This window comes from Streptomyces luteoverticillatus (genome assembly GCF_003970715.1).
In the GTDB taxonomy this organism is placed as follows: domain Bacteria; phylum Actinomycetota; class Actinomycetes; order Streptomycetales; family Streptomycetaceae; genus Streptomyces; species Streptomyces abikoensis.
In genome coordinates, this window is the sequence record NZ_CP034587.1 from 851825 (window position 1) to 908765 (window position 56941).

Consider the following 56941-nt stretch of genomic DNA (forward strand, 5'->3'; position numbering starts at 1 on the left):
GCCGCCGGCCGGGCCGTCAACCCCGACCTCGTCACGTTCGTCGAGACCGTCAGCATGGACTACCAGTACGCCACGCTGGTCGGCCTCGACGGCGCGTACCTGCGCACGGCGGAGGGCGTCAGCCAGATGTGGGAGGTGGACATCCTCGCCAACTACGACGGGATGCGCCACGCCACCGCCACCGACTGGACCTGCCTGATCTCCATGTACAAGTACGCGCGGGCCGCCAGCGGCACCAAGCCGGCCTGGGCGTTCTCCTACGGCTGGAAGGCCGACGACGCGTCCCTGGTGATGGCCGAGCTGCTGGCCGCGGGCTGCAACCCGTACGAGGTCAAGAGCCCGTTCAAGAACGAGACCACCGACAAGGCCATGCGCACCCGCATGTACGCCTTCGTGGCGGCCAACCAGGAGAAGCTCTACACCACCACGACCGCCGCCGAGGTCGGCGTCTACCACTCCTCCGCCTCACGGGACTTCGTCAGCCCCTCGCCGGGCACCGGCATGTACGCCAACGTCAAGAAGCCGGCCGGGGTCAAGGAGTGGTGGAGCTCGGGCAGCGCGGAGGAGAGCTGCGCCCGGCAGGCGTGGCTCGGGGAGTTCCGCGGCACGGTCAAGGCGCTGGTGTACGCGCACGTCCCGTTCGTCACCGTCACCAGCCCGGGGCTGACCGCCGCCGATCTGGCCGGGCTGAAGGTCGTGCTGCTGCCCAACCTCCAGGCGGTCTCGGACGCGGAGGCGGCGGTGCTGCGGGGGTACGTCGCGGGCGGCGGCACCGTCGTGATCACCGGCCCGGCGCCGACGGCGCTGGACGAGCTGGGCACGGCCCGGAGCGAGTACGCGCTCGCCGACGTCCTCGGCTTCCGCAAGGGCGACGCCCTGCCGGACAGCAAGCAGAACCGGTTCGGCGCGGGGACGTGCAGGTACGTCAAGTCCCTGCCGGGGCACGCGTACCTGGACACGGCCGACAAGGCGGCGGGTGAGCTGCTGCTCGCCCCGGTACGGGCCGCCGCGCCGCCTTCGGTGACGCTGAGCGGCGACGACCGGATCCATCTGGAGATGGGGCGGCTGGGCGGTGACGTGGTGGTCCAGCTGGTCAACTTCACGGGGTTCGGCGACGTGCCGGCCACGTTCAGGACGACGCCCGCCGCGTGCACGGTCGCGCTGACGGTGCCGGCCGGGAAGAAGGTGCTGGGGGCGACCGTCAGCTCGCCTGACGCGGCATCGCCCGCTCCGCGTGCGGTGCCCTTCACGGCGGACGGCGCAACGGTGAGCGTTCCGCTGACAGTCGCCCAGTACTCGCTGCTCACCGTCACTCTGGGCTGACGCCGGGGACGAAGGCGGTGGCGCGGGGCGTCTACCGGATGTCGCCCTCCTCCGCCACCGCCTTCGTCCGTGCGAGCACCGCGTCGCCCAGGCGGGCCGCCCCGACGAGCTCGCTCATCGACCGCTCCAGGAGCCGGCCGTTCGACTGCTCCACCGCCTGACCGCACGTCCGGCCCGTCTTCTCCACCTGTGCGACGAACTCCTTCCAGAGCTCCGCGGCCCGCGGCTCCGGCACCCGGAAGAACGCGCCGGCGTCCCGCGCGACCCTCCCGAAGTCCTCGCAGAAGGGGCGGACACGGGATTCGGACACCTCGCCCCGCCCGGCCGCGAGAAGGCCCGAGAAGCCCTTCGCGCCGGTCATGAAGCGCTTGATCAGCTCTTCCCCGCCGTACATGTGCCAGGCGAGCACCTGGATCTCCCGGGTCCGGGCGGATACGGGCGGCCCTGCGAGGCCGGCTGCCGCATCCGCACGGCCCTCAGTGATCGCCGGCTCGTGGCCGCGCGCCCTGTCGTCGAGGCCCTGGCCGTTCCCCGCCCGGAACACTCCCGCCGCCACGGTGGCGCCCACCGCCACGGCGCACAGCAGGCCCACCGCGACGACGCGGTGGACGGGCCGCACGGGCCGTCGTGGGGCCCGTCTTGGGGCGACGGCGCCGCGCGACGCGGGCCGCCGTCGTACGGCCCCGACCGCCGACACGGCCGCGGCCGCGACGACGGCGACGACCGCGCCCAGCAACAGAGCGGGACCCAGCAGCAGCTGGTAGAGCGGCCAGGGCACCTCGGGGCGCCAATCACAGGTCCGGGCGAGCGTGCCGAGCGGCGGGACGCATCCGTCGAAGGAGGCGAGCACGAACGTCGCGGCGCAGCCCGCCGCCACAGCCGCCTCGCCCGCGACGAGCGCGACGAGCAGCCGGTAGCGCCCGGCCGACGCGCTCGCGGCGACGGCGGCCACCGCCGCCCCCGTCCCGAGGGCCACCAGGATCCATCCACAGTAGGCCACCACATCGAGGATCGTCAGGCCCTCGGGGGCCCGCCGGGCGTGGAGGAAGGCCATCGCGCCCGCGAGGGCGGCACAGGCCGCCACCCCGCCGAGCAGCACGGCCAGGAGCACCCGCCGCAACGGCGGCACGCCCTCCCCGTCCGTCTCCACGGCGCCGCCGCCGGTGGCGTCCCGCATCCAGCCGGGCGGGGCGGTGGCCGGGCCGATCGCCCAGGCGAGCAACGGCACGACCCACAACGTCGCGACCGCGGGGAGGACGAGGGGCTGACCGGCCACCCCCTGCGTCTCCAGCAGCACCTTGGCGGGCAGGGACCGGTACGGCTCGGCGATGGACTCCAGACCCGACGACTGCAGGAAGCCCCCTGTGTCGAAGGGCCCTCCGGCGGCGTACAACGTGCCGGTCCGCTGCCACCACTCGAACCACGCCGACAGCACCAGGCACATGGCCGCCAGCCCCAGCAGCATCGGCGGGCGGATCGTCCGGCCGGGCCACGCCCGGATCCACAGGTGCGCGCACTGGGTGGCCCACCACGCGAACGCCCCTCCCGCGAGCACCACCAGCGCGAGGACCCAGGGCCGTGGGGGCAGCCAGGTGAACGACGTCACGTCGTCCACGACCAGTTCGCCCACGGCCATCCCCGCCCCCAGCCACAGCCCCGCGCGCGCCCCGGACGGCACCCGGCGCGAGGTGAGCACGGCGTGGGCCACCCCCCGCCACAGCGAGACGCCGAGCACTCCGACGACCAGCGCGGCCGAGGCCAGTACCCACGCGTGGCCCGCCCACCCGGCGTTCGCGGCGTGCGCCTCCTGGCGCGCCTGCGAGGTGATCACCGTGGCGGCGGCCCCGGTCAGGAAGAGCGGCAGGGCCCGCACGCCGAACAGTACGACGGGGTCGTCGAGGGACCGCCGGCGGAGGTCCCACCTCGGGTGGGTGCGCCACAGCTCCGCGAGGGCCCCGGCGGCCCGCCGCCACCCGGTCGACGGCGGGTCCGGTGTCGTGACCGCCCAGCCACCGCGATCCGCGCCCCAGCGCACCGCCGCGAGGTCGGCGTAGATCTCCCGGCTGCGCAACACGTCCGCACGGGCGAGATAGACCAGCACGACGAGAAAGCCCAGCAGCCCGAAGCTCCTCACCACGGACGGGACCTGGACGTCCTGGAACTGCGGTGCGATGGAGACGGCGCTCCTGACGAGGACCACCACCGCGGGCACGAGCACCACGGCGACGAACGCCCACCACACGGCGAGGGTGACGTAGGTGAGCGTCACGTCCCGGTTGCGGATGTGGGCGAGTTCGTGGAGGAGCACCGCCCGGAAGCCCTCCGGATCGGTGTGCCTGCGGGCGAGCAGGCCCCCGTGGAGGCGCACCGTCGGACGGCGGTCGCTGCCCAGCACCACCGCGCCGGTCGAGGCCGCCGCCGGATCGACGACGACGCGCGGCACCCGGCTCAGCCCGGCCACCGTCGCCAGCTCCTCCACCAGCCGCAGGATCGTGCCGTCGGGGTCGACGGCCGCCAGCGGGACGACCCTGCCGCGCCGCGTCCTCCAGGCGGGGACGCCCCGGAACAGCGCCCAGGCCACGACCACGAGCAGCACCGGCCAGGAAAGGGTCACCCACCAGGCCAGCGGCGGCTCGTAACGGTCGAGGCAGGCCTGAAAGGCCGGGGCCTGGAGTTTCGCGGCCACCAAGTCGCGCGCGACGTCGCCGTCGAACGGATCGCCCCCGGCGGCGAAAAGACAGCCGTAGTGGTCGAAGCCGGTCCGGAGGGCGAACCGGCGGGTGATGCCTCCCATCACATTCCAGCAGCTCACCAGCAACAGGACCATCAGGAGCACGAAGCGCACCGTCGTGCCCGCGCCCATCACCCGTTCGTCGACCCGTATCCGGGGAGGCGTCGTGGTCGTCATGCGGCGCTAGCCCCGCTCCGGCGCGGGGGACTCCGGTGTCCCGTCCCCCGCCTCCGCCAGCGCCAGCCGGGCCACCACCGCGTCGGCGATCGTCTCCGCCCGGCGCGCCGTCAGACCCCGCGCCAGGGCCGTCTCCACCACGCGCCGGCGGATCTCGGCCAGCTGCTCCGGGCTCAGGGCGGGGAGGACGACGGGCGCGGACGGCCGGCGGAGGACCCTGCGCAGCACGGACCTCGACCTGGTGGCCGCGGCGTCCACGACGGCGTCCGCCATCCGGCGCCCCGCCTCGTCCAGGACGAGCCAGACCACGGGCGCGGCCATCGCCACGACCTCGCCCAGCCCGAACCCCAGCGGCTCGCGCCGCCCGCCCGTGCGGCCCAGCCGCCGGACGACCGTGGCGTCGTCGAACCGGGCCAGCGCCGCCACCAGGGGCAGCTCCTCCGGCGCGACCTCGGCCACGACCTCGTGGACCACGTCGCGCACCGTACGTCCGCCGGCTGAAGTCGCTCCAGAGCCCATCGCGCCCTCCTGTGACGTGAGTTCCGCAAGGGCACGGTACTGCGGAGTGTTTCCCTCCACCCCGGATTACGAGAATCCGTTCGACTCCGGCGTCCCGTCCCGCTCTCAGGTCCGGGGAGCCGGGATCCGCCACAGGGAGCTCGGGCGGTCCTCGCCGCCCTCGTGGGACTCGAAGGCTATCCAGCGGCCGTCCGGGGACCAGCTGGGGGCGCCGTCGTAGGTGTCGGGGTTCCTGGTCACGCGGACCGGGGCCCCGGAGCCGTCGGCGGGGATGACGAAGATCTGCGGCAGTTCCAGGCCGCCCGCCGTGGAGGAGAACACCACCGACCGCCCGTCCGGCGACCAGCTGGGGTCGGTGTGCTCCCCCGCGTCCCGGGTGAGGCGGCGCCGGCCCGAGCCGTCCGCGTTCATGACGTACAGCGCCCAGTCGTCGCCGTCCTCCTCGCGCCGCTGGAAGACCAGCCGGTCGCCCCTGGGGGACCAGTTGGGCTGGCGGTTGTCGGTCCGGGTGGCGGGGCCGTCCACGAGCTTGGTGGCGCGGCTGCCGTCGCGCCGGACCTTCCACAGGGAGCCGAGCTCGGCGCCGTCGCCGGAGCCCTCGCGCTCGACGCTCTCCTGGAAGACGATCCACGCGCCGTCCGGGGAGAAGCTGGGCTCCAGATAACCGGAGGGGCCCTCGTGCTCGGTCACCCGGGTGGGCCGTCCGCCGGGTCTGAGCACCCAGACCTCGTCCCGGCCGCCGCCGGCCCGGTCGGAGGCGAAGGCCACCTCGCCGGACGGGTTCCAGCTCGAACCCGGCAGGTTCACGGCCGCCTTGTCCCGCTCGTCGAGCAGGGTGCGGGGCGTGGCCCCGGGCGTGCCGCCGTCGCCGACGGCCAGGGGCAGGACGCGCAGGGCGGCGGCGCCCTCGTTGTAGCCGTCCTCGAAGACGGTGAAGAGGAGCGAGCGTCCGTCCGGGGAGAACGCCGGGTTCTGGGCGCTGGCCCGGCGGCCGCAGTGGAAGAGCGGTTCGGCCTGGTCGGCGCGCCGGGAGCGGGAGGGATCCGGGTCCGGCTCCTCCGAGCCCTCGCCGCCGCAGGCGGTCGTCAGGGAGGCGGTCAGGATCGCTGCGACGAACAGACGTCTGCGCACCGGGCCGACCGTAGCGGAGCCGGGCGCCGTCGAACAGGGGTGTGCCGGGAGGAGCGGAGGTGGCTACGGTCCCGGGAGGGGCGCGGGGTTCGCCAGGAGCTTGGGCACGGAGGTGAGGAGGGCCCGGAGGTCCGCGGTCACCTTGCCGTTGAGGGCCGTGACCTTGCCGACGTCCTTGGCGTCGACGGCCGCCAGCAGGTCGTTCACGTCCTTGACCAGGGTGTCCAACTGTGTTTTGACGTCCGAGAGCGGGTCGACCGCCAGGCCGTCGGCGCCGGGGCGGGCCGGGGTCTTGGCCTTGACCGCCCGGACGTCGGCGAGCAGCCGCTCGGCTGATTCCCGCAGCCGCGTTCTCAGATCCCGCAGGTGCTCCACGTCGGGGTTCCAGGAGTCGGCCTCCTTGGTGATCCGGGAGCCGAGGTGGAGGGTCTCGCCCAGGCTGCCGATGGAGTCCGCCGGCTCGGTCGCCGCGGCGGCGGGCCGCGCCGCGCGGCCGGCGGCGAGCGCGGGTCCGGTGACGCCCAGGACGACCGAGCCGGCGACCGAACCGCAGACGAGGGTCGTGGCTATGGCGGTGAGCTTGGTGCCGCGCATACGGATGACTCCCTTCCGAAAGCCCGAACACCTGTCGGGACCCGACCACCGTCCGCCGCGCCGGATGGGCGCGCAACCGGTCGCACCCGGTGACCGGCACCGGGCGCCGGGCCCGCACACCCCGATGAGCTGGGAATTCACCCGAAAGAACAGCGAGGGCGACGCCATCCGGCCCTGCCGCCGAAAGGGTTCGCCCCCGTGGCCGGGGGCGCTCCTCCGGGCAGGCAGAATCGGGGGGTGTCCAGAAGAAGCTCACGTTCCCCGAAGCCGCCCGTCGTCACCGCCGGCTCCCCGTGCCCCTGCGGGCTCGACGCGACGTACGGCGACTGCTGCGGCGCCTTCCACGCCGGCCGCGCCACCGCCCCCACCCCCGAACGCCTGATGCGCTCGCGCTACAGCGCCTTCGTCGTCCTCGACCCCCACTACCTGCTGCGCACCTGGCACTCCACCACGCGCCCGGCCGACCTCGACCTCGACCCCGGCATCCGCTGGACCGGCCTCGACATCCTGGCCACGACCGGCGGCAGCACCTTCCACAACGACGGCACGGTCGAGTTCCGCGCCCACTACGAGACCCACGGCGAGACCGGCTCCCAGCACGAACTCAGCCGCTTCGTACGGGAGGACGGCCACTGGGTGTACCTGGACGCGGTGGAGTAAGGCGCGTCCCCTCGTCCGGCCTCGGCGAGCGTGTACACACGCCGGGGTGAGTCTGAGGGATACACCGGCCACTTGGCGTGAGCGTGCCAGTACTGTCTGCGTCCGGAGTACCGGACCTGTGAAACGCTCACAAGAACAGGCGGAACAAGTATGAGGACAGCCTTCCGTGCCTGCGCGATCGTCGCGGCGAATCTGCTGGCGGTCGCCCTGGCCACGACGGCAGGGCAGGCCACGGCCGCCCCCTCGCATGCCGCGCACCATGCGCAGGGGTGCCGCGGCGACGGCACATCGTTCACCGACAGGCTCATCCCCGGCCACTGTCTCCAGAACGGCGGCTACCGCCTGGAGATGCAGTACGACGGCAACCTCGTGCTCTACTCCGGCTCCCGCGCCTGCTGGGCGAGCGGTACCGACGGGACGCACGATGTCTACGCGAAGTTCTCCGGGGACTGGAAGCCCGACTCCCCCTACATGACGCTGGAGTCGCCCGTCGGAGAGTTGCGGAAGTACCGCGGGAAGTACACCGGGCTGCACAAGTCCGGGAACGTCAGCCTCAACAACAAGGGCGAGGTCTGGATCGCCTACGGCAAGATGGCGGGCTGCTGACCCGGCGCCCGGGTGCGCTCGCGGCGCCCCCGGGCCGTCGTTGCCCCGCCGGCGGTCAGGCCGGCAGGTCGTAGGGACGGACCGTTCGCCCCTCCCAGACCTTTCGGGACGGCTCCTCCGGGTACGGGGCCGTGCTCGGCTCCGTGTCGAGGAGGCGGGTGAGGCGGCCGTCGGCGGCCTGGTGGGCGGGCCAGCCCGGGTCGCCGTGGGTGGCGAAGGCCGTCCACGAGCGGCGGATCTCCTCCCCGACGGCCAGGAGGTCCTCGGGGACGGGCCCCTCGCCGAGCAGCAGCCGGGCCTGCGGGGCGTCGTAGGTGCCGAACAGCAGTGACACGTCGAGCCCGTGGGCCGCGCCGAGCGCGCCGCCCAGGACGGGCGCGGGGCGGCGCAGCTCGTACAGGTGCGCCGTGCCGCCGCCGGCGGTGTGGGCCTCGGCGAGGTGGAGCGAGGGCATGCGGAACAGGACGTCGCTGTGGACGGTCTCGAAGAGTTCCACGGGGGTGGCGTCCGGGTAGGCGGCGCGGTAGGCGCGGGGGCCGTCGGGGCCGGGGGCGAAGGCGTTCAGCGCCGCCGTGGTGTCCTCGTCGGTGACCTTGTCGCGGCCGCCGCTCATCACGAGGAACGGCCGGAACTCGTCCCGGGTGTGACCGGTCAGCAGGTCGACGCCGCTCGCCCGGCCGTCCGGCAGGGCCGTCCAGGGCGTCTCCGGCACGAGGTCGCCGTCCACCACGACGGAGAACGGGGAGCCGGTCCGGGCCAGCGGTCCCCAGCGGTCGGCCTGGGCGGGCAGGCCGTACATCATCGGGGTGATCGCCTCGGCCAGCCGCCACGGGTCGATCGTGGCGAGTCCGGCCACCGTGGGGGTGGTGCCCAGGCTCCCGGCGAGCTCGGCGGCGAGGGCGGAGGCGAGGGCCGGGGTGGTGTAGAGGCCGGGGACGGACTGGGCTGTCGCACGGCGGAAGAGGCCGGCGGCGCGGGGGACGGCCAGCAGGGTGGCGATCGAGCCGGCGCCGGAGGACTGGCCGGCGACGGTGACGCGCGCGGGATCGCCGCCGAAGCCGGCGATGTTCCCCTGGACCCACTCCAGGGCCGCGATCAGGTCGAGCAGGCCCCGGTTGGCGGGGGCGCCCTCGAGCTGGGCGGACGCCTCGGCGCCCACCCGGTAGTTGACGGTGACCACGACGAGGCCGCCCTGCCGGGCCAGGAGCCCGGCGTCATAGAGCGGGTCGCCCGCGTGGCCGGAGACGTAGCCGCCGCCCAGGATCCACACCAGCACGGGCAGTCCGGAGCCGCCGGGGTCCGGCGACCAGACGTTGAGGGTGAGCCAGTCGTCGCCGGTGGCCGTGCCGGTCGCGGGGATCGGGCCGGACTGCGGGGGCGGCGGGCCGAACTCCGCCGCGTCCCGCACGCCGTCCCAGGCGTGGGCCGGGCGGGGAGCCATGAAGCGCAGCTCGCCCACGGGCGGCTGGGCGTAGGGGATCCCCCGGAAGACGGCGAGGCCGTCCTCGGTGCGGCCCCGTACGGTGCCCCGGTCCGTACGGACCTCCGGACGACTGAGGCCGGTGGAGCCGGTGGGGCCGGTTACGCCCGTGACGCCGGTGACATCGCTCATCGTCGCTCCCTCCCACGCCCGGAAGCGGCACCCCCGTGCGCGAACGCGGATGTCGGACGGCCCGGGATTCCGGACCGCCCGATCAAGGAGCCTAGTTGACGCGTCCGTACCAGACGCTGCCGGTCCAGATCTTCTCCAGGCGGACCGTGGTGCCGGGCTTGGGGGCGTGCCAGATCTTGTTGCTACCCGCGTAGATCCCCACGTGGTAGACGTTGCTGCCCGAGTGGAAGAACACCAGGTCGCCGACCTGGCGGGAGCCGCCGGAGATGTGCCGGGTGCGGTTGTACTGGTCGGCGGCCACGCGCGGCAGGCTCTTGCCGACCTTCTTGAACGAGTACTGGGTCAGGCCCGAGCAGTCGAACCGGTTCGGGCCGGCGGCGCCGTACTGGTAGGGGGAGCCCGCCTTGGCGGCGGCGACCCTCAGGGCCTGCTCGCCGGGGGTGGCCGCGGACGCCTGGGAGGCGAGGCCGGGGACGAGCACCGATGCCGCCAGCGTGGCGGCGGTGACGGCCGAGGCGGTGCCGGCGCGGGATATGAGCGCGGGAATGCGAGGCATAGCAGACATGCCGAAGCCCTTCGACATCCGCCTACGAAAGATGACCTGTCGGGTTCGGGCTGCGAAGTTGCCCGGCCGGATTTCCCGGCTTCACCCCAAGGACCACCGACTTCGTGATCCGTACCGCTTGGGTCTCCCGCTCCTGCCGATTCATCAATTCGATGCCGCACCCGGGGCGGCGGCAGGACTCGGCGTCCGCCCGGGTGGCCCGCCAGGGTGACGGGATCTTGTGTTCGGTGAGAGATCCTGCACCATGAATCATTAAAATCCGGCACCCGGGCGGTCATCTGTGAACTTCTTCACTTCGGGAGCAGACCCGGAACCGCACGCCGCGCGCCCCCGCCGAACTGGCCCTAAACCCCTGTGACCGCGGGTACTTGCAGCATGGAACGAGTAATTCCGGGAGCGCCGCTCAGCAGGGCCGGCGCCAGGCGTCCAGCTCCAGCTTCTTCTGCATCGAGCTCAGCCCGAGCCGCCGCGCCGTGGCACAGAACTCCCCCGGCTGCAGTTCGTATTCGACATGAAAGACCGCTTTGTCCTGCTTCACAAAGGGGCTGAGCTTCTCGCACTCGTCGTACTGCGCGCACTGCTCGTTCACCGCGAAGTCGAAGACGTTCACCAGCTGCGGGATCTGGTCCAGGTCGTTCTTCAGCCCGATGGCCATGCCCCGCTCATGAGCGAGATCCGCCAGCATCCGGTTGAAGGCGAGCTGGTGATCGGCCGTCAGCGGAAAGCCGGTGGTATTGCGGAATCCCTCGGTCAGATCCGGTTCGACGGCGTCGAACCCCTTCTGCCGGCACATGTCCATCCGGGCCGCCATGAGCGGTCGCAGGGTGTCGAGGCGGCGGATGTCGAACCATTTCTCGCCCTTCCACCCCTTGTTCTTGTTGCCGAGCAGGGTCTTGGGGAATTTTCCCTGGTCGGGCCGGAAGTCCTCCCAGGCGCCGGCATTGATGTAACAGATCACCTTCCGGCCGCGGGAATGCAATTGGGCCACGGTTTCGGCCGAATTCTCGAAGCCGTCGATGTCGTAGACGGGGGCGTCCACCGAGGTGTCGGCCTTTCCGTCCAGCTGCCACTGCCAGTTGGTACCCGGCTTCGGCTGCCAACGGGCCCCGGCCGACCCCGGCGCCGACCCCGTGGCCGAACTTCCCGGCGAGGCGGAGGCGTCAGGAGTGCCGGAGGCCTCCGGCTTGCCCGAGGCCTGAGGGGAACGCGGGGCACCCGAGGCGCGGGGGGCCGCCGTGGCGCCGCCGTCGTCCCCGTCCGGCCCGTCGTCGTCGGCGGGCGACGAGGAGCAGCCCGCCAGGACCAGCAGCAGCGCGGCGCACAGCCCCGCCCGGACGCGCCAAGCGCTCGTGCCACGCACAGCGCCCGCGCCGCGCCGAGCGCTCCTGCCGCGCCAAGAACCCATCCCACTCCGCGCGTTCATATCGCGCCCCCCGCCGCGAGCCCGGCGGCCGCCCGGGGCACCGAGCGCCAGGGGTTGGCCCCCGTGCCCGGCACCGCGCAGTGCACGGCGGCGCCGCGCCGGGCGGCGAGCCGCGCCACGCCCGCCGTGCGCTCCTCGGGCACGCCGTGCACGAGGTGACAGAACCGCTCCGGTGGATGGCCGGTCGTCCACTCCGGGACCCGGGCGCGCCGGTAGTCCTCCCACGTGCCCTCGAAGGTGACCAGGAGGTCGGCGAGCGAGGCGTACCCGGGCTCGGGGTGGGTGCCGGGGTTGAGGACGGCCGTACGCGCGCCCAGCACCCGGGCGGCCAGCACCACGCGGCGGTAGCGGGGCAGCGCGGTGTCCTGCGCCGGGACCTGGTCGAGGAAGACGCCGTCCACGTCGTACCACCGGCGGTGGCGGCGGATGTCGGCGACCACGGCGCCGGTGCGGCGGTGGCCGTAGCCGGTGTCGACGTAGCCCAGCAGCCGGACGCCGGCGGCGCGCAGCCGTCCGGCCGCCGTGTGGAAGGCGGGGTCGGGGCGGGCGCCGGGGCCGTCGGCGACGTTGAGGACGACCCCGTAGAGCCGGGGGGCGGCGTCGAGCAGCGCCGCCCACTCCTCGGGGTGGGTGGCGGGGTGGACGTAGAGCGGGACGAGCAGCCGCCCGTCGTCCCGGTGGGCGGCGGGCGCGGTGGTGGTCATGGCACGGGCTCCGTGGCGGGCGCGGTGGCGGCCCACAGGTCGGTGAGCGATTCGGTGAAGGAGTGCCGGGGCACCCAGTCCAGGGTGCGGCCGGCGGCGGTGATGTCGGCCTGCTGCCAGGGGACGGCGGCCGAGCGCGGCGAGCCGTCGCCGTCCTCGGCGACGCGGTCGCCGACCGGGCCGGTGAACCCGGCCGCGCGCAGCAGCCCTTCGGCCACGTCGCGGACCGGGCGGGCGGTGCCGCTGCCGATGTTGAGGACGGCGGGCAGGGGGCGGGGGGCGGTGACGGCGAGGGCGACGGCCTCGGCGACGTCGCGCGGGTCGACGAAGTCGCGGTGGGCGGAGAGGTCCCCGGTGCGGACGCGGTCGTCGGGTCCCGCCCGGCGCAGTTCGGCGGCGAGGCGGCCGGGGAGGGAGGCGGCGGGGGCACCGGGGCCGACGGGGTTGAACACCCGCAGGACGACGGCGTCCAGGCCGGAGCCGGTGACGGCGAGGGTGCCGGCCAGCTTGCTCGCGCCGTAGAGGCCGAGCGGGCGGGCCGGGGCGCCCTCGCCGACGGGCAGCCGGGCCTCGGCGGGCCCGTACTCGGCCGCCGAGCCCAGGTGGACCAGCCGGGCGTCCGGGGCGGCGGCGCTCAGGGCCTCGCAGAGCACGGCGGGGCCGCGGGCGTTGACGGCGGTGAGGGTCACGGCGCTGCCGCCGACCGCCCCCGCGCAGTTGACGACGACGTCGGGGGCGGCCTCGCGCAGCAGGGCCGCGAGCCGGCCGGGGTCGGCGGCCGCCAGGTCGACGGGCGGCAGCTCGGCGGGCGCCGGGCCGGAGGGCGGCCCGGCGGCGGGGGCGCGGCCGGCGACCCGCACGTGCGCGCCCGGGAGGGCGCGCAGGCGCGAGGCGGTGTGCCGGCCCAGGAAGCCGGTGGCGCCCAGGACGAGGATGCGCATCGGGGCCGGTCACGCTCCCTTGATCAGCAGGTCACGGCGGACGGCGAACTCGGCGTTGGCCCGGTCGTAGTCGTCGGGGCGGCCGATGTCGAGCCAGTAGCCGTCGAATTCGTAGGCGTTGGGCGGGGTGCCGTCCGCCAGCAGGTCGAGGACGAGCTCGTCGAAGCCGAGCGGCAGTCCGGGAGTGTAGCGGTCGAGGGCGGTGCGGGAGACTCCGTAGACGCCCATGGAGACGCGGTAGTCCATGCTGGGCTTCTCGGCGAAGCCGACGACCCGGCCCGCCTCGGTGGTCAGGACGCCGAAGTCGATGCTGACCCGGCGGGGGTAGGTGGCGATGGTCAGGGGCGCCCCGGAGACGGTGTGGTCGCGCAGGACGTCGCCGAAGTCGAGGTCGGTGAGGACGTCCCCGTTCATCACCAGGAAGCGCTCGGGGAGCCGGTCGGTCATGGTGAGGAGCGGGCCCATGGTGCCCAGGGGGCTCTCCTCGGTGGTGTAGTCGACGTCGAGGCCCCACTGGGAGCCGTCGCCGACGTAGGCGCGGATGATGTGGCCGAGGTGGCCGATGGCGAGGGTGCAGCTGGTGAACCCGGCGCCGGCCAGCTGGCGCATGACGATCTCGAGGATGGCGTGCTGGTCGCCGATGGGCACCAGGGGCTTGGGCAGTGCGGTCGTGTACGGGCGGAGCCGGACGCCCTTGCCTCCGGCGAGAATCACTGCGTGCATGTGGGTGCCGTTCCTCTCTTGTGCCGCGTGAGTGGTACCGCGTGGGTGGACGGAACGCAGTCGACGGGACGGAACGTCAGACGTTGTAGATGCCGGTCTTGTAGCGGCCGAGGTTGGCGGGGTCGCGGAAGAAGGCGATGGTGTCGGCGAGGCCCTGCTCCAGGGTGTGGGCGGGGGCCCAGCCGGTGGCGGCGCGCAGCCGGGAGGAGTCGCAGACCAGCCGCATCACCTCGGAGTTGGCGGGCCGGACGCGCTCGGCCTCCTCGGTCACCTCGAGGTCGGTGTCCATGAGCTTGCCGATGAGGGTCACCAGGTCGCCGATGGAGATCTCCTCGCCCGTGCCGGAGTTGAAGGTGCGGCCGAGGACGGCGGCGGCGGGCGCGGTGCCCACGGCGCGGAAGGCGGCCACGGTGTCCTTGACGTAGCTGAAGTCGCGGGTGGGCCGCAGGTCGCCGAGGGTGATGGCGCGCTGTCCGGCGGCGACCTGGCCGATGACGGTGGGGATGACGGCCCGCATGGACTGGCGGGGGCCGAAGGTGTTGAAGGGGCGCAGGGTGACGACGGGCAGGCCGAAGCTGGCGTGGTAGCTGTCGGCGAGCCGGTCCCCGCCGGCCTTGGAGGCGGCGTAGGGGGACTGGGTGTTGATGGGGTGGTCCTCGGTGATGGGCACGGTCCGCGCGGTGCCGTAGGTCTCGCTGGTGGAGGTGTGGACCAGGCGCGGGATCCCCTGGTGGCGGACGGCCTCCAGGACGTTGAGGGTGCCGGTGACGTTCGTCTCGACGTAGCTGTGCGGGGCCCGGTAGGAGTACGGGATCGCGATGAGGGCGGCCAGGTGGTAGACGGTCTCGGCGCCGGCCACCAGGCCCTGGACGGAGCCGGGGTCGCGGACGTCGCCGAGGACGACCTCGACGTGCTCCATGACCTCCTCGGGCAGGTCCTCCAGCCAGCCGAAGGACGAGAAGGAGTTGTACTGGACCATCGCGCGGACCCGGTGGCCGTCGGCGACGAGGGCCTCCACGAGGTGCGATCCGATGAATCCTTCGGCACCGGTGACGGCGACGAGTGCGCTTACGGACACGAGGGTTCTCCTCTTCAAGGCTTCTTCACGGTGGCTCAGCGGTGGGTGGTGATCCGGCCGAGCAGGGCGGTGGCCACGGCGAGCAGTGCCGCCGCCGCACCGGAACAGATGACGAGCTGGTCGGTGACCGGGGACGCCGCGCCCAGCAGGAGCGCGCCGGCCTCGGCCGCGGCGGCGCCCAGGCAGAGCAGGGCCGGGGCCCAGGCGGTGCCGTATGCCTGCAGCAGCAGGCCCGTCCACAGCACCGCGCCGAGCGCCAGCAGGGCGGTCAGCCGGCCGGGGGCGGGTGGCGCCCCGCCGGGCCACAGCGCCCCGACGGCCAGGACGAGCGCGGTCAGGGCCGCCAGGTATCCGGCGGCGCACAGGGCGAGGACGCGCGCGGCGCGCCACAGCAGCCCGGTGGTGGTCGTGGCGGCGGCGAGCGCCGCCAGCGAGCGGCCCCGGCAGCGGTAGAGCAGCCATTCGGCGGGGCCCATGCTGAGGGTGAGGGCGATGACGGCCGGGCCGCCGGCGCCGCCGCCGCGCTGGGCGAGGGCGTCGCCGAGGGCGGCGAAGGTCGTCAGCAGCCCGCAGCCCAGGCCGAAGAGGCCGTAGGGCAGGGACGCGGCGGGCGAGGGCACCGGCCCGGAGGGCGGTTTCTCGCCGCGCCGGGCGCGCAGCGTCTCGTACCCGGCGGCGAAGAGCGCGCCGCCGACCGTGGCCACCAGCAGCCCGGTGCCCAGCAGGGCCGGGGGCCGGGCGGCGACGAGCACCGCTCCCCCGGTGGCGGTGGGCAGCAGGGCGAGCAGCAGGAGCCGTTCGCGGCCGAGGACGAGCAGGGCGGTGGCGGCGGCCAGGTAGAGGGCCTGGCCGGCCGCGAAGACGAGCACGCCGGCCGGGGCGCGCAGGGCGAGCGCGGCGACGGTGGCGAGGAGGGCGCCCAGGGGGGCGCCCACGCTCAGGGAGTGGCCCGCCGCGGCCCGGCCGCCGGCGGCGAGCCGGAGGTAGGCGCGGTGGGCCAGGCCCTGGTTCCAGGCCCAGGCGGTGAGCGCGGAGGCCACCAGCGCCCAGGTGCCGGCGGGCATCCCGAAGCGGTCCCGGGCGCCGGCGAGCAGGGGTGAGCCGAGCGCGTAGCCGAAGCCGGGCAGGGTGAAGACCACCGAGCGCAGCAGGGGCTGCCACGGCCCGGCCCGCCAGGGGTCGGGGCGCGGGGCGGGTTCGGGGTGGCCGCGCGGCACCCGGGCGAAGAGCTCGGCGGCGAGCTCGAAGGCGTCGGCGCGGCCGTAGCGTTCGGCGATCTGTTCGCCGGTGAGGCCGTCGGCCTCCAGGACGGCGGCGATCTCGTCGGGGTGGACGGCGGCCGCGCAGACGTCGGCCAGTTCCTCGGCGAGTTCGTCGAGGGGGTCGGCGGCCCACCGGGGCCGGGAGCGGGTCCCGGTGGGCGCGGCGGCGAGCTCGTGGGAGGGCTCGGGCTCGCCGGGTACGAGGCGCAGGAGTCCGCTCATCCCGCACCGCCGGCGGCCAGGGCCATGACGGGGGCGGGCCGGTCGGCGATGACGTCCACGGGGACGGGGCGCCGCAGGCCGGAGAGGTCGTGGTAGATGTCGCGGAATCCGTCGATGGTCTGCCGGAGGGTGAACTGCTCGATGACGCGCAGCCGTGCCGACTCCCCCATCTTGGCGCGCAGTTCCGGTTCGCGGAGCAGTCGCAGCGCGGCCTTGGCCATGGCCTCGGGGTCGCGCGGCGGGACGACCAGCCCGCTGTCGCCGACCGCCTCGCGGACGCCGCCGACGTCGGTGGAGACGGTGGCGCGCCCGCAGGACATGGCCTCGATGAGGGTGAAGGGGAAGCCTTCGCTGATGCTGGAGAGCATCACGATGTTCCCGGCGGCGTAGGCGTCGCGGATGTCGTCGACGCGTCCTTCGAAGGTGACCGCGTCGGCCACCCCGAGTTCGGCGGCGAGGCCCTCGCAGGCGGTGCGGTAGCCCTCGCCGCCGCGCGGGGTGCCGCCGAAGAGGCGCAGCCGCGCGTCGGGTATCTCCTTCTGTACGAGGGCGAAGGCGCGGATGAGGGTTTCCAGGCCCTTGATGGGGTCGACCCGGCCGGCCCAGCTGAGGGTGGGCCGGTCCGGCTCGGGGCCGGCGGGCGGGAAGGCGGCGGGGTCGACGCCGTTGTAGACGGTGCGGATGCGCTCGGGCGGGGTGCCGCCGTGCTCCTCCCAGCGGCGGTTGTAGCGGTTGCCGGGGGTGACGAGCGCGGCGTTGCGGTAGCCCTCCTCGGCGAGCAGCCGGAACAGGCCGAGCATCACGGCCTTGACGGGCCAGCGGTACGGCTCGGCGCGGAAGCTGAGGTAGCGCTCGCGGAGGTAGATGCCGTGCTCGGTGAGGAGGAAGGGGGTGCCGTGGCGGTGGTGGGCGATGAGTCCGGGGAGGGTGGCCAGGCCCCCGCTGACCGCGTGGGTGATCCCCTCGGCGGGGGCCGGTGCGGCGAGCGGGCGCAGGGCGTGCTCCAGCAGGTCGGTGGCGGCCAGCGCGTCGTGGAGCGTGGGACGGGCTGCGGCCGTGGCGAGGTGCGGCCGGTTCCACAGCCGGGCCAGCAGCCGGGCGGCCGCCTCGCCGCGCAGGGCGGCGAAGAGCGTGCCGTCGGCGGCGTGGTCGGCCAGCCGGTAGAAGGCGGGCGCGAAGAGCGCTTCGCGCGCGGGGTCGAGGAGGGACAGCAGGAACTGTTCGTAGGTGGCGAGGAATCGGCGCAGGCGCGGGCCGCGCGGGGCGCGCCCGGCCGGTGGCGGTCCCCACAGGGGGAAGGTGTCCACGGCCTTGACGTGGCCGGGCAGTTCCCAGGCGAGCGCCTCGCGGCCGGTGCCGGTGACGGCGATGACGTGGAAGTCGACGTCGGGCATGCCCTGGACGAGCTGGTCGCACCAGACGCTGACCCCGCCGTGGCTATGGGGGTAGGTGCCCTCGGTGAGCAGGGTCACCGAGGGAGTGGCGGACGCCGGTTCGGCTGACGGTCCGTGCATGAAAGTCGGTTCTCTCCAGGAGACGGTGGGGCGGGGTGGTGCAGCACGGAGGTACGAGCCGGTTCAGCGCCGTTCGGTGTGCCCGGCCCCGAAGGGGACGCGGTGGCCGACGCCCGGGGGCACCGGGAGGGCGGCGGCGGGGGCCTGGATCCGGGTGGCCCTGCCGTCCGCGACGCGGGCGACGGGGGTGCCGGCGGGCAGGGTGAGGGTGAGCTGGGTCTGGTCGGCGGCGGGCGCGCTCCAGCCGGAGCGGGCGCCGGCGTACGCGGACCCGAAGGCGGTGCCGCCCTGGGCGGTGGTGCCGCCCGGCACGGTCGCGGTGGTGTGGAGCCCGGCGGGCGTGGTGACGGTGACGGTGTTGCCGACGCGGTAGCCGGTGACCTTGCCGGCGGCCACGGCGGCGCTCCAGGCGGCGCGGCGGCTCAGCTCGTCGCCGATGTCGCGCTGGCGGAGGTTCACGAGCGGGGTGTTGTCGGCGTAGAGGCCGGCGTAGTCGGCGAGGACCTTCTCCAGGACCGTGTAGCCGATCCGCTCCTCGGAGAGGTTCGACTGGTGCATGAAGTGCGGGCGCGGGTCGTTGGCGAGGACGTGGCCGAGGGCGATCCGGGCCTCGAGCGGGGCGATGTAGCTCTGGAAGCCGGTCTTGACGTCCAGGGGCTTGGACAGGCAGGTGGTGGTCTCGGGGAACTTCTCGCAGGTGCCGCTGCCGCCGTCGGCCTTCTTGGTGTAGAGCCAGTTGTACTCGTCGGTCTGCTCGGTGGCCTTGCCCACGTTGTAGTACACGTTCATGGGGTAGCGGGGCACGGTCAGGGCGGTGCCGACCGGGCGCTGCTCACGCTCGCGGGAGGTGTCGCTGGCGATCCACTTGACGCCCGTCTGGGCGAGGACGGGGGCGAGTTCGGGGTTGTCCTGGGGCTGCTGCGGCGTGGTCTTCAGGCCCGAGTGCTCGCCGGTGACCAGCTCGTCCTTGTCGACGGTCAGGCCCTGGCGGGCGGCCCAGCGGAGGTTCTCGTCGACCTGGTAGCCGATGGTCTGCCGGCTGACCCAGCGCGTCTTGCCGGTGGCGTCGGTGACGCACTTCCAGGGCACGGAGGTGGTGTCCTGCTCGCAGCCGAGGAAGGCGTGGGTGTAGGTGTGGTTGATCCAGCGGAAGGACTTCTGGTCGGCGACGAACTGCTGGAGCAGCGGGTCGGGCGCCCCGCCGTGCGAGGCGCGGTACTCCTCGCTGCCGACGCCGTTGTAGGCGAAGTCGATGGGCAGGTTGTGGGTGGCGGACCACTGCTTGGCGTACTGCGCGTCGGCGGCGGTCATGCGCAGCGAGGGGGCGCTGGGGTCGGGGTTGCCGGGGCAGTCGACGTCGCCGGGGGTGCACTTGAGCTTGGTGTCCCAGCGGTCGTCGGCGGCGAAGACGTCGTCGACGTGGACGCCGAAGTAGTTGCGGGCGGCGCCCAGGTGGACGCCCCGGGTCAGCCACTCGACGATGCCCCGGGAGACCAGGCGGAACTGCGTCTGGTAGCGGTTGGCGACGAAGGTGACGACGAGTTCGCTGCGGCCTTCGTGGTCGTACTGGCCGATCAGCGAGCCGCGTCCGGAGCCTCCGGGGACGGGCGCGTCGACGAGGCTGGTGTAGCTGGCGCCCTTCTCCTGCTGAGCGAGCGGTACGGCGATGTAGCCGTAACTCTCCTTGACGGCGGGGTCGTTGTCCTCGAAAGGAACGTTTTTCTTGAGGTAGCCGAAGGGCCCGGTGGCGCCCGCCGTAGTCACCTGGGCGGTCTGTCCGTCGAGGGGGCCGGCGTAGCCGCCCGTGTCGGGGGTGTTCAGGCCGACGGCCGGGCGGGCGTAGGTGTAGGCGTCGACCTGCCGGATGCCGAATCGTTTCTCGTAACCGGCGAGGGCCGTCATCTCGGCGGAGTTGGTGCCGAAGGGGTTGTCGTTGGGCAGGACCACGCCCTGGAATTTGGCTCTCGGTCTGCCGTCCACGGTGTCGCTGAGGAACGCCTCGTCGACGCGGGGGCGGGCCGCGTCGGCGAGGTCGAGTCTGGTGTACGGGGTGCCGGCCGCGTCGAGCTCGGCACGGATGGCCTCGACGGCGGGGCCGCCGTCGTCGACCAGCAGTAGGCGAAGGTCGATGCGCGGCGGCAGGTCCGCCGCGCTCGCGCTGCCCGCGGGCAGCGCCATCGTCAGCATCGCGGCGGCGGCCCAGGCCGCGACCGCGCGCGTCGTACGCCCCATGTGTGTCTCCCCCCGGACGGAGCCGCGCGCGGGGTGCGCGGGCCTCCGTGCCTGATACGTGCACGGCGTCCCTGACGAACGCCGTCGCACTTCGAGTGATCGCGAGCGGCCCCCTGGCGGCCGGATCCCCACTCCGGCCGCGAACGCTCCTCCCCTGCCAGGGAACGGACGCCGATGTCCGGTTCCCAGCCGCGCGCCCAGGAGCCCGGGGCGCGCGACGACGACGCGGGCTCCGGGCACGCGAGTGCCACGGCTCCGAGGGACATCGCTGCCTCTCGACCGCTCAGCCATATAGTGCGTCATGCCCGAAGCCCGCGCGGGGCGCACCGGGGACTCGCCCGGCGGGCCCCGGAGGGGTGTTGGCCGAAAGCCGCCGCAGCGTCCGGCACCCCGCCGCACCGGCCCACGAGGGGCCGTCCGGGGCCATTCCCGAGATGACCTGTGTCAACTTCCGTATACAACGTCACCGGACGTGTGTTCAGGGGCCGGAGGCACATCCGCCTCCGATGGTTCCGGGCGTCACGAGATCGGCTTGATGACGGCTGTCCGTAATGCCCGTTCCACCCGCTATTCAAGCGCCATGACCGTCAACTTCCCTGCAAAGAACGGACGGTAACCGTCCGGACCCGATCGTTCGGGCGCGTGGGACGGTACGGAATCACCCTTCCGGGTCCGGGGTGTCGCGTGTCAACCATGTTGCGGACGGGGGACGTTGATCCCTAAAGGACCGTCGGGGAGCGGGAACGGCAGCGGAACGGGGGCGGCCTGGTGGGTCGTGGGCGGGCGGGGGAGCTGTGCGTGGGGGCGGTCGTGTCGCGGACGGGGCGGCTCGCGCGGCTGGGCGACCCCCTGTTGTACGCGCTCGGCAGACTGGCGCCCCGGCTGGCGGACGGGGTGCGCGGCCGGCCGGTCCGGCTCGCCTGGCGCGACAGCCGCTCCGACCCCGACGGGGCGCGCCGCGCGGTCGCGGAACTCGTGCGCGACGAGGGCGCCTCGACGATCGTGGCGATGGGCGGCACCCGGGTGCTGCCGGCCGTGGCCGACGCCTGCGAAGTGCTGGGCATCCCCTGCCTGTCGACGGGCTCCCCCTGGCAGGCGTACGCCCTCGACCGGGGCGCGGAACCGGGGCGCGCGTTCCGCTGGACGTTCCACTTCGGGTGGGGGCTGGACGACATCGCCGCGGTGTTCGCGGAGATGTGGGAGCGCGTGGGGCCGCGCCGCACGGTGGGCTGCCTGTGGAACGACGGGCCCCAGGGGCGGGCGCTGCGCCATCCCCGGCACGGCTTCGCTCCCGTGGTGGCCGCGCGCGGCCACACCCTCGTCGACCCGGGCGGCTACCGGGAGCCGGCCACCGGATTCGCGGGCATCGTCCGGCGGTTCAAGGAGGCCGGGACGGACGTGGTCACCGGCGCGGCCACCGTCGCCGACCTGGCCCTCTTCCACCGGCAGGCCCGCGAGGCGGGACTGCGCACCCGGCTGATCACCTGCTCCCGCTGGCTGGCGTACCCCCGCTTCACGGCGGCCCCGGACGGGCTGACGAACGCCCGGATCGCCACACTCGTCTACTGGACGCCCCGGCACCCCTACCGCTCCTCGCTGGACGACACCACGGCGGCCCGGCTCGCCCAGGACTACCGGAGCACCACCGGCCGCCCCTGGCTCCAGCCCCTGGGCCCCGCCCACGCCCTCCTGGAGGTCGCCGTCCACGCCCTGACCACCGCCGCCGACCCCACCGACCGGCACGCGGTCGCGGCGACCCTCGGCACGACCCGCCTGGCCACGGTCGCGGGCCTCCTCGACTTCACCGCGGGCCCCGTGCGCAACGTCGCCCTCCTCCCACTGATCGGCGGCCAATGGCGCCCGGGCCAGGGCGGAGCACGCGAACTCGCCCTGGTCACCAACGCCCGCCTGCCCCACATCAAACGGGACGCGGACCTGACGGTCGGGCTCTGAGGGGGGCGCTTTCTCCCTCTGGCGCGGTGAGCTGTTTCGCCCGTGAGTCGGGTCCATCGGGTACAGCGCCCACTCGGCCGCTTGCTCGCCCATCAGCGGGCCTCCCGCCGGGGCTTCCCCCAGCCGCGCTGGACCGTCACCTCGTGATCGCGGCCGACGCGCAACGGGTCCCCGCCCTTGAACACGACGACAATGTCCCGCCCGCGTTCACGGACCGCTTTCACTTCACGCCGGACGCTGCCGTCGTCGACCACGTCACCGCTGCGCAGCATGTACGCCAGCAGGCGCATCACAGCCACCTCCCGCCCGGAACGGTGATCACGGCCCAGACGGACTTGCCCACGCCCCGCCGGATTCTGCATCCCCACCGGTCGGAGAGCTCCTCGACCAGGACCAGGCCACGGCCTCCCGCCTCACCCGGGGGCCGCCTCTGGGGGTGGTGGCGTTCGTCGGCGTCGTCCACGGCGAGCCGCACGCCCTGCGGGCCCCGGCAGAACGAGGTCTCGATGTCCCGGCCCCGCACGAAGGCGTGCGTGATCGCATTGGTGACAAGCTCCGAGAGAACCAGCACCGCCGGTTCCTCAATCGCGCTCAGCCCCCACTCCGCCAGCGCCGCGCGCAGCTCATCGCGCGCCAGGCCGACGGTTCGTCTGTGTGTCGTCCAGCGTTGCACGCGACGCGTCTCAACACCGCACCGCCTAGTAGCCGTACTGGCCCCACTCATAGGTCTCGACCGTCCTTCGAGAGCACGGATAAGTGACGTGAGCGCAGGAGAACCGCAGGCGCAGCAGCGGACCTGAGCCCGTGGGGCTCCGCTGTCGCTCACGTAGCGAGGATCGCGTCGGTGATCGGGACGGGGAAACCTCCCCCAAACCCCATTCAGGGACGTCCCGCAGGCGGTAGAACGTCCCTGGTGATGTCCCCGAGGCCGGGAGAGACTGAGATGTCGAACGAGAGGCTTCGAGCCGCCATGGCAGCCGGGGGCTGGACATACGCAACCTTCGCGGAAAAGACGGAAGTCGACCCCAAGTCCGTCGAGCGCTGGGTGAACCAGGGACGCGTGCCCCGCCGCGCGACGGCTATGAAGGCGGCGGAGGCGCTAGGAGGGGACGTGCACGCACTTTGGCCGGCGCTCCGGCAGGCACGAGCCGCACGCGCAGTCAGTCCTGAGCTGGTCGCGCTCTACGACCGGCGCGCGGACGTTCCGGTGTCCCGCTACACCGACCTGTTCGCCCAGGCCCGCGAACACATCGACGTACTCGTCTACGCCGCCGTCTTCCTGCACGAGGCGTACCCCCGCCTCAACGATCTCCTTCGCGAGCGGGCCGCCGAAGGGTGCTCGGTCCGGATCGCGTTGGGCGACGCCGACAGTGAGAACGTCCGGCAGCGCGGCGAGGAGGAGCGGTTCGGCCACGGCATCGAGTCCAGGTGTCGACTGGCCCTGATGCACTACCGGCCGTTGGTCGGCGTCCCCGGCATCGAGATCCGGACCCACGGGACGACGCTGTACAACTCCCTCTACCGGGCCGATGATCAACTATTGGTCAACGCCCACATCTGGGGAGCGAACGCGTTCGCGGCACCTGTCTGGCACCTCCGCCGCAACGGCGCCGGAGGAGTCTTCGACACCTACGCGCAGAGCTTCGACGCGGTGTGGGCGACAGCGACGCCCGTCCAGGAGGAGTGACCGTGGCCCGTACCGAGTACTACGACGACCCGGCGGCCCCCGAGCCCAACAACATGGTCGTGGCCGCCTCCGCCGTCGTCACCGACGAACAAGGCCGCATCCTGCTGCAACGGCGGCGCGACAACGACCTGTGGGCCCTGCCCGGCGGCGGCATGGAAATGACCGACTCCCTCCCCGGTACGGCCGTGCGCGAGGTCAAGGAGGAGACCGGGCTGGACGTGGAGATCACGGGGCTGGTCGGCACCTACACCGACCCGCGCCACGTCATCGTCTACTCCGACGGGGAGGTACGGCGGCAGTTCAACGTCTGCTTCACCGCGCGCGTGACGGGCGGGGAGCTCGCGATCTCCGACGAGTCCACCGAACTCCGGTTCGTCGGCCGCGGCGAGCTCGCGTCGCTCCCGATGCACCACACCCAGCGGCTCCGCATCCGGCACTTCCTCGAGCAGCGGGAGCACCCCTACCTGGGGTGATATCCCAGGGCGCGAGCCGCCCCCGCCTTCCCCTGACGGGTCGCTCAGCACGACACCCGGATCGCTGGATCCCTTGACACCTCAGGGATTGTCATGGACATTTCCATCGCCCGGAGTCCGCAGGCGCTTCCCACCCCCCGTCCCTGCTGGAGTTCATGTGAACAGACACCGGACCCCCCTCGTCGCGGCCCTGCTCACCGTCCTGGCCGCCCTCGGTGCCACCGCACCCGCCACCGGTGCGGGCGGCACCACCGCGCCCGACCCCGACGCCCCGCACCGGGGCGTGGTCACCGGCGCCCGGACGCCCGACCGCTCCCCCGGCCGCGATCGCGCCGTCCGCGCGTTCGAGAACGGCCGCCGGGCCCGGGGCGGCACATGGGCGCACCACCCGCCGACCGCCACCGGCCGGCCCGCGGCCGACGTCACCCACAACTGGTGGGGGATCTTCCCCCGGCCCGGCTCGCACGACGGCATCACGGCCACCCACACCGTCGACCCCTCCTACAAGGTGTCCAGCGCCGACGACTTCACCTACGCGCCCACCACCAAGGCCCAGAACTCCTGCATGGAGATCGTCACGGCGTACTGGAACAGCGGCGACGAGATCTGGGCCTGGGACTGGTGCGGCAAGGGCGGGCCGGCGAAGGTGCTGACCGTCGACGCGGACTTCCTCGCGACGTACACCACCGGCACCGGTGGCGGGCGGAGCTACAGCGTGCAGCTGGTACGGGACGCGGCGAGCGGCAACCGCTGGTCGTCGTACCTCTACAACGTGCGGACGCGCAGCTGGAACCTGCTCTACCAGCAGTCCGGCACCGATCAGAGCGGCCTGGCCCACGGCTGGGACATGTTCGAGATCTACGCGAGCGTCGATCCCGCCACCGGCGTGGGCCACTACTGCGCGGAGGCGTGGAACACCGTCTTCGACAGCAGCGCCATTCAGTTGCGCGCCAACGGGGCGTGGAAGCCAGCGAGCCCGGCGGACGCGCCGTGGACGGAGGACCGGCCCGACGGAAGCGCGTTCCTCTGCCCGCCGCTGCGGTTCGTCCAGGCCGGGGCCAACGACCACTGGACCGTACGGCAGTGACGCGCGCCACCGCTCACACCACTCAGGCCACCGCGATGACGATCTTCCCGGTGAGGTGCCCGTGCTCGCTGGCGCGGTGCGCCTCGGCAGCCTCCGACAGCGGATAGACGCGGTGGATCGGCAGCTGGAGGATCCCCGCCTCGTGGAGGGCGATGGCTGCCTCGATCGCGGGCACCGTACCCGCTCCCGTGCCGCCCGAGCTGAAGCGCGCGCCGTGGCGCCGGGCGCCCTCCGCGTCGGCGAGGGACAGCACCCGGCCGGGGTCGCCGGTCACCTCCACCGACACCCCGACCGCGTCGCCCTTGCCCACCGCGTCCAGCGCCGCGTCCACCCCCTCGGGGGCGATGCCCCGCACCCGGCCGGCGAGGCCCTCCCCGTAGGTGACGGGGAGGGCGCCCAGCCCCCTGAGGTACTCGTGGTTGAACTCGCTCGCCGTGCCGATCACCCGGACGTCCCGCGCGCGGGCGAACTGCACGGCCAGGGTGCCGACCCCGCCGGCCGCGCCGTGGACCAGCAGCGTCTCCCCCGCGCCCACGCCCAGCTCGGTGAGGCTCCGCAGCGCCGTCTCGGCCGCCACCGGCAGGGCCGCGGCCTCCTCCCAGGGCAGCGAGAGGGGCTTGACCACCAGTTGGTCCGCCCGGGCCAGGGCCGCGTCGGCGTAGGCGCCGGTGAGCGTGCGGCCCAGGACGGCGTCCCCCGCGCACACCTCCGTGACGCCCTCGCCGACCGCCTCCACCACCCCGGACGCCTCCACACCGGGGACGTGCGGCAGTTCGGTGGGGAAGACCGCTTCCATGGCACCACTGCGGATCTTGTGGTCGAGCGGGTTGACGCCCGCGCAGCGGACGGCGATCCGGACCTGCCCGGGCCCGGGGGCGGGCAGGTCGGCGTCGCCGAGCCGGAGCACTTCGGCGGGGCCGAAGGAGCTGAAGGAGATGGCCTTGATCTTGGTCATGGAATCACCATCATCGAAAATCAGGATTTTCCGTACCAGGCTGGCCGTCCTCCCCCCGATTTCGCCCTACGCCCCGGAACCGGAACCGGAGCCGGCACCTGCGGCCGCGTCCGCGCCCCCGTCCAGGGCCGGCTCCGCGAGCCGCTTGACGCCCTCCAGGGTGGCCCGTATGCCCTCCCGCAGCTCGCCCAGGCGCATGGCGAGGATCTGCTCCTCGCGGTCCGGCATGCGGCTGATCGCGACGCTGAGCCCGGAGGGCGCCGGCCCGACCCGCACCGACTGCCGCAGCAGCGTCCCCCCGTCCTCGGGCAGGAGCTCGAACTTCCAGGTGGCGAGGGGCAAGGCGGGATCGGCGGGCCCGCCCCCGAACCGGTTGTCCGGGTCCGTGACCGCCCAGGTGAACAGCCGCTCGGGCTCCAGGGCGACGATGTGCGAGACCGTCCGCCACTCGCCGGCCATGGGGTGGCGGTTGTGCCCCTCGAAGGCCGCGCCGAGCGCCGGCCCCGTGGCGCCGTCCAGCCACTCGACGCGCTGGAGTTCGGTGCTGATCCGGGCGGGCAGGCCGATGTCGGCCACCAGTCTCCAGACCTCGGCCGGGGCCGCGCCGATGTGGACCTCGTCATGGACGCCGGGCCCGTCCGCGTAACGCATGCGATCTCCTGAAGCTGCTGAAGCTGCCGGGTGCGTGACACCTTGTCGAACAACAGTCTGCACCCGGAAGGGGGTGTTCACCCGGACGTACGGCGCACGTCACACCGGCCGGAGGATCCTGGGAGGGTGACAGCGGTCTTCGTGGTCTCGGTGCACGACGTCGCCCCCTGGAGCTTCTCGCGCAGCCGCCGGTGGCTGGCCGAGCTGGACGCGCGGGGAGTGCCCGCGACCCTGCTGCTCGTACCGGGCGCCTGGCGCGGGCCCCGGCTGCCGGACGACCCGGCCCTCGTGCGCTGGCTCCACGAGGCGGCCCGGCGCGGGCACGAGCTCTCTCTCCACGGCTGCACCCACCGGGCCGTGCCCGGCGGCCCGCCCGCGCGGCGGTGGCTGAACTCCCTGCTGGCGCGCGGCTGCGCGGAGTTCTGCGCGCTGGACGAACCGGAGGCCCGTCGCCGGCTTTCGGCCGGACTGGCCGCCCTCGCCTCCGTGGGGATCGTCCCGGAGGGCTTCACCCCGCCGGGCTGGCTCGCCTCGCCGGGATCGTTCGCGGCCCTGCGCGCGGTGGGCCTGGAGTACACCACCAGCCACTTGGCCGTGCACGACCTGCGCACCGGCGCCCGGCACCGGATGCCGGCGCTCTCCCACCGGCCCGGCGGCCTCGGGGAGCGGGCCGGCGCGCGCCTGATGCGGGCGGCGGCCGGCCGGTGGTCCGGGCGCGGCAGGCCCTTCCGCATCGCCCTCCACCCGGCCGACCTGGACCGGCCGGGCCTGCGCGAACTCGCCCTGGAGTCCGTCGACCTCGCCCTCGCGGCGGGGGCCCGCCCCTGGACGTACGCCGGCCTGGTGCGCGCCCTGCGGCGCCCGGGGGACGACGACGCGTGAGGATCGTCCAGCTCGCCAATTTCCACGGCCCGGCCTCCGGCGGCCTGCGGACCGCGCTGGACGCGCTCGGCCGGGGCTACGCGGCGGCGGGCCACGAACGGGTGCTGATCACCCCGGGCCCCCGGTACGCGGCGTGGCGCGACGGCGCCGGGCTCCGGGTCGCCCTGCCCGGGGTCCCGGTGGGCGGCGGCTACCGGCTGATCTGCACCCCGGCGGCGCTGCGCGCGCTGAGGGCGCTCCTGGAGCGCCTGACACCGGATTCCGTCGAGGTGTCCGACAAACTCACGCTCGTCCACGCGGCACGCTGGGCCCGTGCGCGGGGAGCCCGCGCGGTGCTGCTCTCCCACGAGCGCCTGGACGCCATCCTGGCGCCCCGGCTGCCGCTGGGAGCCGCCGCGCTGAGGCGGCCGTCGGACGCGTGGAACCGGCGCCTGGCCCGCGCGTTCGACGCCGTCGTGGCGACATCCGCCTTCTCCTGCGCGGAGTTCGCGCGTGTGGCGGCCCCGGCGCTGTACCGGGTGCCGCTCGGCGTGGACCTGGGCGTCTTCGCGCCGGCGGAGACCGCCCCGAGGGCGGTGGCTCACCTGGTGTACGCGGGCCGCCTGTCGGCGGAGAAACACCCCCGTCTCCCGCTGGAAACCTTGCGCGTACTGCTGCGTCGCGGCGTCCCGGCCCTCCTGGACGTCCTGGGCGCCGGCCCGGAGCGCGACCGCCTGGAACGGCGGGCGTACGAGGCGGGGTTGCCGGTGCGCTTCCACGGCCATGTGGCCGACCGCCGCGCCGTGGCCCGCGCGCTCGCGCGGGCGGACGTGGCGCTGGCCCCCTGCCCGGTGGAGTCCTTCGGCCTCGCGGTCCTGGAGGCCCTGGCCTGCGGCACCCCGGCCGTCACTGCGAACACCGGCGCGTCCCCCGAACTCCTCACGCCGGACGCGGGCCTGGCCGCTCCCACCACACCGGAGGCGACGGCGAACGCGGTGCTCCGCCTGCTGTCCATCCCCGAATCACGCCGCCGCACGGCGGCACGGAAACGGGCGGAGGAGTTCCCTTGGGAGCGCACGGTACGGGGGATGCTGGCGGTGCACGCGGGTGCGGACCCTGCCGGGTCGGCGCCGGGCGCCCCCGGCGACCCCAGCGCCTGAGGAAGCCGGCCGGGCGGGGGCTCAGCCCGGGCGCCCGGGCGTCAGCACCGGCAGCGTGGCGTGCCAGAAACGGTCCATGACCCAGGGCACCTCCCGTGCGGCACCCGGCTGGCGGGAGAGGATCTGCACCCCGACAATGACCGCGAGCACGGTGGCGACCACGTCCTCGACCGCCATGCCCGGCGCGAGGCTGCCGTCGCTCCGGGCGTCCTCCAGCAGCCGGCACAGCAAGCCGGCCAGCCGGCGGCGCAGGACCGGGACGTCTCCCCCCGCGCGATCACAGCTGACCTGGAACCCGGCCCGTACGACCACGTCCTCGCTCAGCCGGCAGGCCAGTCGGCGGGTCGTCTCCACCACGGCCGGCAGCGCGGGCCCGTCCTCGCGCGCGCGGGCGGCGGCCAGTTCGTCGAGCGCGCGCCCGGCCTCCGTCTCCAGCTCGGAGGCCAGCGCGTCCTTGTCGTCGAAGTGGAAGTAGACCGCGCCTTTGGAGAGTCCGGCCTCGGCGCTCACCCGGGTGAGGGTCGCGGCCCTCAGTCCGTGCCGGTCGACAACCTGTGCCGCGGCCCGCACGATGGCCTCGCGTGAGCGGATGGCGCGTTGCTGTGGTGACACGAGTGATCAGTTTCCTCTCCCGGCGCCGGACCGGAGCCGGGCACCGGCCGGGGCCGCCAGCACGACCGCGCCGATCAGCAGCGCCCCGCCGGCCACGGCTGCCCCCTGGTGCGCCGGCGGCTGTCCCGTCAGCGGCCCCAGGACGAGCGCGCCGAGCACCTGACCACTGATCATCGCGAGGCCCGCGGCCAGCACACCGATCCGGCGGACCGTCAGCACGGCGGACAGCACCACCGCACAACCGAGCAGGCCGCCGCCGTAGTGCCACAACGGGCCGGAGCCAAGTCGGGGAAGCTGGGAGAACGCGGCCGCCACCGTCACGGCCGCGACCGTCAGGGCGGTGCCGGCGGCGAAGCTCAGCAGGACCGCCGGGTACGGGTGGCCGGCGGCTTCGTCCACCCTGCCGTTCACGGCCATCTGCCAGGACAGGGCGCAGCCCGCGAGGAACGGCAGGACAGCGAGCGCCAGGGTCCGTCCCGCGTCCGCCGCGGCGAGCACCGGAAGGGCCACGGCGCCCACGGCGAGCAGCCCGCCCGCCAGTCGGCGGCCGGTGGCCCGGCGCGGGGCCCCCGGGCCCAGGCCGAGGTGGTCCATCGCCACCCCGCACAGCGTCTGGCCGGAGACCAGGGCCAGCGAGAAGGACGCCGGGCCGAGGGTGGCGGCGGTCAGCGCCTGCGTCAGGACCATGCCGCCGCCCGCGAGGCCGCCCAGACAGTGCCAGGGCCGCAGCGCGCGGGAGCGCAGCGCGGTGGACAGCGCGGCGAACGCGGGCCGCGGACCCGTCAGGAAGCACGCGGCCGCCGCCACGACGCACAGGCTGAGCGTGTTCGACCAGGCGGCCGCGGCCATGGCCCCCGTGCGTTCACCGAGCCTGCCGTTGACCACGGACTCCAGGGCCAGCGCGGCGCCTCCGGCGACGGCGCCGGCCAGCGGCAGGGCGCCGGACCGGGCCGCACCCGGCGGGCACGCGGGCCGGACGGCCGGCGGCCGGGGCGACGGCACCGGGCCGGTCCCGGGGGGCCGGTGGCGCGGCGTGCTCGGCAAGGTCATAGGCGCTCCCGGGGAGAGATCGGCGGGTGTTCACGGGCGGCGACCGGCCGGCCGTGCGCCGGGCGGCGGGAAGGACTCGACGGCCCGCAAGACGTCGTGGCGCGACACGTCGCAGTGGGTGATCATGCGGACGCCGGCGTCCGTGGGCACGGTGAGGACGCCGCGCGCGGCGAGTACGGCGACGGTGTGCCGGGGGTCGTCGACCGGCAGCATGACGATGTTGGTCTGCGGGGTGGTGGTCTCCCACCCCCGCTCGGCCAGCCCGGCCGCGAGCAGCCGGGCGTGGTCGTGGTCCTCGGCCAGGCGCTCCACGCGCTCCAGGGCCACGAGCCCGGCCGCCGCCAGGATGCCGCCCTGCCGGACGCCGCCGCCGAGCATCTTGCGGACCCTGCGTGCCTCCCGCACGAACTCCGTGCCGCCCGCCAGCACCGAACCCACCGGCGCGCCGAGCCCCTTGCTGAGACAGACCTGGACGGAGTCGGCGCCCTCGGCCAGATCCGCCGGTGGCACGCCGAGGGCGACCGCGGCGTTCCAGAGGCGGGCGCCGTCGAGGTGCACCAGCAGCCCGGCGTCGTGGGCGGCGTCGGTCAGGCGGCGGTGCTCCCGCGGTGCGGTGACGGTGCCGCCCGCCGCGTTGTGGGTGTTCTCCAGGCACAACAGCCGGTCCCGCAGCGCGAAGTACGGTCCGCCGTGGGCGACGGCCCGGGTGATGTCGGAGGGGCTCGGCGCGCCGGGGCCGGCCGTCCAGGGCAGCGCGCGGGGCATGCCTCCGGCCAGCCAGGCGGCCGTGCCCACCTCGTGGTCGAGGATGTGGGCGCGGTCGGGGGCGAGGAAGCGGTCGCCGCGTTCGAGGTGGACGCACAGCGCGATCAGGTTTCCCATCGATCCGCTGGGCACCCACAGGGCGTCCTCGGTGCCGAGGAGCCGCGCGATCTCCTCCTCCAGCGCCCGCATGGTGGGGTCGCCGTCGAGGACGTCGTCGCCGACCTCGGCGCGGGCCATGGCCTCGCGCATCCGCGCGTCGGGACGGGTGACGGTGTCGGACCGCAGGTCGACGGGCGGTCCGGCCGGAGGTGATGTCATGGAGGTCTCTTTGGAAGGGGGTGCCGGCGGGGCCGGCACCCGGTGGACGGGCCGGGCGGTCGGCTATTCCGGCCGTGCGACCCGGTACCGGGTCATGAGCAGGGCGGCCAGCACGCTGAACCCGGCGCCGAGGTACATCACCGCGGACGGGCCGGAGGCGTCCACGGCCCATCCGCCGGCCAGCGCGCCCAGCGCGATGGAGACGTTGAAGGCGCAGATGTACAGCGAGGTCGCGGCCTCGGGGGCCTGCGGGGCGCTGGCGAAGACGAGGGTCTGCAGGCAGACCGGCAGGGCCGTGTAGGCGATGCCCCACACCACCAGCAGGACCACCGTGCCGGGGTGCCACCCGCCGTTGAGCACCAGCAGGACGACGGCTGCCGCGAGCAGGAGGATGCACACCAGCGTCGTGGCGCGCAGCGAACGTGCCGCCGCGGCGCCGCCCGCGAAGTTGCCGACGACGCCGGCCACGCCGTACAGGAGCAGCAACGCGCTGACCCAGTGGGAGGAGATGCCCGCGTCCTGCTCGAGGAAGGGCGTGACGTAGGTGTACGCGGCGAAGTGGCCGATCACCATGGCCGCCGTGACGAGTGTGGCGATCCGGAGGTTGCCGTCCCGCAGCAGCTTGGGGAGTTCGGCCAGGCGCACCACGGCGCGCGGCGCGAGGGGCGGCAGGAGGAAGGCCACGGCGGCGAGGATCAGGACGCCGATGCCGGCGATCGACCAGAAGGCGGTGCGCCAGTTGGACAGGCCACCGACGAAGGTGCCGAACGGTACGCCGACGACGGAGGCGATGGAGATGCCGCTGAAGACGACCGCCGTGGCCCGGACGGCCTGGGCCGGCGGCACCAGGCGGATGGCGATGCTCGCGGCGATCGACCACATCACGCCGTGGGCGAAGCCGGTGAGCAGCCGGGAGACCATGAGCACGGTGTAGGAGGACGACAGCGCGGTGAAGGCGTTGCCCGCGACGAAGACGCACAGGACCAGCAGGAGCAGCGGCCGCCGGTCGATCCGGCGGGTCGCCACGGTCAGCACGGGGGCGAAGAGGCCCGCGATGGCACCGTAGAGGGTCACCGACAGGCCGACGGTGCCCTCGGAGACGTCCAGATCGCGGCTCATGGCGGGGAGCAGCCCGATGGGGACCATCTCGGTGGTGGTGAAGGCGAAGACGCCCATGCCCACGGCGACGACGGCCAGCCAGCTGCGGAGCGTGCCGGGAGGGGTGGGGGGCGTGTCCGGCCGGCCGGCGGCGCCCGGCGTGGTGGGGGGTGTCGCGTCGGTGCCTTGGGGGGAAGGGGGCGAGGGTGTCACAGGTATCTCCGGGTCATACGGGGGTGGTCGGGGTGTGCGGCGGCTGTGCGGACAGCAGCGCCGCGGCCTGCCGGAAAGGCTCCAGCGGGGGGTGGAAGAGGACGGCGCCGGCGTGGCCGCCGTCGCGCAGCGTCGCGCCGAGATGGATCGCGGGGACGACGCCGGTCCCGGCGACGCGCAGCACGTCGATGCCGCACGGCACGCCGCGGTAGGCGAGGGCGGGAATGCGGTACTCGGGGTGCTCCGCCAGCGTGATCCGGTACATGCGCTCGGTGAGGCGGAGCATCTCCGGGGGCGTCCCGGCGGAGTGGTCCTGCAGCGGCATGGCGGCCGCGGCCGCCATGCCGCCGAGGCCGACGGTCTCCGTGATCAGGCTCTCGCCGCCGACGTACGCCAGGTCGTCGGTGGTCCGGCCGTCGTACAGCCGGCCGCGCAGCGTGGACACGGGCGGGAGGGGGGCGGTGAACCAGCGGTCGCCGAGGCCGGACACCCGAAGGCCGAACCACTTCTCGTTGAGGTTCATCGCGGTGACGAGCGTGCTGCCGGCGATGCCGGAGGCGCTGTCGGCCGCGGCCTTGGCCGCCGCCATCACGAGGTGGAGGAAGAGGTACTCGGCCGAGCGGAGGTAGGCGGCCAGGGCCCGGTGGCGCTCCGTGACCCCGCCGCGGGACAGGTCCAGTACGGCGTCCAGCACCGCGGCCCGGAACAGCGCCCCGGCGGCCTTGTGCCGGCTGTGGAGGTCGTCGCCCATGGCCAGGGCCCGGCGGATGAGCGGGGTGAGCGGCAGCCCACCCAGGTGGCGCAGGACCTCGGCGAGGGCGGGCGAGACGACGTCGGTCACATGCCGCAGGCGGGCGCCGACTCCGTCGTCCCAGACCCCGAAGGTCAGCGAGGCCCGGTCGGCGCCCTCGTTCATCCGGCAGAACGCGCGCCGGCCGGACGCCTCGTCACGGACGACGACCACCGGCATCGAGGCGGTGCACACGCCGGTGAGCGAGCCGACGGTGGCGTGGTCGTGCGAGGGGCGCACCGTGATCGTGCCGTCGGCGAGCAGCTTCTCCGCCTCGGCCTCGTCACGGGCCAGCCCCTCGTGGAGGGCCGCGCCGATGACGGCCCGGCGCTGGCCGCCCTCGTACTCCCGCCAGGGCATGGGCGGGCCGGAGACGAGGATCGTACGGCCGGTCATGCCGGGCACGACGTCGCCGGCGAGGGCGACGGTCTCCAGGACGGGGCGGGCTCCGGTGAGGCGGGCCACCGCCCGTGCGTTGGCCGCGTCGCGTGCGGCGCGCGCCGTGCCGCCGGTGGCGGGCGCGCCGGTGGGGCGGCCGGTCATCCCACGGGCTCCTCGGTCGTCGCGGCGGGCGAGGGTGCGGCGGTGTGGATCGTCACGCGCCCGGTGGCGTCATGCGCGGCGGCGTCGATGCCGGTGCCGAGGGGGGCGTCCAGGACGACGGAGACCGACCGGCCCTGGGAGTCGGCGAGTTCGCCGAGCAGGTCGCCGCGGTGCCTGCTCACCAGGACGGCGTGGCCCCGGGCCGGGGCGTTCTCCGCGAGTGGCGGCAGGTCCGGCCACCGGCCCTGCTCGGCGACCCAGTGGACCGGTACGTCCTCGGCGGTCACATCCGTGAGGTGGCCCCTGGGGTGGTCGAGGTAGACCTGCCGGGCGCGGCGGCGCGGCGGGGCGGTGGGCGGCTCGGTGCCGAGCGCGAGGTCCAGCAGGGCGGCGTCCAGGTCCATGCCGGTGGCCAGCCGCCACAGGCGGGTGATGGCGTCCCCGGGCGGGCGGGCGGCGGCCTCCATCAGCACCACCCGGTCTTCGGCGGTCAGCCGGAACTCGGCGTGGCTCATGCCGGTGCCGAACCGGACGGCCCGCAGGAACTCGGTGTTGGCGTCGAGCAGCAGCTTCTCCTGCGCCGGGGTGAGGTCCGGGGCGGGAGAGGTGTGGCCGGTCTCGGTGAAGAACGAGGTGCCGGACTCGTTGGTGTCCTTGGCCGTGATGCCGGCCCAGAGCACGGCGCCGTCGCGCACCAGCGTCTCCACCGAGAACTCGCGGCCGGCGATCCGCTCCTCCAGCAGGAGCAGCTCCTCAAGCCCGTAGTCCGGCAGGAGCGGGGGGATGTCGTCGGGTCCGGCGACGGCGCGCACGCCCGAACTGGACATCCGTGAGGCGGGCTTGAGGACGGCGGGGAAGGCGGAGAAGGCGTCCCGTATACCGGCGGCCGTGGTGCGGGCCGGGTCCAGCAGGGTCCAGCGCGGCGCCAGGGCGGGGGCGGCCAGCCGCTGCAGCGGCTTGTTGCGGCAGACCCGTGCGGCGTGGGCGCCCGGGCCGGGCAGTCCGAGGGTCTGGGCGAGGACTCCGGCGGCCTCCACGAACACTTCGCCGACGTTCAGCACCGCGCGCACAGGGCGTTCGCGCAGCCAGGGCGCGACGGCGCGCAGCAGGGTCTCGAGGGAGGTGTCGGCGACGTGCCGGAGGCCCTCGTCGGCGAGGCGGGAGAGGGGGTGGCGCGGGTCGCGGCGGTGCCGGGCGAGCTCGTCCGCCGGCGTCTCGGGTCCGAAGACGAACAGCGGTGTCACTCCGCGCCGTTCGGCCGCGTCCAGCAGGCGCAGGTGCTTGGCGAGCACGATCAGGTCGGTGATGACGACGACGGTGGGGCGGCGGGTGCCGGCGGTGTCCGCCGCGGGCGGCGCGCCGCTGTCGCGGTAGGCGGTCATGGGTTCCCTCGGTCGGGTGCGGGGCGCGGGTGTCCGCGCCCCGCACGGCGGTGGTTCAGGCGGGGAGGCGCTCGGCGGTCACGGTCAGCTCGTCGACCCGGCCGCCCTCGCGGGTACGCAGCACGACCCTGGGGTCGGGGCCGTCGGGGAAGACCTGGAGCGTGCGCTCCTCGCTCCAGCCGGCGAAGCGGTACTCGTTGTCGCCGAGGTGGACGAGGGCGAAGGCGCGGTCGCCCGGCAGCCGGAGGGTCATCCGCTCGCCGTCGTCGGCCAGGGTGGCGGTCTCCCTGGGCACGTCGGCGGAGAGGGGGGTGTCGCCCTCCCACAGGTGGAAGGTCTCGGGGACGGGGAATCGGGTGGCGAGCCGCCGCCGTTCGTCGGTGGTCTGCGGGCACTCCTGGCGGTTGAAGAGCACCTCGCCGTCGCGGAAGTACTCCTGCCAGGCCTCCGGGAACAGGGCGGCCAGGCCGGGGGTGACGAGGACGTCGATGACCAGGTGCACGCGGGGTTCGGTCCCGGTGTTCTGCACGCGGTGGGTGCGGCTGAAGTCGCCGAACCAGAACTCCCCCGGCTGCCAGCGGTGTTCCACGCCGTCGAGGACGAGCACGGCGCCGGGGTTGGTCACGACCGGCACGTGCAGCCGGCCGACGCCCCAGCGCGGGCCGTACTTGGGGTCGGTGTGGTCGATGCCGACGGTGTCGGGGCCGAGCGCCATGAACCGCACGGCGTGCAGCGGGGCCGGGATGAAGTCCAGCACCTCGCGGACGTAGGGGATGCGGTCGAGCCACACGGTGTCCGCGAAGTCGCGCGGGCCGGGGCCGCCCGGGTCGGTGCGGTCGCCGTCGCCACCGGGGCTGCGCAGGGCCAGGCAGCGCCAGTCGACCTCGGTGGCGGCGCCGACGCCCTCCTCGGTGTAGACGCGCTGCTGGTCCCAGGTGTGCTCGCGTACGGAGGTGAGCTCGCGCAGCAGGCGCCCGGCGTCGAAGGCGGGCTTGAGCCGGACGCCCTCGGCCGGCATGGGCGGGGTGTTGACGAGCGAAGCGGAGGGTGACATGAGGACTTCCTTCGCGGGGTGTCGGAATGCGGGACGGGCGAGTGGTCCGCGGGGGGCCGGGCTCAGGCGAGCGCGACGGCGGCCGCCTCGCGGGCCGTGCTGTCCTCCTGCAGCTGGTGCCAGCGCTCCAGCATGAAGAGCGTCCACAGCGCGTAGCCGTGGTCCGGGCGGAACTCCCGGACCATGGAGCGCAGCGCCTCCGGGCGGAAGTAGCCGCGGTCCAGGGAGGCTTCGGACAGCAGGGTGTCGCTGATGGTGGAGCGCAGTTCCGTGCCGAGCCAGCTCTCCAGGGGCACGGCCAGTTCCTGCTTGCGGCGCTCCAGGACCTGCCGGGGCAGATAGCGGGCGGCCACGCGCTTGAGCGGGGCCTTCTCCTGGACGCCGACGAGTTTGCGGGCCGCGGGGATGCGTGTGACGTAGTCGATGAGCCGGTGGTCGAGCAGGGGGCTGCGGGGTTCGACGGAGTGCGCCATCGACATCCGGTCGATCTTCACCAACTGGGCGTCGGACAGCCAGAATCCACTGTCGACCTGCATGGCGCGGTCCAGGTCCGGGAGCGAGGGGTCCGTACGGCCGAAGCGGGCCCGGAGGTGGTTGTGCGGGTGTCCCGGGATGCCGGCGGCGAAGCCCGGCGCGTAGAGGCGGTCCTTGAGGGCGTGGGGCACGCCGTCCACGAGGACGCTCTCGTAACGGTCGGCGAGGTCGCCCCCGTCCTGGAGGTCGCGCAGGCGCCGGTAGCGCCCGTATCCGCAGAAGATCTCGTCGGATCCGTCGCCGGTCAGCACCACGGTGACGTGTTCCCTGGCCAGCCGGTACATGCAGGACGCCGCGATCGCCGACGGGAAGGCGTAGGGCTCTCCCATATGGGTGAGGACGGTGTCGATGGCGTCCTTCGCGTCCGAGGCGCCGATGCGGTACACGTGGTGCCGGGTGCCGCAGTGCTCCGCCACGGCGCGGGCGTACGCGGACTCGTCGAAGGCGGCGTGCTCGAAGCCGACGGAGAAGGTGTGGATCGGCCGGCCCAGCTGCCGGGTGGCCATGGCGACCACCAGGCTGGAGTCGAGCCCGCCGCTGAGCATCGCGCCGAGCGGCACCTCCGACTCCAGCCGGTCGTGGACAGCCTGCTGGAGCAGGGCGTCGATCGTGTCGTCGATCTCGGCCTGCGGCGTGTCCGTGAGCTCGGCGGTGAAGGCGAACCGCCAGTAGGTCCGGCGGCGTTCGGGCCGGCCCTTCTCCAGGACCAGGACGGTCGCCGGCTCCAGCTTGCGCGCCTGCCGGTAGACGGTGTGCGGTGCGGGAACCACCCGGTAGCTCAGGTACTGGTCGATGGCGACCGGGTCGGTGTCCCGGCCGATGCCGGGGTGCAGCATCAGCGCGGGCAGCTCCGAGGCGAAGGCCACCCCGCCGCCGGCGGGCCTGGCGTAGAACAGGGGCTTCTTGCCGACCCGGTCGGTGGCCAGGACGAGCCGCTCGCGGCGGGTGTCGTACACGGCCACGGCGAACATCCCGTGGAGCCGCTCGACGAAGTCCTCACCCAGTTCCTGGTACAGGTGCGGCAGCACCTGCGCGTCGCTGCCGCCGCGCACCGGGCGGCCCCGGGCCGCGAGGAAGGCGCGCAGCTCCTGGTGGTTGTAGATCTCGCCGTTGAGGACGCACACGATCGTGCCGTCGTCGCTGAAGACGGGCTGGGAGCCGTCGTGCAGGCCGATGACCTTCAGCCGGCACATCGCCAGGGCCGCCTCGGCGGTGATGAAGGACCCCGTCTCGTCGGGGCCCCGGTGTGCCATGGCGGCGCAGGCGGCCGAGGTGTAGGGGGCGTGGACGGGGGCGTGGCCCAGGGATGCCGATCCCGCGATTCCGCACACAGGTCAGCCCTCCTTCAGGTCGAGACGGCGCTTGGCGTGGCCGGATCGCAGTCCGTCCGGCGGGACGGCGGTCACCCGGACCGGTCCGACCAGGCCCGAGGCGATCATCTGGGCGACGTCCGGGGCCTGCCGGCCGACGGCCGCGCGGACCGCGGCGATCTGCTGGTCGCCGATCGCGTCGGCGACGACCCGGATGACCAGCCCGTCGTCGTCGGCCGCCTCGAAGGGGCGGCCGGGGAAGACCTCGGCCATGATCTGGGCCAGGTCGTGGTTGCTGATCCGCTCCCCGTGCTTGAGGTCGCCGGAGAGGCGGCCGTCGATGCGTTCGAACGCGAAGACCTCGCGGCCGTCGTGGCGGATGCGGCGCAGTCCGGTGATGGCGTCGCCGGTCGCGTAGCGGACGGCGGGGAAGTAGCCGCGGGTGAAGGAGGTGAGCAGGAGCGCGCCGCTGCCTTCCTGCCGGGAGGGGACCCGGTCGTAGCCGGTGGGGCGGCCCAGCTCGTCGGGTGGCAGGACCTCCGGGAGGATGTGGTCGTGGAAGTGGTAGAGGCCGGTGCGCGCGCACGAGTGGGCGATGGCGCCGATCTCGATGGAGCCGAACACGTCGAGGACGTCCTCGGGGCGCAGGCCGAAGCGTTCGGCCACGTGGGCGCGCCAGGCGGGGGGCGCGACATCGCCCACGACCATGATCTTCCGCGGCCGGATGTCCAGGGCGGGACGGGCCTGCAGCAGCCGGTCGAGGATCATCGGCATCGTGAAGAACACCTCGGGGCGCCACGCGTTGAGCTTCGCCACGTGCTCGTCCACAGGCCGGGTGAAGTCGATGTCGTGGGCCTCGAAGCCGAGTTCGAGGAAGACGCGCCGCGCCGAGGCCGCGGCGTGTCCGGTGCCGAGGTCGGCGACCGCGACGGCGCCGCGTGGCACGGTCGCGGTGAACTCCGCGAACAGCTCACGTCGCTGGGCCACGTAGGCGTCGTCGTCCGCGGGCGAGTAGAGGATGCGTTTGCGCTGTCCGCCGGAGGTTCCCGAGGTGTGGTAGGCGGAGGCGTCCGGCAGGTGCGGGTGGTCGGCGGTGTAGTAGTGCGCGCCGAGCAGATCGGTGCCGATGACGGGGAGGTCGGAGAGGTCTCCGGAGCCCAGAGCGCCGCGGTCGACGAGCAGGTCGCGGTACCAGGGGAAGCGCTGGGCGTGGCGGGCCGCGAGGGCGGCCAGTTCCGCCTCGCGTGCCGGAGTGAGGGCCCGGGGTGCGGTGAGGGTGGCGTACGGCATGAGGTGCCTTTCGTGGGGAGGGTGGGGAGCGCGTGCGTCAGCCCCAGCGCCGCGTCTCGCCGAAGAAGCCCGGCACCGGGACGGCGAGCCCCTTCTCGACGGCCTGCTGGTAGAGGCGCTGTCCCACCGCGAGGTCGAGGACGCCGAGCCCGAAGGGGGAGAAGATCCGCGGCCGGTCGGTGGCCGGCGTGACCTCGCCGCGCAGCACTCCGGCGAGGGTGCCGTCGATGAAGTCACGGTGGCCGAGGAGCTGTTCGGCCAGGTGCGGTGAGGTGTCCGCGGTCAGGCAGTGGTCGATGTCGTCGAGGATGTTCTGCGCGCCGGCGACGATTTCCGGGCCGATGTCCCGCAGGGAGACGTTGAGGACGGTCTGTCCGGGGGCGAAGACGCCGGGCCGGGTGACCCAGGGCTCGGGCGCGGTGGTGGCGAAGACGACGACGTCGGCTTCGGCGATGGCCCGTTCGAAGGAGTCCTCCCGATCGGCCCGATAGCCGAGTTCGGTGACGCGCCGGGTGAGGGCGTCGGCGTAGGTGGCCTCCCGGTCGTGCACGACGAAACGGTTCACGGACCAGGCCTGCGCGGCGAGGAACTCGGCGATGTTGCGCGCGATGACCCCGGCGCCCACCAGGGCTATCCGGTCCGCGACCCGGCCGCCGGTGAGTTCCTGGGCGCCCAGGACGGCGGACGCGGCGGTGCGGGCGGCGCTGATCTGGGAGGCCTCCAGGCAGGCGAAGGGGTATCCCGTCTCGTAGTCGTTGAGGAGCAGGGTGGCGGAGGCGCGGGGGATGTTCCGCTCGATGTTGCGGGGGTAGCTGGCGATCCACTTGATGCCGGAGACACCGTGGTCGCCGCCGAGGTGGGCGGGCAGGGCGATGATGCGGGCGTCCGGCTTCTCCGGGAAGCGCAGGAAATAGCTGTTGGGGTTGACCGAGTCACCGGCGTCGTGTGTGAGGTAGGCGGAGCGGACCGTCTCGACGATCTCGGGACGGGATACGTCGATGAGGGTGCGCAGGGCGGAGCCGCCCACCACGTGGAAGTCGAACATGCGGGGTTCTCTTTTCTCGTCGGTGTGATCGCGCCGGGGGCCGGTCATACGGCGACGGGTTGCGCGCCGGGGGCCTCGAGGACGCCGGTACCGAAGGTGTCGGCCACCCACATGTCGTCGTAGATCGTCCTGATGTAGCGGTCGCCCATGTCCGGGGAGAGCGCCACGACGCGCGAGCCCGCGGGGATCCGGTCGGCGATCGACTCCAGGGCCGCCAGGACGGATCCGGTGGAGCCGCCGACCGGCAGGCCGTGTTCGCGGGCCAGGCGCCGGCACATGCGGACGGCGTCGGGCTCGTCGACGAGGACGACCTCGTCCACCCGGTCCGGCCGGCACAGTTCGGGGCGGCGGCTGGTGCCGAGGCCGGGGATGTAGCGGGGGCCGGGAGGACCGCCGAAGGTGACGGATCCGGTGGTGTCGACCGCGACGATCCGCGTCCACGGCGAGTACGTCCGGAAGTGCCGGGTGCAGCCCATGAGCGTGCCGGTGGTGCCCGCGCCGACCAGCAGGACGTCGACGTGCCCGATGTTCTTCAGGATCGAGGTGGCGGTCCGCCGGGCGTGCGCCTGCGCGTTGGCGGGGTTGGCGTACTGGTTGAGCCACACCAGGCCCGGGTCGGCCTCGGTCATCTCCCGGATGCGGGCGATCCGGGTGCCCAGGTATCCGCCGTTGTCGTCCCGCCGGGTGACCTGGACGACCTCGGCTCCGAGGGCCTGGATGAGGGCCAGGCTCTGGGGGGAGATGTTCGGGTCGGTCACGCAGGTGAAGTGGTATCCGCGGGCGGCGGCGATGACGGACAGGGCGATGCCGAGGCTGCCGGAGGACGACTCCACGATCCGGCCGCCGGGCCACAGGACGCCGTTGCGTTCGGCGTCCTCCACCATGCCGAGCGCCGACTTGAGCTTCACGGACCCGGCCGGGTTCATCCCCTCCAGCTTCAGGAAGAGGTGACTGCCCGGCAGGAAGCCGTCCAGTTCCAGAAACACCTCGTCGGTGACGATGTCGCAGGCGCGCTGGTAGATCATCGGTCCTCCCCCGGGCCGGTCGACGGAGTGCGAACGGCACCGGCGGCCAGCCGGCGCAGGAAGAGGGCTTCGGCGTGGGCCAGCGAGGCGATCTCCCCCGGGCTCACGCTCTCGTCGGTGCCGTGGATGTTCGACGGCGGGTCCTCGACGCCGCACAGGATGATCTCGGCGTCGGGGTGGAGCGACCGGAAGGCGGAGCAGACGGCGATGGAGCCGCCGGCCCCGACCTCGCGGGGCGCGACGCCGAAGGCGTCCCGCATGGCGTCGCGCATCACGGCGTGGGCGGTTCCGCCGGTGTCCGCGAGGAAGGACGGGCCGCTGGTGACGCGCCGGACCTCCAGGTGCGCGCCCCAGGGGACCCGGGCCCGCAGATGGCCGGCGAGCTCCTCGTGGACGCGCACGACGTCCGCCCCGGGCGGGGTACGGACGCTGACCAGCGCCTTCGCCGTCGGCAGGAGCGCGGGTACGGCGTCGTCGAGGGGCGGTGACTGGACGGCCAGCACGGTGACGGAGGGCAGGGTCCACAGCCGGTCGGCGACGGTACCGGTGCCGATGAGTTCGACGCCGTCCAGGACGCCGGCGTCGGCCCGGAAGTCCGCCTCCGCGTACTCCGCACCGCGCCCGGAATCCCCGCGCCCCGCTACCGTCCCAGTGTCCGGAACGGGCACGCTCGGTGTGCCGTCGCTGTCGTGCAAGGTGGCCAGGAGGCGGATCAGGGCGGTCATCGCGTCGGGCGTGGGCCCGCCGAACTGGCCCGAGTGCAGCGTCCTGGACAGCGTGGTGAGGGTGACCTCCACGACGGCCATGCCGCGCAGGGAGGTGGTGACGGTCGGGATGCCCGGGGCGACGTTCCCGGTGTCCGCGATGACGACGACGTCCGGCGCGATGAGGCCGGGGTGGGCGCGCAGCAGCTTCTCCAGGCTCGCGTCGCCGGGCTCCTCACTGCCGTCGACGAGGACCACGATGTCGAGGTCGGGGTAGGGGTCGTGGGGCAGGGCGTCCCGGAGCGCGCGCAGCGCCGTGAGATGCATGACGACGTTGCCCTTGCAGTCCGCGCTGCCGCGGCCGTACCAGCGGCCGTCGCGTTCGGTCAGCTCGAAGGGAGGTGTCCGCCAGGCGGTCTCGTCCTGCGCGGAGACGACGTCGTAGTGGGCGTAGAGCACCACGGACGGCGCTCCGGGCGGACCGGGGCGGCGGGCGTAGACGGTCTCGGTGCCGTCGTCGGCGGAAAGCAGCCGGATCTCGGGCAATCCGGCGTCGGTGAGCAGGGCGGCGATCCTGCGGGCCGCGCGGGGGAAGTGGTCCGGGGGCGCGTTCCCGACGACCGTGCGCAGCGCGACCAGTTCGGCGAGGTCCTCGCGGGCTCTGGGCATCAGGGCGCGCACGTTCGCGGCCAAGGGGGGTGCGGACATGATGGTCTCCGGCGTGGGGGTGGGGGCGCTCAGACGGCGGTGGGCGAGGGAGAAAGGAGCGGGGCCAGCTCCGCGAGGACCTTCCCGGCGACTTCCCGGCCGGCCCGCAGCTGGGCGTCGTGCGTGCTGGCGCCGAGGTGCGGCAGGGCGACGACGTTCGGCAGGGCCAACAGCGGCGAGGAGCCCGGGGGTTCGGTGGCGAAGACGTCCAGCGCCGCGCCGGCGGGCCGGCCCTCGCGCAGCGCTCGGGTCAGGGCGCTCTCGTCGACGATGCCGCCGCGAGCGGTGTTGACCAGGTAGGCGGTGGGCTTCATCAGGGACAGCTCCCGGGCGCCGATGAGTCCGGCGGTCCCGGGGGTCCTCGGCAGGTGGAGGGTGACGACGTCGCTCGTGGCGAGGAGTTCGTCGAGGCCGGTGGCGTGGACGTCGCCGTCGGCGATGTCCGCGTAGGGGTCGTGCGCGAGGACGCGCATGTCGAAGGCGGCCATGCGGCGCGCGACCTGCCGGCCGACGCGGCCGTAGCCGACGATGCCCAGGGTGCGGCCCGCCAGTTCGACGCCGGCGAACTCGGACCGGCGCCACTGGCCGTCCTCGAGGCTGCGGGCGGCGGCGGTGATGTGGCGCGCCGAGGCGACGATGAGCCCGACGGTGAGTTCGGCGACGCTCACGGTGTTGGAGCCGGGGGCGTTGACCACGGCGATGCCGCGGGCTGCGGCTGTGATGGTGTCCACGTTGTCGAGGCCGACGCCGGCCCGCCCGACGACGCGCAGCCGGGGTGCCCGGTCGAGCACCTCGGCGTCGACCCGGGTGCCGCTGCGGACGATCAGGGCGTCGGCGTCGGTCAGAGCGGCGAACAGGGCCTTGCGGTCACGGCCGTCGAGGTGCCGGACGTCGCACGTGGACTTCAGGACGGCGAGGGTCTCGCCGGGCAGTGCGTCACTCACGATCACGATCGGTGAGGGCACGGATCTCTCCTTGAGGAGGTGTGGAGCCGCGAGGAAGGGCTCTACTAATCCAAACGTTTGGTTTGTTTTCAAAACAAGCCTAACGGTCGGTTGGTTTTCGGGAAAGCCGCGTTCCATGTGGCCTGCACCACTCCCCCCGGCGGTCCACCGGGGGGCGGGCGTCAGGTCAACTGCTCGCGGTACCAGGCGGCATGGGCCGCCAGACCCGCGGAGAGACCGGTCTCCGGCGCGTGGTCGCCCACGGTGCGCAGCCGGGTCGCGTCGAACCAGTGGTCGACGCCGAACAGGTCCAGGAGATGGCCGTCGCCCCCGGCGGCGACCATCTCCGCCCGGGCCCGTTCGAGCGGCTGACCACCCGTCACCAGCGGGAAGCCGAGGTGACGGTGCGTAGCGACGACCAGTTCGCGGAGGCTGACCGGCCGGGGAGGACAGGCATGGAAGACTCCGGCCGCCCGGCGCGGCGGCGTGGTCACGGCCATGCGCGCGAGGGACGTGGCGAGACTGCCGACCTCCGTGAGCGACAGCAGCGCGGAGCCGTGCCCGGGCAGTCCCGAGCGCAGAGCACGCAGCATCCGCAGCAGGCTCGGCATCACCCACCGGTCACCCGTCCCGTAGACGAGGTACGGGCGCAGGACGGCACCGCCCGCCTCCAGTACGAACCGCTCGCCGGACAGGCGGCTGCGGCTGGTGGGCGAGACGGGACGCGGCTCCACGGCGCCTTCGGCGGCCTCGCGGAACGGACCGTTCCCGTACACGGCCGCCGTGCCCAGCCGTACGAACTTGCCCACGCCCGCCCGGCCGGCCTCGGCCACGAGGTGGCGTGTTCCGTCGGTGTTCACCGCCACGCCGCTCGCCTCGTCCCGGCCGACGTGGGAGGCGAGGTGCAGGACGCAGTCCACGTCGCGGCAGATACCGCGCAGGGTGGCGGGGTCCGTGAGGTCCCCGTCCACGACCTCGACGCCCGGCCCGCGTACCAGGGGGCGCCGGTGGGCCAGCAGGCGCACCCGCGCCCCCGAGGACCGCAGGAGCGGGACGACCGCGCCGCCCACGAAGCCGGATCCGCCGGTGACGAGGACGCGCGGACGGTTCACCGGCGGGTGCGCGAGGTCGAGGGCGCGCGGTGGGCGACGAGGTCGCACTCGTAGGCGACGGCGCCGTTCTGCTCGGCGGTCACCCGCACCTCGTACGTGCCGACGCCGGTCATGGCCAGCCGTGCCCGCACCAGGCAGGGGGCGTCGAACTCCACGTACCGGTGGAAGCGGTTGGTCATCGCGGGCGCCAGGATCGCGCCGGGGCCCGCGAGGCGTTGGGCCGCCTGCCGGGCGGCCTCCATCAGGAGCATCCCGGGCACGTGGTCGGTGGGGTGGTCGAAGAGGGTCGGGTGCGCCCAGTTGACGCGCAGCGGCCAGGCCCCCTCGTACGGGTCCGTGGTGTCGGCGCCGGCCGGCGGCCGGCCGAGCACCACATCGGCCTCGACGGCCCGGCCGACCTCGTGCGGAGGCAAAGGCGCGGGCTGCTCGGGCAGGCGGACGGGCACCTCGGCGTACGCTCCCCGCAGCCGCCGGTAGACGGAGCGCCGCAGGCAGTTGAGCGTCATCCGGCCGTGGCCCAGGCGCACCGCGCCCCAGGCGAGCCCGACGTTCATCGTCATCCCGGCGAGGAGGTCGCCGCGGAGCGTCACATCCGTGCAGTCGATGGTCAGTTCCACGTTGACCGGCCGGTCGTCCAGACGCAGGGCGTGCGGGGAGAGACTGAAGTCCAGCTCCGTCATGAGGGTCGGGTGGTCGCAGGGCAGCTCGTAGAAGGCGTGGGCGACCAGCGAGGACGTCTGCCGGATACTCTCGGCGGCCAGCAGCGGATCGTGCCAGCGGTGGCCGACGGGGCCGTAGAAGCCATGGCCGCGCGGCCATTGGGCGCCCACTTTGAAGCGGTGCGGGCCATGGCGTATCCAGTCGGTCAGCAGCACCTCGCCGATGGCCCGGCGGTGGACGAGATCGCGCGGCGCCGTCCGGTCGAAGGACAGGGGGCGTAAGCGCTCGGTGGCGAGCGGCGGGGGGCAGGCGGTGAGGACGGAAGGAGAGGAGAGGTCGACCGACATGTCACACGGCTCCTGATCTGCGCTGTTTCCCGAAGACACCCGGCGGCCGCCGGGTGGGGGTGATCGTGGTACAGCTTGTCGAAGACTAGAATACCTAACGTACGGTTTGTTTTAAACACCTCTCACCAGGCTCTTCACGCGCCTGGCACGACCCGGAAACAAGGAAGTCACGCGATGGCCCAACAAGAACGAGCGATCGAAACGCGCCGGAGACTCCTGATCGGGGCGGCCGAAGTCTTCGACGAACGCGGCTACGCGGCAGCGAGCATCAACGAGATCCAGGAGCGCAGCGGGATCACCAAAGGGGCCATGTACTTCCACTTCGCGTCCAAGGAGGAGATCGCGCGGGGCGTGATGGCCGCGCAGACCGAGCTTCCCGTCGACACCCGCAGCCGCTCCGCTTCACCGATGCAGCGGGCCATCGACCTGACCCATGAACTGGCCCACCAGCTGCGCACGAACGTCCTGTTCCGCGCGAGCATCCGGCTCACGGTGGAGCAGGGGACGTTCCAGGCGAACGACTCCGACCTCTATGACTGGTGGCTGCGGGCCTTCGGCCAGGAACTGACGCGTGCCCGGGACGGCGGGGAGCTGCGCGAGGAGCTGGTCCCCGAGGACGTGGCGGCCAGCGTGGTGGGCTCCTTCACCGGCATCCAGATGCTCTCCCACGTCATGTGCGACCGCCGGGACCTCCACGAGCGCCTGGCCCGCTGGTGGGAGCAGATCCTCCCCGGCATCGCGACGCGGGAGGCCCTGCGCCGGGCGCTGCCGACCGGGTCCCCGGAACTCGGCCTGACCGGCGGGACCTGAGCGGCGGGAGCCGAGCGGAGGGGCGGGGCCCGGGCGCCCTACGCCGCGGACCCCAGCTCCTCCCCGCACCGGAGGTTCCACCGCCCCGCGCGGCCGCTGAGCACGGTCAGCGTCAGGGGCCGCACGTCCAGCCGCCAGAACGCCCGCGGCGGCAGCGCGAGGGCGTGGACGACCGCCGCCCGGATCACGACGGGTTCGGTGACGGCCAGCACACGGCCGTCGTCACCCTCCTCGTTCGCCTCGTCGCCCTCTCCCCCGAGGCCGTCGAGCCAGGCGCCGACCCGGCCGACGAGCGCGAGCACCGACTCCCCGCCGTGCGGCGCGGCCCCGGGGTCCGCCAGCCAGGTGGCCACGGCCCCGGGCTCGGCCGCCGACAGCTCGCCGAGCGTCCTGCCCCGCCAGCGGCCGGCGTCCAGGTCCGCCGGCGCGGCGAGGGCCGGGGCGAAGCCCAAGGCGGCGGCCGTCTCACGGCAGCGGCGGGAAGGGGAGGCGAGCAGGCGGGAGGCGCGGGGTACGGCCGCGGCGACGGCCCGGGCCCGGCCGAGCCCGGCCTCGTCGAGCGGGGAGTCGTCGTCGAAACGGGCCTCGCGCAGGGCCGGTCCGGGGGCCGGGGCGAGCAGCATGGCGCGTACGGTCATACGACGGATTGTGCCCCGACGCCGGCCATGGAACGGCGGGCGACGGAAGCGCGGGATCGAGCGGAATCGCAGCGCGAGAATTTCGGTACGCCTATACGATGAAAAAGGCCCTCTTTCAGGAAACCGCGTCCCATCGTTTGCCCTCTCTCCAGGAGACCCCCCGTGAAGAGGAGCGACAACCGTGGGCCTTACGTCCCAGACCTTCCTGCTGACCCTGGTGGTCATAGCCGTCGCGGTGACCGCGCTGGTCCTGTGGCTGTGGCCGCGGGCCGCGAAGAAGGGGCCCCTGGCGTTCGCCTCCCGTCTCGGGATGCTCGTGCTCGTCCAGCTCTGTGTCCTGTCCGTGCTGCTCGTCGCCGCGAACAACGAATTCGGCTTCTACTCCACCTGGAAGGAACTCCTCGGCCAGAACTCCCGCAAGCAGGCCGTGCGCGCCGGTTCGGGCAACGGCAAGCGGCCGCCGGCCCTGACGGTCAAGGGGCAGGAGCCCGTCGGCCTCGGCCCCAAGGAGAAGGCCGGACAGGTGGACCGGATCGAGATCAACGGCCCGGTGACCGGGCTGAGCATGGACGGCTTCGCCTATCTCCCGCCCCAGTACTTCCAGAAGGGGCATGAGAAGGACACCTTCCCCGTGATCGTGTCGATCACCGGGCAGCCCGGCCAGTCCATCAATCTCATCACCAAGGCCAAGGTCCCCCAGGCCGCCTCCAAGGCCGTGATGGCGGGCCAGATGAAGCCGACGATCGTGCTGATGCTGCGCCCCTCGGTGGTGGCGGACCGCGACACCAACTGCACGGACGTGCCCGGCGGTCCGCAGGCGCTGACCTTCTTCAACCAGGACGTCCCGGTCGCCGTCAACGACGTCTACCGCGTGGACAACACCCGTGGCGGCTGGGGTGCGGTGGGCAACTCCACCGGCGGCTACTGCGCGTTGAAGATGGCCATGACCAATCCGTACCGGTACGGGGCCGCCGCCGGTCTGTCCACCGACCTCTTCGCCCGCGAGGACCGTGACACCGGCGACCTCTACGCCGGCAACAAGCAGATCAAGAACGAGTCCGATCTGACGTGGCGTCTGGAGCACATGCCCCCGCCGCCGGTCTCCCTGCTCCTGGCCGCCAGCGAGAAGGGCGAGGAGAAGTACTACGCGCAGATGCAGAAGTTCGCCGGGAAGGCCAAGCCCCCCACCAAGGTGGAGAAGCTGGTGCGCGAGGAGGGCGGCCACAACTTCGTCACCTGGCGCGAGGAGTACCCCGTGGTGTTCCGCTGGCTCGACAAGGAACTCGCCACCCGCCGCTGACGCCCGCGCCCATGGCCGCCCGCGCACACGGCCTTCACCAGCGGAGGGGAACGGTATCGGTCGGCGCCACGTCCCAGCCAGTGTGGCCCGAAAGCGCACGGCTCCGTACGCCGTACGCGGGGGAAGGGGCGTACGGCATATGGACACGGAACGCCGCAAACCACTGCTGGCCGGACGCTACCGGCTCATGGAGCAGCTCGGCCGGGGCGGCATGGGCGTCGTCTGGCTGGCCATGGACGAGGTGCTGGACCGTGAGGTGGCCGCGAAGGAGGTCCAGGCTCCGGAGCGGATGAACGCCGACGACGTACGCGTCCTCTACGCCCGGCTGAAACAGGAGGCCCGCGCGGCCGCCCGGGTCAGCCACCCCAACGTCATCACCGTGCACGACGTGGTGGAGCAGGAGGGCCGCCCCTGGATCGTGATGGAGCTGGTGCGCGGGCAGTCCCTGGACGCCGTACTCCGCCAGGAGGGCGTGCTGACGCCCAAGGAGGCCGCCCGCATCGGCGCCCTGGTGCTCCAGGCGCTGCGCGCCGCCCACGCCGTGGGAGTGCTCCACCGCGACGTCAAACCGGCCAACGTCCTGATGGAGGCCGGGGGCCGGGTCGTCCTCACCGACTTCGGCATCGCGCTCGTCGAGGGCGCGGGCACCCTCACCCGCACCGGTGACCTCATCGGCTCCGCCGAGTACCTCGCCCCGGAGCGGGCGACGGGCAAGCGCCCCGGCATCCCCTCCGACCTCTGGTCGCTGGGCACCCTGCTGTACGTGGCGGTCGAGGGCGTGTCGCCGTTCCGGCGCGGCGACGCCCTCAGCACGCTGCGGGCCGTGGTCGACGACCCGCTGGCGCCGCCCCGGCGCGCCGGCCCGCTGACGCCGTTGCTGGAGGGGCTGCTGCGGAAGGACCCCGCACGGCGGATGGGCTCGGCCGAGGCCGAGCAGCTCCTGGACGCCGTCGCCGACGGCCGGCTGACGGAACAGCCGGGGTACGTGCCCACGACCCTCGACGAGCCGGTGCGCGCCCGGACGGAGACCCCGTCCCCCCTCCCCCTGCGGGAGACGCCACCGCCGTTCACACCGACGCCCACGCCACCTCCGACGCCGACGCCGTCCCGCGCTCCCACACCTACTCCGACTCCCACGCCCGCGCCGTCGCCGATGCCGACGCCGAGGCCCTGGGCCGGGCCCTCGCCCGTCGGCTCCCCGACCCCGCCGCCCGTGCCGGTCGGGCTCCAGCAGGGGGGCCTCGCCACGCCCCTGGTCGTTCCCGCCTACGGCGATCCGCGCCATCCCGGGTACCCGGTGGGACCGGATCCGGATCCGGATCCGGTGCCGGATCCCGGGCGGCGGAAGGCCGCCTGGATCGTGGCGGCCGTCACCGCGCTGGTCCTGGTCGCCGGGGGCACCGCCGGGGTGATCGCCTTCCGGGACGCGGGCGGCGGCACGGGAACTCCTGGCGGCGGGCCCACCGCCTCGGTCTCCCAGGGCGCGGGCAGCGATCAGGACGGGCAGAGCCAGGCCCCGGCCACCGGGGCGACGGGGGACGACGGGTCCGGGAACCCGTCCCCCACCCCGTCCCCCACCTACGAACCATCTCCCAGCGCCCGGACCTCGTGCGGCGGTGGCTGGGTGACGTCGTGTTAGTCACGCTATCGGGGGTGTGAGTGTGCAACGGACCAGGATCGTCTCATTGCTGGCGGTGCCCGTGCTGCTGGCCGGCGCCGGGCTGACGGCCTGCTCGTCGGACGGGGGGAAGCCGTCGAAGATCGCCCTGGAGGCGGCGGGCGTGGTGGCGGCGCAGCCGTTCGTCCAGGCCCCCGGGGCCGATATCCAGGGGGTCAAGGCCGTCCCGGTGACGGGAGGCACCACCCGGGCCGACGCCAAAGGGGCCTTCGGCGGCACGCCCGGCCAGACCCACTGCGACCGGGCCAAGCTGATCGACCAGCTGACCCAGGACCCGGTGAAGGGGAAGGCCTGGGCCGACGTGCGGGGCATCGCCTTCGACAGGATCAAGGATCACATCAACGGCCTCAACGAAGTCACTCTCGCCCAGGACACCCTGGTCGAGAACCACAACTACCAGGGCGACGGCAAGACCGTCGCGTATCTCTCCGTCCTCCAGGCGGGCGTCACCATCCTTCAGGACGACTACGGGACCCCTTCCGTGAAGTGCAACTGCGGCAATCCGCTGGGCAAGCCGGAGGACGTCGACCGGAAAGGGTCCACGTACACCGGGACCAAGTGGGAGCGCTTCGAGGTCACCCAGATCACCGTGATCGAGGCGCGCACCATCGAGGAGGGTCCCTTGAAGTCGGTCTCGCTCATCGATGTCCGGCAGCCCGACAAGGCGTTCGACCGGCCGGCCAAGGGCGACGGATCGACCGACGGAAAGCCGTATACGCTGCCGCCGCAGTCGCGGCCGGGCGGGACCGGTTCCCCGTCGGCCGAGGGATCCGGGTCTCCCTCCGGTTCCGCTTCCGGCTCCGCGTCCGGCTCCCCGTCCGAGCCGGGTACGGGCTCCCCTCGGGCTCCGCTTCGGACTCCCCCTCCGGCTCGGGCTCGGCGTCGAGGCCGTCCGGCTCGTCCACCTCGTCGGGCAAGGGCACCGGCGGCACCGGCAGCCACAGCCCGTCGTCGTCCGGCGGCCACACGGCGTCCAAGCCGCCCTCGCTCCCGGCCCCGACACACACCGGCGCTGGCACTGGCGGCAGCACTGGCGGTGGCGGTGGTACGCACACGACCCCGCCGAAGTCGATCGCCCCTCCGCCGCCCACGTCCGGCCATACGCCGGGCACGGTCCCGACGCACGCCACCACCGCCGCCCCCGTGCATACGACGGCCGTGGCGCCCCCACCCGTGCACACCACCGCCGTGGCCCCGCCCGTGAGGACGGCGGCCCCGCCGGAGCGGAAGACCGAAGCCCCACCGGCGCGGAGGACCGAGGCCCCGCCGGAGCGGACGGCGGCCCCTCCGGCCGTCAGCCCGCAAGCTCCGAACGAGCACGCGCCAACCGGCTATTAGTGATCTCGTACGTGGGTGACGCGAACAACCCCCGCGCCCGCCTCTCCGGGTCGGGGTGGGGGTTGCGGCAGAGCCACCCGGCGAGGTCGCGGAGCTCCAGCATCGTGGGCACGGTCCGGCGCAGCGCCCCGGGGTCGCCGGTGAAGGCCCGCTCCAGAACGCACAGCAACAGCGCGTAGACGTCGTCGAAGCGGTCGGCGGCCCGCCGGACCTCACCGCCCGGCGGGTAGTCGGCGACCCGGGCGGCGGGGTCGATGGGCTGGACGTCGTGCCAGGTCACGGCGAGCGCCGGGCCGGTCGGCCCGGTGGCGGGGGTGTCGTGGGGCCCGTAGGAACGCTGCCGGAGGATCTCGTCGAAGCGGAAGTAGTGCGCGGGCTGCCGGGCCTCGCCGAAGAGCCGGTCGTCGGAGTCGAAGACGGTCCGGTCGGCGCCCTCGCCCTGCTCGGTGATCACGCGCAGGGCGGTGAGCGCCGAGGCGAGGTCCGTGACGGGGAAGGCCTCCCCGCCGGAGTTGTAGAAGTCCCGGGGGCCGACCTGGCGCGCGGGGTCGCCGCGGAAGAGCTCGCGCTCGCCGAGCTCGTCCGTCAGCCGGAGCACGCCCTCGCGGATGGTCCGGTAGAACTGGCCGACCGAGGTCCAGCCGTCGTCCTCGCGGACCGACGGGTGGCCGGGCGGCTCGGCCACGTACGCGGGCCGTTCGACGGCCAGGAAGGTCTCCAGCGCCTCGACGCCGAAGTGGCGCAGGGCGACGGTCACGTCGTCCCTGCTGAAGGGCAGCCGGGCGGGGTAGGCGCTGACGAACCGCGAGTGGGCCACGAGGGGCCGGCCGCCGACGGCGTTGAGGAGGTTGGCGACGAGCGTCATGTGGAGCATCTCCTCCAGCACCACGCTCCGGATGACGAAGAAGGCGGGGCGGTTGGTGCCCGCCCGCATGGTGTGCATGGCGGTCAGGTAGGGCGGGATGGTGAGGTGTTCCAGCGTCAGCGCGGCCTGGAGGAACAGCTGGAGGTCCGCGCGGTCGCGCGGCACCCGGAACGGCGGCTCCGGCAGGACGGCGGGCGAAAGCATGACGGTCATGCCGGTCCTCCCGGTCGGCGGACGACCAGGGGCCGCCGCAGCTCCGCGAGGTCGCGGTCGACGGCCTCGGCGCTGCGCAGGGCGAGCGCGGCCATGGTGAGCGAGGGGTTGGAGGTGCCGACCGAGGGCATGCTGCCGCAGCCGACGGCGTAGAGGTTGGGGTGGTCCCAGCAGCGCTGCCACGGGTCGACCACGGATGTCGAGGGCGAGTCCCCCATGATGTGCGTCCCGGCCGCGTGGCCCGCGCCCTGGAAGACGTAGTCGTGGCCCTCGAAGCGGTACCAGCCGGGCGCGGCGGGCCCCGGAGCGTACGCGGTCCGGTCGTCGGCGCCCAGCAGGGCGAAGAGGCGGGCGGAGACGGCCCTGGCGGCGGCGATGCCGCGTTTGACGTGCTCGGAGAGGTCGTAGGTGAGGACGGGCCGGGGATTGCCGAGCGCGTCGCGGTGGCGGGGGTCGAGGGTGACGCGGTTGCGGCTCTCGGCGTCCTGTTCCATGGCGAACTGGAGGCACAGCTGGCGGCCGACCTCGTGGCCCAGCGTCTCGCGCAGCGCGGTGCCGAAGAGGCCCGCGCCGCGCGGCGCCCCGGGGTCGGCCCCGATGCCGAGGAGGCGGGCGACGTCGCTCGCCGGGGCGCCGGTGGGCCAGCTCCAGCCCCAGTTGGCGATCTCGACGCGGAAGGGGGCGCGGGCGCGCCGGGCGGGCCCGGTGCGGAAGCACTCCAGGCCGGAGGTGGAGCCGGGGCCCCGGAACGGGCCGGTGGGACGGTTCAGCAGGCCCCAGGTGAGCAGCGTGGGGTGGTCCATCAGGTTCCGTCCCACCTGGTCGCTGCTGTTGGCGAGCCCGGAGAGGAGCAGCAGCCGGGCGTTCTCGACGGCGTGGGCGGCGAGGACGACGACGTCCGCCTCGGCGGTGTGGGTGGTGTGGGCGGGGGCGGCGGGGTCGTCGTAGCGCTGGTACTCGACGCCGAGGACGCGCCCGTCGCCCGCGACGAGCACCCGGTCGACCACGGCGCGGGCGCGGAGGGTGACCCGGTGGCTCCAGGCGGCCTGGGTCTTGCGGGCGTCGTACTTCGCCTGGACGGGGCAGATGGGGACGCAGGAGGCGTTGCCGACGCACCGCTCGCCGTAGTTCGGCAGGCCGGTGGCGCCCACGGGGCGGTAGTGGTCGTGGCGTGGGTCGGGGGTGCCGTTGCGGGCGTGCGGGGTGGTGACCACGCGCAGGACGGTCCCGGGTCCGTCGGGTGTCTCCCGGAGGGGCACGCCGTCGAGGCGGGCGGCGAGGACCCGGTCGAGGTGGCTGCGGGGGATCGCGCGCATCGGGTAGGCGTAGCCGGGCGGGAAGGGCAGGCCGATCGCTTCGCGCTGCTCGTCGGCGTCGCCGGCGGCGCCCAGGGCGTGTTCGGCGGCCCGGTAGTGGGGTTCCAGGTCGGCGTAGCCGAGGGGCCAGTCGCGTCCGTAGCCGTAGGCGGCGCGCACGGCGAAGTCGTCGGGGTGCATCCGGGGCACGAGGCCCATCCAGTGGAGGGTGGTGCCGCCGCAGGCGCGCAGGTAGTCGCTGGCGTAGGGCAGGGGGCCGTCCTGGAGGAAGTAGCCGTGGGTCCGGTAGCCGCCGGACGGCAGGCCCTCCAGGTCGAGGACGTCCGGGGAGGGGGCGGCGGCGTTGGGCCGGTAGGGCGCGTTGGGGACCTTGGCGAGGGCCGCGTAGTAGGTGTTCAGGGCGTCGAGGTGGCCGGGCCAGGTGTCCAGGGTGCGGGTGCCGGCCTCCAGGACGAGGACGCGCCGGCCCCGGTCGCCCAGGTGTTTCGCGACGAGGGAGCCGGCGAGCCCGGCGCCGACGACGATGACGTCGTGGCGGTCCCCGGCGGTCACGCCACGTCCCCCGCCGCGTGGGCCGGGGTTCCGGGAGGCGGGTCGGCCCAGGTCCCGAAGCCGGGGGGCCGGGCGCCCGGCGGGTGGCCGTGGAAGGTCCGCCAGGCCAGGCCCTCGGTCCAGGCCTCGGGCGAGACGACGAAGGCGGTGTTGGGTTTCTCGCGGCCGAGCGCCGCGTGCGTGGCGCGGGCCAGGGAGGGCCAGACGCCCAGGTACCACAGGTGGGTGACGGCCCGGGCGATGTCGCGCGAGACCTCGTCGGCGAGGGCCGCCGGGTCACCCCCGGCCGCTGCCAGGTCGTCGAGGAAGCGGCCCACCGCCGCCCGGCCCAGTTGTTCGAGGGTGGTGTCGTGGTACAGCCGGACCATGCCGGTGCCCCGGAGGTCGAATTCGTCGAAGCCGGTGAGGCGTACGGACAGTTCGACGAACCCGGCGCATTCCGGGGGCGCCCCGGGCGGTTCGTGCGCTGTTGTCGCAGGGTGCTGGGTGTCCATCCGTACTCCCCCCGTCGGTACGCCTGCCGCATTTCTAGCGGAGCGTCCGCAATGGGCGGAAGAGGGATGAACGCCCTTCCTACTCCCGGATGTTGCCCGGGGGCGCACCCGTGGTTCCTCAGCGTCGCACGAGGTCGCTGGGGTCGGTGTTGGCGCCGCAGACGACCACGGCCACGCGCTCGCCCTCGGCGGGCGCGTACGCGGCGTCCGCTCCCCCGGCCAGGGCGGCGAGGGCGGTGGCGGCGGCGTGTTCGACGGCCAGTCTGCGGTCGTCCCAGAGGGCCTGGCGAGCGCGGACGATCGCGGTGTCCGGCACCAGCACGGAGCGCACGTCGGGGTCCCGGGCGATGGCCAGGGCGGTGCGGGAGGCCCGGCGGGCGCCGAGGGAGTCGGCGGCGACGGAGTCGACGGGCACGTCGACGACCCGGCCGGCCTCCAGCGCGGCGTTCAGCGTGCGGCAGCCCTCGGGCTCGACGGCGACCGTCCGTACGCCGTGGTGGCGCGCGGCGGTGGCGACACCGGAGAACAGCCCGCCGCCACCGACCGCCACGACCACGGTGTCCAGCCCGGGCACCCGCTCCCGGATCTCGTCGACGAGCGTGCCCGCCCCGGCCGCGATCAGCGGGTGGTCGTAGGCGTGGCTGGCCAGGGCGCCGGTGGTCGCGGCGAACTCCTCGCAGGCCGCCAGCGCCTCGGCGTACTCGGCGCCCACGAGGCGGACGTCCGCGCCGTAGCCGCGCAGCTTGGCCACCTTCACGTGGGGGGCGTTCTCGGGCAGGAAGACCGTGGCCCGCACCTCCTGGAGCCGGGCGGCCCAGGCGCAGGCCAGCCCGGCGTTGCCGCCGGAGGCGATGGTCACGCCGGCCTCGGGCAGCGTGCCGGCCTCGCGGTGGGCGGCGAGGAAGTTGTAGGCGCCGCGCGCCTTGAAGGAGCCGGTGTGCTGCATGTGCTCCAGGGCCAGCCACACGCCGTCGTCGCCCTCGACGACGGTGACGGGCCGGGTCCGCCCGGCCAGCCGGTCCGCGGCCCGCTTGACGTCGTCATAGGTGAGATCGCACACGCCCCTGCTCCTTCGAATGAACGGATCACTCCACGGTACGGGATCATTTCCGGTGGCGTCTCGGCCGGATGGCCCTACTTTCACTGGTTGTTCACGGGGTATGGGGACTGACACCGGCTCAGAGCGCCGGTACTGGGAGATCGTTGCCCTCGTATCAGAGATCGTTGCCCGCGTAGGAGAGGTTGAAGCTCTTGTTGGCCAGGGGGAAGTCCGGGACGATCGTGTCCGCCAGGGCGACCGGGAGCGCCGGCCAGTTGAGGAACGACGGGTCGACGATCTTCACACGGGTCAGTACCGGCCCCGGGACGAGTTCGACGCGGGTGGCGATC

At 73.9% G+C, this 56941-nt stretch carries 52 protein-coding genes and 1 riboswitch (2 of these 53 cut by a window edge); of the genes, 13 read left to right on the top strand and 39 right to left on the bottom strand.

From position 1 onward, the window contains the following. Window positions 1-1323, top strand: partial view of a hypothetical protein gene (locus EKH77_RS03470; protein WP_164737730.1) — the 3' portion only. The gene continues 852 nt to the left of window position 1, outside the view; only the last 1323 of its 2175 coding nucleotides appear in the window; its start codon lies beyond the left edge, outside the window; its stop codon occupies window positions 1321-1323. A 31-nt stretch (window positions 1324-1354) separates the two neighbouring features. Here the strand turns inward: EKH77_RS03470 and EKH77_RS03475 are convergent, their stop codons facing one another. From EKH77_RS03475 to EKH77_RS03490, 4 genes are all read right to left on the bottom strand, one after another. Next, the gene (locus EKH77_RS03475) at window positions 1355-4231 is read right to left on the bottom strand and encodes a M48 family metalloprotease (RefSeq protein WP_126912963.1); all 2877 of its coding nucleotides are present in this window, start codon (window positions 4229-4231) and stop codon (window positions 1355-1357) included. 6 nt (window positions 4232-4237) lie between these two features. Further along, the gene (locus EKH77_RS03480) at window positions 4238-4705 is read right to left on the bottom strand and encodes a hypothetical protein (RefSeq protein WP_240667202.1); all 468 of its coding nucleotides are present in this window, start codon (window positions 4703-4705) and stop codon (window positions 4238-4240) included. Window positions 4706-4855: 150 nt separating this feature from the next. Then, window positions 4856-5881 carry a PD40 domain-containing protein gene (locus EKH77_RS03485; RefSeq protein WP_126912965.1) on the bottom strand — a complete coding sequence of 342 codons (1026 nt, stop codon included), beginning with the start codon at window positions 5879-5881 and terminating at the stop codon, window positions 4856-4858. 63 nt (window positions 5882-5944) lie between these two features. Beyond that, entirely contained in the window at window positions 5945-6475 is a 531-nt protein-coding gene (locus EKH77_RS03490) for a hypothetical protein (RefSeq protein WP_126912966.1), read from the bottom strand. 237 nt (window positions 6476-6712) lie between these two features. Here EKH77_RS03490 and EKH77_RS03495 point away from each other — a divergent pair, with 237 nt between their 5' ends. Then, on the top strand, window positions 6713-7135 hold the full coding sequence (locus tag EKH77_RS03495; RefSeq protein ID WP_126912967.1) for a YchJ family protein: 423 nt from the start codon (window positions 6713-6715) through the stop codon (window positions 7133-7135). Between the two features lie 150 nt (window positions 7136-7285). Beyond that, window positions 7286-7741 carry a hypothetical protein gene (locus tag EKH77_RS03500; protein WP_126912968.1) on the top strand — a complete coding sequence of 152 codons (456 nt, stop codon included), beginning with the start codon at window positions 7286-7288 and terminating at the stop codon, window positions 7739-7741. A 55-nt stretch (window positions 7742-7796) separates the two neighbouring features. Here EKH77_RS03500 and EKH77_RS03505 read toward each other — a convergent pair whose 3' ends face one another. The 10 genes from EKH77_RS03505 to EKH77_RS03550 form a co-directional block, all read right to left on the bottom strand. Beyond that, window positions 7797-9353 carry a carboxylesterase/lipase family protein gene (locus tag EKH77_RS03505; RefSeq protein WP_126912969.1) on the bottom strand — a complete coding sequence of 519 codons (1557 nt, stop codon included), beginning with the start codon at window positions 9351-9353 and terminating at the stop codon, window positions 7797-7799. A 91-nt stretch (window positions 9354-9444) separates the two neighbouring features. Then, the gene (locus tag EKH77_RS03510; protein WP_126912970.1) at window positions 9445-9918 is read right to left on the bottom strand and encodes a C40 family peptidase; all 474 of its coding nucleotides are present in this window, start codon (window positions 9916-9918) and stop codon (window positions 9445-9447) included. A 4-nt stretch (window positions 9919-9922) separates the two neighbouring features. Continuing rightward, window positions 9923-10075: riboswitch (cyclic di-AMP (ydaO/yuaA leader) on the bottom strand. Window positions 10076-10321: 246 nt separating this feature from the next. After that, window positions 10322-11278: an endo alpha-1,4 polygalactosaminidase gene (locus EKH77_RS03515; RefSeq protein WP_240667203.1), complete on the bottom strand. Its 957-nt coding sequence runs from the start codon at window positions 11276-11278 to the stop codon at window positions 10322-10324. A gap of 59 nt (window positions 11279-11337) precedes the next feature. Continuing rightward, entirely contained in the window at window positions 11338-12045 is a 708-nt protein-coding gene (locus tag EKH77_RS03520; protein WP_126912972.1) for a spherulation-specific family 4 protein, read from the bottom strand. After that, on the bottom strand, window positions 12042-12986 hold the full coding sequence (locus EKH77_RS03525; RefSeq protein ID WP_126912973.1) for an NAD-dependent epimerase/dehydratase family protein: 945 nt from the start codon (window positions 12984-12986) through the stop codon (window positions 12042-12044). The genes EKH77_RS03520 and EKH77_RS03525 overlap by 4 nt, the downstream gene beginning before the upstream one ends. A gap of 9 nt (window positions 12987-12995) precedes the next feature. Then, window positions 12996-13709 (bottom strand): sugar phosphate nucleotidyltransferase, encoded by a 714-nt coding sequence (locus EKH77_RS03530; RefSeq protein WP_126912974.1) that lies wholly within the window; start codon window positions 13707-13709, stop codon window positions 12996-12998. 76 nt (window positions 13710-13785) lie between these two features. Further along, the gene (locus EKH77_RS03535) at window positions 13786-14787 is read right to left on the bottom strand and encodes an SDR family NAD(P)-dependent oxidoreductase (RefSeq protein WP_126912975.1); all 1002 of its coding nucleotides are present in this window, start codon (window positions 14785-14787) and stop codon (window positions 13786-13788) included. Window positions 14788-14822: 35 nt separating this feature from the next. Next, window positions 14823-16271, bottom strand: a complete 1449-nt coding sequence (locus tag EKH77_RS03540) for a hypothetical protein (RefSeq protein ID WP_206279807.1) — start codon at window positions 16269-16271, stop codon at window positions 14823-14825. Further along, the gene (gene pelF / locus EKH77_RS03545) at window positions 16268-17785 is read right to left on the bottom strand and encodes a GT4 family glycosyltransferase PelF (protein WP_126912976.1); all 1518 of its coding nucleotides are present in this window, start codon (window positions 17783-17785) and stop codon (window positions 16268-16270) included. Before pelF ends, EKH77_RS03540 begins: the two co-directional genes overlap by 4 nt. A gap of 63 nt (window positions 17786-17848) precedes the next feature. Then, window positions 17849-20017 carry a hypothetical protein gene (locus EKH77_RS03550; protein WP_126912977.1) on the bottom strand — a complete coding sequence of 723 codons (2169 nt, stop codon included), beginning with the start codon at window positions 20015-20017 and terminating at the stop codon, window positions 17849-17851. 798 nt (window positions 20018-20815) lie between these two features. Between EKH77_RS03550 and EKH77_RS03555 the strand changes: the two genes are divergently transcribed. After that, on the top strand, window positions 20816-21970 hold the full coding sequence (locus EKH77_RS03555) for an ABC transporter substrate-binding protein (RefSeq protein WP_240667204.1): 1155 nt from the start codon (window positions 20816-20818) through the stop codon (window positions 21968-21970). Window positions 21971-22062: 92 nt separating this feature from the next. On the opposite strand, the gene EKH77_RS03560 is transcribed toward EKH77_RS03555, so the two are convergent. After that, entirely contained in the window at window positions 22063-22260 is a 198-nt protein-coding gene (locus EKH77_RS03560) for a hypothetical protein (RefSeq protein WP_126912979.1), read from the bottom strand. Further along, entirely contained in the window at window positions 22260-22694 is a 435-nt protein-coding gene (locus tag EKH77_RS03565) for an ATP-binding protein (protein ID WP_126912980.1), read from the bottom strand. Before EKH77_RS03565 ends, EKH77_RS03560 begins: the two co-directional genes overlap by 1 nt. Before the next feature lie 219 nt (window positions 22695-22913). Here EKH77_RS03565 and EKH77_RS03570 point away from each other — a divergent pair, with 219 nt between their 5' ends. The 3 genes from EKH77_RS03570 (at window position 22914) to EKH77_RS03580 (ending at window position 25217) form a co-directional block, all read left to right on the top strand. Beyond that, entirely contained in the window at window positions 22914-23657 is a 744-nt protein-coding gene (locus EKH77_RS03570) for a helix-turn-helix domain-containing protein (RefSeq protein WP_126912981.1), read from the top strand. Between the two features lie 2 nt (window positions 23658-23659). After that, window positions 23660-24130, top strand: coding sequence for an NUDIX domain-containing protein (locus tag EKH77_RS03575; RefSeq protein WP_126912982.1), 471 nt, complete (start codon window positions 23660-23662; stop codon window positions 24128-24130). 157 nt (window positions 24131-24287) lie between these two features. Continuing rightward, on the top strand, window positions 24288-25217 hold the full coding sequence (locus EKH77_RS03580) for a carbohydrate-binding protein (protein ID WP_206279808.1): 930 nt from the start codon (window positions 24288-24290) through the stop codon (window positions 25215-25217). A gap of 22 nt (window positions 25218-25239) precedes the next feature. On the opposite strand, the gene EKH77_RS03585 is transcribed toward EKH77_RS03580, so the two are convergent. Together EKH77_RS03585 and EKH77_RS03590 are read right to left on the bottom strand one after the other, a co-directional pair. Then, window positions 25240-26163 (bottom strand): NADP-dependent oxidoreductase, encoded by a 924-nt coding sequence (locus EKH77_RS03585; protein WP_397614185.1) that lies wholly within the window; start codon window positions 26161-26163, stop codon window positions 25240-25242. 75 nt (window positions 26164-26238) lie between these two features. Next, entirely contained in the window at window positions 26239-26823 is a 585-nt protein-coding gene (locus EKH77_RS03590; RefSeq protein WP_126912984.1) for an SRPBCC family protein, read from the bottom strand. 126 nt (window positions 26824-26949) lie between these two features. Between EKH77_RS03590 and EKH77_RS03595 the strand changes: the two genes are divergently transcribed. Both EKH77_RS03595 and EKH77_RS03600 read left to right on the top strand, forming a co-directional pair. Beyond that, on the top strand, window positions 26950-27705 hold the full coding sequence (locus EKH77_RS03595; protein ID WP_164737731.1) for a DUF2334 domain-containing protein: 756 nt from the start codon (window positions 26950-26952) through the stop codon (window positions 27703-27705). Beyond that, window positions 27702-28844, top strand: coding sequence for a glycosyltransferase (locus tag EKH77_RS03600; RefSeq protein ID WP_126912986.1), 1143 nt, complete (start codon window positions 27702-27704; stop codon window positions 28842-28844). Before EKH77_RS03595 ends, EKH77_RS03600 begins: the two co-directional genes overlap by 4 nt. 21 nt (window positions 28845-28865) lie before the next feature. Here the strand turns inward: EKH77_RS03600 and EKH77_RS03605 are convergent, their stop codons facing one another. The 15 genes from EKH77_RS03605 to EKH77_RS03675 form a co-directional block, all read right to left on the bottom strand. Beyond that, window positions 28866-29456, bottom strand: coding sequence for a ScbR family autoregulator-binding transcription factor (locus tag EKH77_RS03605; protein WP_126912987.1), 591 nt, complete (start codon window positions 29454-29456; stop codon window positions 28866-28868). A 6-nt stretch (window positions 29457-29462) separates the two neighbouring features. Next, window positions 29463-30506: a DMT family transporter gene (locus tag EKH77_RS34275; protein ID WP_126912988.1), complete on the bottom strand. Its 1044-nt coding sequence runs from the start codon at window positions 30504-30506 to the stop codon at window positions 29463-29465. 30 nt (window positions 30507-30536) lie between these two features. Then, on the bottom strand, window positions 30537-31589 hold the full coding sequence (locus EKH77_RS03615; RefSeq protein WP_126912989.1) for a threonine aldolase family protein: 1053 nt from the start codon (window positions 31587-31589) through the stop codon (window positions 30537-30539). A 63-nt stretch (window positions 31590-31652) separates the two neighbouring features. After that, window positions 31653-32900, bottom strand: coding sequence for an MFS transporter (locus tag EKH77_RS03620; protein WP_206279809.1), 1248 nt, complete (start codon window positions 32898-32900; stop codon window positions 31653-31655). 13 nt (window positions 32901-32913) lie between these two features. Next, on the bottom strand, window positions 32914-34233 hold the full coding sequence (locus EKH77_RS03625; protein WP_126912990.1) for a DUF1116 domain-containing protein: 1320 nt from the start codon (window positions 34231-34233) through the stop codon (window positions 32914-32916). Then, window positions 34230-35615, bottom strand: coding sequence for an ATP-grasp domain-containing protein (locus EKH77_RS03630; protein ID WP_126912991.1), 1386 nt, complete (start codon window positions 35613-35615; stop codon window positions 34230-34232). Before EKH77_RS03630 ends, EKH77_RS03625 begins: the two co-directional genes overlap by 4 nt. A gap of 55 nt (window positions 35616-35670) precedes the next feature. Then, window positions 35671-36669, bottom strand: a complete 999-nt coding sequence (locus EKH77_RS03635; RefSeq protein ID WP_206279810.1) for an aspartyl/asparaginyl beta-hydroxylase domain-containing protein — start codon at window positions 36667-36669, stop codon at window positions 35671-35673. A 62-nt stretch (window positions 36670-36731) separates the two neighbouring features. Continuing rightward, entirely contained in the window at window positions 36732-38534 is a 1803-nt protein-coding gene (gene asnB, locus EKH77_RS03640) for an asparagine synthase (glutamine-hydrolyzing) (RefSeq protein ID WP_206279811.1), read from the bottom strand. 3 nt (window positions 38535-38537) lie between these two features. Then, the gene (locus EKH77_RS03645) at window positions 38538-39803 is read right to left on the bottom strand and encodes a CoF synthetase (RefSeq protein WP_126912992.1); all 1266 of its coding nucleotides are present in this window, start codon (window positions 39801-39803) and stop codon (window positions 38538-38540) included. Between the two features lie 37 nt (window positions 39804-39840). After that, window positions 39841-40848 carry a 2,3-diaminopropionate biosynthesis protein SbnB gene (sbnB, locus tag EKH77_RS03650; protein WP_126912993.1) on the bottom strand — a complete coding sequence of 336 codons (1008 nt, stop codon included), beginning with the start codon at window positions 40846-40848 and terminating at the stop codon, window positions 39841-39843. A gap of 44 nt (window positions 40849-40892) precedes the next feature. Beyond that, window positions 40893-41873 (bottom strand): 2,3-diaminopropionate biosynthesis protein SbnA, encoded by a 981-nt coding sequence (gene sbnA, locus EKH77_RS03655; RefSeq protein ID WP_126912994.1) that lies wholly within the window; start codon window positions 41871-41873, stop codon window positions 40893-40895. Next, window positions 41870-43285, bottom strand: coding sequence for a M20/M25/M40 family metallo-hydrolase (locus EKH77_RS03660; RefSeq protein ID WP_126912995.1), 1416 nt, complete (start codon window positions 43283-43285; stop codon window positions 41870-41872). Before EKH77_RS03660 ends, sbnA begins: the two co-directional genes overlap by 4 nt. A 29-nt stretch (window positions 43286-43314) precedes the next feature. Continuing rightward, on the bottom strand, window positions 43315-44250 hold the full coding sequence (locus EKH77_RS03665; protein ID WP_164737732.1) for a hydroxyacid dehydrogenase: 936 nt from the start codon (window positions 44248-44250) through the stop codon (window positions 43315-43317). Window positions 44251-44411: 161 nt separating this feature from the next. Further along, window positions 44412-45341: an NAD-dependent epimerase/dehydratase family protein gene (locus tag EKH77_RS03670; protein ID WP_164737733.1), complete on the bottom strand. Its 930-nt coding sequence runs from the start codon at window positions 45339-45341 to the stop codon at window positions 44412-44414. After that, window positions 45338-46348, bottom strand: coding sequence for a ScbA/BarX family gamma-butyrolactone biosynthesis protein (locus tag EKH77_RS03675; protein ID WP_126912997.1), 1011 nt, complete (start codon window positions 46346-46348; stop codon window positions 45338-45340). Before EKH77_RS03675 ends, EKH77_RS03670 begins: the two co-directional genes overlap by 4 nt. Before the next feature lie 174 nt (window positions 46349-46522). Here EKH77_RS03675 and EKH77_RS03680 point away from each other — a divergent pair, with 174 nt between their 5' ends. Next, window positions 46523-47158: a ScbR family autoregulator-binding transcription factor gene (locus EKH77_RS03680; RefSeq protein ID WP_126912998.1), complete on the top strand. Its 636-nt coding sequence runs from the start codon at window positions 46523-46525 to the stop codon at window positions 47156-47158. Between the two features lie 38 nt (window positions 47159-47196). Here the strand turns inward: EKH77_RS03680 and EKH77_RS03685 are convergent, their stop codons facing one another. Further along, window positions 47197-47796, bottom strand: a complete 600-nt coding sequence (locus EKH77_RS03685) for a histidine phosphatase family protein (RefSeq protein WP_126912999.1) — start codon at window positions 47794-47796, stop codon at window positions 47197-47199. Between the two features lie 181 nt (window positions 47797-47977). Here EKH77_RS03685 and EKH77_RS03690 point away from each other — a divergent pair, with 181 nt between their 5' ends. From EKH77_RS03690 to EKH77_RS03705, 3 genes are all read left to right on the top strand, one after another. Further along, window positions 47978-49096, top strand: a complete 1119-nt coding sequence (locus EKH77_RS03690) for an alpha/beta hydrolase (protein ID WP_126913000.1) — start codon at window positions 47978-47980, stop codon at window positions 49094-49096. A 139-nt stretch (window positions 49097-49235) separates the two neighbouring features. Further along, window positions 49236-50735, top strand: a complete 1500-nt coding sequence (locus tag EKH77_RS33615; RefSeq protein WP_240667205.1) for a serine/threonine-protein kinase — start codon at window positions 49236-49238, stop codon at window positions 50733-50735. A 16-nt stretch (window positions 50736-50751) separates the two neighbouring features. Beyond that, the gene (locus EKH77_RS03705) at window positions 50752-51978 is read left to right on the top strand and encodes a DUF6777 domain-containing protein (protein ID WP_126913001.1); all 1227 of its coding nucleotides are present in this window, start codon (window positions 50752-50754) and stop codon (window positions 51976-51978) included. Between the two features lie 90 nt (window positions 51979-52068). On the opposite strand, the gene EKH77_RS03710 is transcribed toward EKH77_RS03705, so the two are convergent. From EKH77_RS03710 to EKH77_RS03730, 5 genes are all read right to left on the bottom strand, one after another. Then, window positions 52069-53190, bottom strand: coding sequence for a ferritin-like domain-containing protein (locus EKH77_RS03710; RefSeq protein ID WP_126913002.1), 1122 nt, complete (start codon window positions 53188-53190; stop codon window positions 52069-52071). Further along, window positions 53187-55058: a GMC family oxidoreductase gene (locus tag EKH77_RS03715; protein WP_126913003.1), complete on the bottom strand. Its 1872-nt coding sequence runs from the start codon at window positions 55056-55058 to the stop codon at window positions 53187-53189. Before EKH77_RS03715 ends, EKH77_RS03710 begins: the two co-directional genes overlap by 4 nt. Next, complete coding sequence (locus tag EKH77_RS03720; protein WP_126913004.1) at window positions 55055-55552, bottom strand: hypothetical protein; 498 nt, start codon at window positions 55550-55552, stop codon at window positions 55055-55057. The genes EKH77_RS03715 and EKH77_RS03720 overlap by 4 nt, the downstream gene beginning before the upstream one ends. Window positions 55553-55670: 118 nt before the next feature. Further along, entirely contained in the window at window positions 55671-56612 is a 942-nt protein-coding gene (locus tag EKH77_RS03725; protein ID WP_126913005.1) for a threonine/serine dehydratase, read from the bottom strand. Between the two features lie 154 nt (window positions 56613-56766). Beyond that, on the bottom strand, window positions 56767-56941 hold the 3' portion of the coding sequence (locus EKH77_RS03730) for an NADH-quinone oxidoreductase subunit C (protein ID WP_126913006.1). 1358 nt of this gene lie beyond the right edge of the window; the window shows 175 of its 1533 coding nt (coding positions 1359-1533); the start codon falls outside the window, past its right edge; its stop codon occupies window positions 56767-56769.

Excerpts from the sequence above, each read along its gene's own strand:
- EKH77_RS03645 (WP_126912992.1), bottom strand. The coding sequence starts at position 39,803 with ATGCCGTACGCCACCCTCACCGCACCCCGGGCCCTCACTCCGGCACGC.
- EKH77_RS03510 (WP_126912970.1), bottom strand. The coding sequence starts at position 9,918 with ATGTCTGCTATGCCTCGCATTCCCGCGCTCATATCCCGCGCCGGCACC.
- sbnB (WP_126912993.1), bottom strand. The coding sequence starts at position 40,848 with ATGTTCGACTTCCACGTGGTGGGCGGCTCCGCCCTGCGCACCCTCATC.
- EKH77_RS03675 (WP_126912997.1), bottom strand. The coding sequence starts at position 46,348 with ATGTCGGTCGACCTCTCCTCTCCTTCCGTCCTCACCGCCTGCCCCCCG.
- EKH77_RS03540 (WP_206279807.1), bottom strand. The coding sequence starts at position 16,271 with ATGAGCGGACTCCTGCGCCTCGTACCCGGCGAGCCCGAGCCCTCCCAC.
- sbnA (WP_126912994.1), bottom strand. The coding sequence starts at position 41,873 with ATGATCTACCAGCGCGCCTGCGACATCGTCACCGACGAGGTGTTTCTG.
- EKH77_RS03630 (WP_126912991.1), bottom strand. The coding sequence starts at position 35,615 with ATGACCGCCTACCGCGACAGCGGCGCGCCGCCCGCGGCGGACACCGCC.
- EKH77_RS03615 (WP_126912989.1), bottom strand. The coding sequence starts at position 31,589 with ATGACATCACCTCCGGCCGGACCGCCCGTCGACCTGCGGTCCGACACC.
- EKH77_RS03475 (WP_126912963.1), bottom strand. The coding sequence starts at position 4,231 with ATGACGACCACGACGCCTCCCCGGATACGGGTCGACGAACGGGTGATG.
- EKH77_RS03660 (WP_126912995.1), bottom strand. The coding sequence starts at position 43,285 with ATGTCCGCACCCCCCTTGGCCGCGAACGTGCGCGCCCTGATGCCCAGA.
- EKH77_RS03710 (WP_126913002.1), bottom strand. The coding sequence starts at position 53,190 with ATGACCGTCATGCTTTCGCCCGCCGTCCTGCCGGAGCCGCCGTTCCGG.
- EKH77_RS03565 (WP_126912980.1), bottom strand. The coding sequence starts at position 22,694 with ATGAGTGGGGCCAGTACGGCTACTAGGCGGTGCGGTGTTGAGACGCGT.
- EKH77_RS34275 (WP_126912988.1), bottom strand. The coding sequence starts at position 30,506 with ATGACCTTGCCGAGCACGCCGCGCCACCGGCCCCCCGGGACCGGCCCG.
- pelF (WP_126912976.1), bottom strand. The coding sequence starts at position 17,785 with ATGCACGGACCGTCAGCCGAACCGGCGTCCGCCACTCCCTCGGTGACC.
- EKH77_RS03520 (WP_126912972.1), bottom strand. The coding sequence starts at position 12,045 with ATGACCACCACCGCGCCCGCCGCCCACCGGGACGACGGGCGGCTGCTC.
- EKH77_RS03590 (WP_126912984.1), bottom strand. The coding sequence starts at position 26,823 with ATGCGTTACGCGGACGGGCCCGGCGTCCATGACGAGGTCCACATCGGC.
- EKH77_RS03625 (WP_126912990.1), bottom strand. The coding sequence starts at position 34,233 with ATGACCGGCCGCCCCACCGGCGCGCCCGCCACCGGCGGCACGGCGCGC.
- EKH77_RS33615 (WP_240667205.1), top strand. The coding sequence starts at position 49,236 with ATGGACACGGAACGCCGCAAACCACTGCTGGCCGGACGCTACCGGCTC.
- EKH77_RS03505 (WP_126912969.1), bottom strand. The coding sequence starts at position 9,353 with ATGAGCGATGTCACCGGCGTCACGGGCGTAACCGGCCCCACCGGCTCC.
- EKH77_RS03635 (WP_206279810.1), bottom strand. The coding sequence starts at position 36,669 with ATGTCACCCTCCGCTTCGCTCGTCAACACCCCGCCCATGCCGGCCGAG.
- EKH77_RS03500 (WP_126912968.1), top strand. The coding sequence starts at position 7,286 with ATGAGGACAGCCTTCCGTGCCTGCGCGATCGTCGCGGCGAATCTGCTG.
- EKH77_RS03530 (WP_126912974.1), bottom strand. The coding sequence starts at position 13,709 with ATGCACGCAGTGATTCTCGCCGGAGGCAAGGGCGTCCGGCTCCGCCCG.
- EKH77_RS03490 (WP_126912966.1), bottom strand. The coding sequence starts at position 6,475 with ATGCGCGGCACCAAGCTCACCGCCATAGCCACGACCCTCGTCTGCGGT.
- EKH77_RS03550 (WP_126912977.1), bottom strand. The coding sequence starts at position 20,017 with ATGGGGCGTACGACGCGCGCGGTCGCGGCCTGGGCCGCCGCCGCGATG.
- EKH77_RS03560 (WP_126912979.1), bottom strand. The coding sequence starts at position 22,260 with ATGCGCCTGCTGGCGTACATGCTGCGCAGCGGTGACGTGGTCGACGAC.
- EKH77_RS03570 (WP_126912981.1), top strand. The coding sequence starts at position 22,914 with ATGTCGAACGAGAGGCTTCGAGCCGCCATGGCAGCCGGGGGCTGGACA.
- EKH77_RS03685 (WP_126912999.1), bottom strand. The coding sequence starts at position 47,796 with ATGACCGTACGCGCCATGCTGCTCGCCCCGGCCCCCGGACCGGCCCTG.
- EKH77_RS03720 (WP_126913004.1), bottom strand. The coding sequence starts at position 55,552 with ATGGACACCCAGCACCCTGCGACAACAGCGCACGAACCGCCCGGGGCG.
- EKH77_RS03680 (WP_126912998.1), top strand. The coding sequence starts at position 46,523 with ATGGCCCAACAAGAACGAGCGATCGAAACGCGCCGGAGACTCCTGATC.
- EKH77_RS03525 (WP_126912973.1), bottom strand. The coding sequence starts at position 12,986 with ATGCGCATCCTCGTCCTGGGCGCCACCGGCTTCCTGGGCCGGCACACC.